At 38.2% G+C, this 57,671-nt stretch carries 46 protein-coding genes, 2 pseudogenes and 2 other annotated features (2 of these 50 only partly in view); of the genes and pseudogenes, 29 read left to right on the forward strand and 19 right to left on the reverse strand.

Annotated features, from left to right (window positions below):
- On the reverse strand, positions 1–1,060 hold the 5' portion of the coding sequence (locus CJZ72_RS06235) for a lytic polysaccharide monooxygenase (protein WP_095443691.1). Its footprint begins 305 nt before the window's first position; only the first 1,060 of its 1,365 coding nucleotides appear in the window; the start codon lies at positions 1,058–1,060; the stop codon falls past the left edge of the window.
- 315 nt (positions 1,061–1,375) lie between these two features.
- Positions 1,376–1,501: a sequence feature (ribosomal protein L20 leader region), on the forward strand.
- A 43-nt stretch (positions 1,502–1,544) separates the two neighbouring features.
- Here CJZ72_RS06235 and infC point away from each other — a divergent pair.
- From infC to CJZ72_RS06285, 9 genes are all read left to right on the forward strand, one after another.
- Positions 1,545–2,069, forward strand: a complete 525-nt coding sequence (infC, locus tag CJZ72_RS06240) for a translation initiation factor IF-3 (protein ID WP_016177253.1) — start codon at positions 1,545–1,547, stop codon at positions 2,067–2,069.
- Between the two features lie 71 nt (positions 2,070–2,140).
- Positions 2,141–2,341: a 50S ribosomal protein L35 gene (rpmI, locus tag CJZ72_RS06245; protein ID WP_071855433.1), complete on the forward strand. Its 201-nt coding sequence runs from the start codon at positions 2,141–2,143 to the stop codon at positions 2,339–2,341.
- 53 nt (positions 2,342–2,394) lie between these two features.
- Entirely contained in the window at positions 2,395–2,754 is a 360-nt protein-coding gene (gene rplT, locus CJZ72_RS06250; protein ID WP_005875407.1) for a 50S ribosomal protein L20, read from the forward strand.
- 1,120 nt (positions 2,755–3,874) lie between these two features.
- A complete protein-coding gene (locus tag CJZ72_RS06255) occupies positions 3,875–6,877 on the forward strand; it encodes an MSCRAMM family protein (RefSeq protein WP_232509793.1) in 3,003 nt (1,000 codons plus the stop codon).
- 746 nt (positions 6,878–7,623) lie between these two features.
- On the forward strand, positions 7,624–9,072 hold the full coding sequence (locus CJZ72_RS14695; protein WP_227260278.1) for a helix-turn-helix domain-containing protein: 1,449 nt from the start codon (positions 7,624–7,626) through the stop codon (positions 9,070–9,072).
- 3 nt (positions 9,073–9,075) lie between these two features.
- A complete protein-coding gene (locus tag CJZ72_RS06270; RefSeq protein ID WP_081133800.1) occupies positions 9,076–10,425 on the forward strand; it encodes an NAD(P)/FAD-dependent oxidoreductase in 1,350 nt (449 codons plus the stop codon).
- 645 nt (positions 10,426–11,070) lie between these two features.
- Entirely contained in the window at positions 11,071–12,408 is a 1,338-nt protein-coding gene (locus CJZ72_RS06275) for a citrate transporter (protein ID WP_095443692.1), read from the forward strand.
- A gap of 38 nt (positions 12,409–12,446) precedes the next feature.
- On the forward strand, positions 12,447–14,576 hold the full coding sequence (locus tag CJZ72_RS06280; RefSeq protein WP_081133802.1) for a hydantoinase/oxoprolinase family protein: 2,130 nt from the start codon (positions 12,447–12,449) through the stop codon (positions 14,574–14,576).
- Positions 14,545–15,228 carry a hypothetical protein gene (locus CJZ72_RS06285; protein WP_081133803.1) on the forward strand — a complete coding sequence of 228 codons (684 nt, stop codon included), beginning with the start codon at positions 14,545–14,547 and terminating at the stop codon, positions 15,226–15,228. The genes CJZ72_RS06280 and CJZ72_RS06285 overlap by 32 nt, the downstream gene beginning before the upstream one ends.
- Positions 15,229–15,463: 235 nt before the next feature.
- Here the strand turns inward: CJZ72_RS06285 and CJZ72_RS06290 are convergent, their stop codons facing one another.
- From CJZ72_RS06290 to CJZ72_RS06300, 4 genes are all read right to left on the reverse strand, one after another.
- Positions 15,464–16,132, reverse strand: a complete 669-nt coding sequence (locus tag CJZ72_RS06290) for a GntR family transcriptional regulator (RefSeq protein WP_005875418.1) — start codon at positions 16,130–16,132, stop codon at positions 15,464–15,466.
- 151 nt (positions 16,133–16,283) lie between these two features.
- A complete protein-coding gene (locus CJZ72_RS14385) occupies positions 16,284–16,460 on the reverse strand; it encodes a hypothetical protein (protein ID WP_005875420.1) in 177 nt (58 codons plus the stop codon).
- 99 nt (positions 16,461–16,559) lie between these two features.
- Positions 16,560–16,994 carry an acyl-CoA thioesterase gene (locus CJZ72_RS06295; RefSeq protein WP_081133804.1) on the reverse strand — a complete coding sequence of 145 codons (435 nt, stop codon included), beginning with the start codon at positions 16,992–16,994 and terminating at the stop codon, positions 16,560–16,562.
- Between the two features lie 17 nt (positions 16,995–17,011).
- Positions 17,012–17,842, reverse strand: a complete 831-nt coding sequence (locus CJZ72_RS06300; protein ID WP_081133805.1) for an NAD(P)H-hydrate dehydratase — start codon at positions 17,840–17,842, stop codon at positions 17,012–17,014.
- Positions 17,843–17,988: 146 nt separating this feature from the next.
- Here CJZ72_RS06300 and pepV point away from each other — a divergent pair, with 146 nt between their 5' ends.
- Positions 17,989–19,407, forward strand: a complete 1,419-nt coding sequence (gene pepV, locus CJZ72_RS06305) for a dipeptidase PepV (protein ID WP_016177266.1) — start codon at positions 17,989–17,991, stop codon at positions 19,405–19,407.
- A gap of 68 nt (positions 19,408–19,475) precedes the next feature.
- Here the strand turns inward: pepV and CJZ72_RS06310 are convergent, their stop codons facing one another.
- On the reverse strand, positions 19,476–20,321 hold the full coding sequence (locus CJZ72_RS06310) for an LPXTG cell wall anchor domain-containing protein (protein ID WP_081133806.1): 846 nt from the start codon (positions 20,319–20,321) through the stop codon (positions 19,476–19,478).
- Positions 20,322–20,719: 398 nt separating this feature from the next.
- On the opposite strand from CJZ72_RS06310, the gene nagE reads away from it, so the two are divergent.
- Positions 20,720–22,711: an N-acetylglucosamine-specific PTS transporter subunit IIBC gene (gene nagE, locus CJZ72_RS06315; RefSeq protein WP_081133807.1), complete on the forward strand. Its 1,992-nt coding sequence runs from the start codon at positions 20,720–20,722 to the stop codon at positions 22,709–22,711.
- 252 nt (positions 22,712–22,963) lie between these two features.
- Here the strand turns inward: nagE and CJZ72_RS06320 are convergent, their stop codons facing one another.
- Positions 22,964–23,287 (reverse strand): putative heavy metal-binding protein, encoded by a 324-nt coding sequence (locus tag CJZ72_RS06320; protein ID WP_005875430.1) that lies wholly within the window; start codon positions 23,285–23,287, stop codon positions 22,964–22,966.
- Between the two features lie 232 nt (positions 23,288–23,519).
- Between CJZ72_RS06320 and dhaM the strand changes: the two genes are divergently transcribed.
- Genes dhaM through dhaL form a run of 3 tightly spaced genes read left to right on the forward strand, consistent with a single transcriptional unit; the run spans position 23,520 to position 25,517 of the window.
- Positions 23,520–23,915, forward strand: coding sequence for a dihydroxyacetone kinase phosphoryl donor subunit DhaM (gene dhaM, locus CJZ72_RS06325; protein ID WP_005875431.1), 396 nt, complete (start codon positions 23,520–23,522; stop codon positions 23,913–23,915).
- Position 23,916: 1 nt separating this feature from the next.
- Positions 23,917–24,900, forward strand: a complete 984-nt coding sequence (dhaK, locus tag CJZ72_RS06330) for a dihydroxyacetone kinase subunit DhaK (protein ID WP_081133808.1) — start codon at positions 23,917–23,919, stop codon at positions 24,898–24,900.
- 14 nt (positions 24,901–24,914) lie between these two features.
- Positions 24,915–25,517, forward strand: a complete 603-nt coding sequence (gene dhaL / locus CJZ72_RS06335) for a dihydroxyacetone kinase subunit DhaL (RefSeq protein ID WP_081133809.1) — start codon at positions 24,915–24,917, stop codon at positions 25,515–25,517.
- Positions 25,518–26,199: 682 nt separating this feature from the next.
- On the opposite strand, the gene CJZ72_RS06340 is transcribed toward dhaL, so the two are convergent.
- Entirely contained in the window at positions 26,200–27,498 is a 1,299-nt protein-coding gene (locus CJZ72_RS06340) for a polysaccharide deacetylase family protein (protein ID WP_081133810.1), read from the reverse strand.
- A 321-nt stretch (positions 27,499–27,819) separates the two neighbouring features.
- Positions 27,820–28,024: a binding site (T-box leader), on the forward strand.
- Positions 28,025–28,128: 104 nt separating this feature from the next.
- Here CJZ72_RS06340 and tyrS point away from each other — a divergent pair.
- The 5 genes and pseudogenes from tyrS (at position 28,129) to nhaC (ending at position 35,143) form a co-directional block, all read left to right on the forward strand.
- Entirely contained in the window at positions 28,129–29,385 is a 1,257-nt protein-coding gene (tyrS, locus tag CJZ72_RS06350) for a tyrosine--tRNA ligase (RefSeq protein ID WP_081133811.1), read from the forward strand.
- Between the two features lie 291 nt (positions 29,386–29,676).
- A complete protein-coding gene (tdc, locus tag CJZ72_RS06355; RefSeq protein ID WP_005875437.1) occupies positions 29,677–31,551 on the forward strand; it encodes a tyrosine decarboxylase in 1,875 nt (624 codons plus the stop codon).
- A gap of 310 nt (positions 31,552–31,861) precedes the next feature.
- A complete protein-coding gene (gene tyrP / locus CJZ72_RS06360) occupies positions 31,862–33,280 on the forward strand; it encodes a tyrosine-tyramine antiporter (protein WP_095443693.1) in 1,419 nt (472 codons plus the stop codon).
- A 32-nt stretch (positions 33,281–33,312) separates the two neighbouring features.
- Positions 33,313–33,423 (forward strand): annotated as a pseudogene (locus tag CJZ72_RS15055) (DUF3788 family protein); the annotation flags it as partial.
- Positions 33,424–33,760: 337 nt separating this feature from the next.
- Entirely contained in the window at positions 33,761–35,143 is a 1,383-nt protein-coding gene (nhaC, locus tag CJZ72_RS06370) for a Na+/H+ antiporter NhaC (RefSeq protein ID WP_081133813.1), read from the forward strand.
- A gap of 218 nt (positions 35,144–35,361) precedes the next feature.
- Here nhaC and CJZ72_RS06375 read toward each other — a convergent pair whose 3' ends face one another.
- The 4 genes from CJZ72_RS06375 to CJZ72_RS06390 all read right to left on the reverse strand — a co-directional run bounded on the left by CJZ72_RS06375 (position 35,362) and on the right by CJZ72_RS06390 (position 40,429).
- Entirely contained in the window at positions 35,362–36,381 is a 1,020-nt protein-coding gene (locus CJZ72_RS06375) for a LacI family DNA-binding transcriptional regulator (protein WP_081133814.1), read from the reverse strand.
- 68 nt (positions 36,382–36,449) lie between these two features.
- Positions 36,450–37,484 (reverse strand): aldose epimerase family protein, encoded by a 1,035-nt coding sequence (locus tag CJZ72_RS06380; protein WP_002316717.1) that lies wholly within the window; start codon positions 37,482–37,484, stop codon positions 36,450–36,452.
- Complete coding sequence (gene pgmB, locus CJZ72_RS06385; RefSeq protein ID WP_081133816.1) at positions 37,477–38,142, reverse strand: beta-phosphoglucomutase; 666 nt, start codon at positions 38,140–38,142, stop codon at positions 37,477–37,479. Before pgmB ends, CJZ72_RS06380 begins: the two co-directional genes overlap by 8 nt.
- Positions 38,135–40,429, reverse strand: coding sequence for a glycoside hydrolase family 65 protein (locus CJZ72_RS06390; protein ID WP_081133817.1), 2,295 nt, complete (start codon positions 40,427–40,429; stop codon positions 38,135–38,137). The genes pgmB and CJZ72_RS06390 overlap by 8 nt, the downstream gene beginning before the upstream one ends.
- Positions 40,430–40,709: 280 nt before the next feature.
- Here CJZ72_RS06390 and CJZ72_RS06395 point away from each other — a divergent pair, with 280 nt between their 5' ends.
- Both CJZ72_RS06395 and CJZ72_RS06400 read left to right on the forward strand, forming a co-directional pair.
- A complete protein-coding gene (locus CJZ72_RS06395; protein WP_081133818.1) occupies positions 40,710–42,872 on the forward strand; it encodes a PTS transporter subunit IIBC in 2,163 nt (720 codons plus the stop codon).
- Positions 42,873–43,089: 217 nt separating this feature from the next.
- Positions 43,090–43,914, forward strand: coding sequence for an endonuclease/exonuclease/phosphatase family protein (locus tag CJZ72_RS06400; RefSeq protein ID WP_095443694.1), 825 nt, complete (start codon positions 43,090–43,092; stop codon positions 43,912–43,914).
- Between the two features lie 70 nt (positions 43,915–43,984).
- On the opposite strand, the pseudogene CJZ72_RS15060 reads toward CJZ72_RS06400, so the two are convergent.
- Positions 43,985–44,110, reverse strand: a pseudogene (locus CJZ72_RS15060) (DUF3788 family protein); the annotation flags it as partial.
- Positions 44,111–44,236: 126 nt separating this feature from the next.
- The gene (locus tag CJZ72_RS06405) at positions 44,237–45,889 is read right to left on the reverse strand and encodes a hypothetical protein (RefSeq protein WP_081133820.1); all 1,653 of its coding nucleotides are present in this window, start codon (positions 45,887–45,889) and stop codon (positions 44,237–44,239) included.
- Positions 45,890–46,170: 281 nt separating this feature from the next.
- On the opposite strand from CJZ72_RS06405, the gene CJZ72_RS06410 reads away from it, so the two are divergent.
- A complete protein-coding gene (locus tag CJZ72_RS06410) occupies positions 46,171–47,250 on the forward strand; it encodes a class C sortase (RefSeq protein ID WP_232509794.1) in 1,080 nt (359 codons plus the stop codon).
- Between the two features lie 248 nt (positions 47,251–47,498).
- Here the strand turns inward: CJZ72_RS06410 and CJZ72_RS06415 are convergent, their stop codons facing one another.
- Positions 47,499–48,038, reverse strand: a complete 540-nt coding sequence (locus tag CJZ72_RS06415; protein ID WP_095443695.1) for a phenolic acid decarboxylase — start codon at positions 48,036–48,038, stop codon at positions 47,499–47,501.
- Positions 48,039–48,141: 103 nt separating this feature from the next.
- Between CJZ72_RS06415 and CJZ72_RS06420 the strand changes: the two genes are divergently transcribed.
- Positions 48,142–48,681 (forward strand): PadR family transcriptional regulator, encoded by a 540-nt coding sequence (locus CJZ72_RS06420; RefSeq protein ID WP_081133823.1) that lies wholly within the window; start codon positions 48,142–48,144, stop codon positions 48,679–48,681.
- Positions 48,682–48,758: 77 nt separating this feature from the next.
- Here CJZ72_RS06420 and CJZ72_RS06425 read toward each other — a convergent pair whose 3' ends face one another.
- Positions 48,759–49,238 (reverse strand): MerR family transcriptional regulator, encoded by a 480-nt coding sequence (locus CJZ72_RS06425; RefSeq protein ID WP_081133824.1) that lies wholly within the window; start codon positions 49,236–49,238, stop codon positions 48,759–48,761.
- Positions 49,239–49,375: 137 nt separating this feature from the next.
- Here CJZ72_RS06425 and CJZ72_RS06430 point away from each other — a divergent pair, with 137 nt between their 5' ends.
- The 3 genes from CJZ72_RS06430 to CJZ72_RS06440 all read left to right on the forward strand — a co-directional run bounded on the left by CJZ72_RS06430 (position 49,376) and on the right by CJZ72_RS06440 (position 52,046).
- On the forward strand, positions 49,376–50,848 hold the full coding sequence (locus tag CJZ72_RS06430; protein ID WP_005875452.1) for an MDR family MFS transporter: 1,473 nt from the start codon (positions 49,376–49,378) through the stop codon (positions 50,846–50,848).
- Positions 50,845–51,555 (forward strand): DUF4811 domain-containing protein, encoded by a 711-nt coding sequence (locus CJZ72_RS06435; protein ID WP_081133825.1) that lies wholly within the window; start codon positions 50,845–50,847, stop codon positions 51,553–51,555. Before CJZ72_RS06430 ends, CJZ72_RS06435 begins: the two co-directional genes overlap by 4 nt.
- Positions 51,556–51,758: 203 nt before the next feature.
- The gene (locus CJZ72_RS06440; protein ID WP_016177278.1) at positions 51,759–52,046 is read left to right on the forward strand and encodes a DUF1905 domain-containing protein; all 288 of its coding nucleotides are present in this window, start codon (positions 51,759–51,761) and stop codon (positions 52,044–52,046) included.
- A gap of 83 nt (positions 52,047–52,129) precedes the next feature.
- Here the strand turns inward: CJZ72_RS06440 and lpdD are convergent, their stop codons facing one another.
- From lpdD to CJZ72_RS06455, 3 genes are all read right to left on the reverse strand, one after another.
- Entirely contained in the window at positions 52,130–52,549 is a 420-nt protein-coding gene (gene lpdD, locus CJZ72_RS06445; RefSeq protein WP_081133826.1) for a prenylated flavin chaperone LpdD, read from the reverse strand.
- A gap of 1 nt (position 52,550) precedes the next feature.
- Entirely contained in the window at positions 52,551–53,120 is a 570-nt protein-coding gene (locus CJZ72_RS06450; RefSeq protein WP_081133827.1) for a UbiX family flavin prenyltransferase, read from the reverse strand.
- Positions 53,121–53,239: 119 nt separating this feature from the next.
- On the reverse strand, positions 53,240–54,715 hold the full coding sequence (locus CJZ72_RS06455) for a UbiD family decarboxylase (protein WP_095443696.1): 1,476 nt from the start codon (positions 54,713–54,715) through the stop codon (positions 53,240–53,242).
- A 169-nt stretch (positions 54,716–54,884) separates the two neighbouring features.
- Here CJZ72_RS06455 and CJZ72_RS06460 point away from each other — a divergent pair, with 169 nt between their 5' ends.
- The 3 genes from CJZ72_RS06460 to CJZ72_RS06470 form a co-directional block, all read left to right on the forward strand.
- Positions 54,885–55,187: a hypothetical protein gene (locus CJZ72_RS06460; protein WP_081133829.1), complete on the forward strand. Its 303-nt coding sequence runs from the start codon at positions 54,885–54,887 to the stop codon at positions 55,185–55,187.
- A 337-nt stretch (positions 55,188–55,524) separates the two neighbouring features.
- Positions 55,525–56,823 (forward strand): NAD(P)/FAD-dependent oxidoreductase, encoded by a 1,299-nt coding sequence (locus CJZ72_RS06465; protein ID WP_095443697.1) that lies wholly within the window; start codon positions 55,525–55,527, stop codon positions 56,821–56,823.
- Positions 56,813–57,671, forward strand: the 5' portion of a protein-coding gene (locus CJZ72_RS06470; RefSeq protein ID WP_081133831.1) for a helix-turn-helix domain-containing protein. The gene runs 602 nt beyond the window's last position; the window shows 859 of its 1,461 coding nt (coding positions 1–859); its start codon is at positions 56,813–56,815; its stop codon lies beyond the right edge, outside the window. Before CJZ72_RS06465 ends, CJZ72_RS06470 begins: the two co-directional genes overlap by 11 nt.

Below are 57,671 nucleotides of genomic sequence, written 5' to 3' on the forward strand. Positions count from 1 at the left end.
ACGTTGTTTTTGTAGTTGAACCAATTAGAGAACCATTGCGGTAAATATCATATTGCTTGATTCCTTGCGTATGAGAAGAACGTCCCCACATAAGTGAAACACTTGAACTAGTGGTTCCCATCGAATGCAGGCTTTTAGGTGCAGTTGGTTTTTCTTGACTTGTTTGGGATAACGTCGTCACTGAAATAGCTGTTTTAGGTGAAGTTAAGCCATTTTGTCCAACCGCTTCGATCTCATAACGATAAGTAGTTTTTTCTTTAAGCTTACTATCTGCAAACTCAGCATTGGCTGTATTACCGATAAATGCGCCATTTCGATAAACATTATAAGAAGCCGTATTTGCTTGACCGTTCCAAGTTAGTGCGACAGAACTTGCTGTCACATTAGCTGTGCGGACATTTTGTGGCGCAGATGGTGCTACTGGAATACCAGCTTCGCCTTTTACATTGACATCGATCACGTTATAAAAGGCATTTGGTGTATCTGCAACATCCCAGACCGCTAAGATAACATGGTAACCTAAGCGATTGCTTGGAATAGTAATGTTATGTTTTGGATTATTTGTTGCTGCCGAACCATTGTGGTTGATCGTACCAATCAACTCAAAATCACCGCGATCTAAAGAATCATTTGGATTCCAATCAGCTTTTGTCATGTAATAATGCCATTTAGATGTTGCATGTGAAGCTGTATAACGCCATGTGATGTTCATAGCGCCTTGTTTCACTTCTTGTTTTGTCCAACGACTCGCTGTTTGATTGTCCAAGACAAAATCACCGATTTGGCCCAAGCCACCTTCCGCAGAGGCAATCCGTCCATCCGCAGGACCAGCTTGTGGAAATCCTTTTTTTGCTTCAAGTGATTGAGGGTTTGTAATAACTGCTCCGTATTTTTCCCAAGCAGCGGAATACCCAATCGTATTTCGTTCAATAGCCCCTTGATAACCTCGACTAGGTGGTGATTCCACATACCCGTGAGCAGAAGCAGAAATTTGGTTGATCATTAGGCTACCGAAAAGAGCTGTAGAGCAGAATAGAGTGGCTAAAAGTTGTTTTTTCATCGTATTCCTCCAAAATTTTTTATTTTTTTTGATAACGACCATCTCAATTTACAATCAGTTTTAAATTAAAATAATTGTTATTTGAATATAGGATATCAAAAATGGAAACGTTGTCCTAATCAATAATTACCTAGTGCTAGGTAATTTTAGTTTCCTATATGAAGGTTAGAATTTAGAATCAATTTTATTTTAGAAATAACGTTTATGTAAAGTTTGTGCTAAGGATGCAACAGACGGCTATCAAAATGAAAACCAATCACTTATAAGAATTTCATTGACAAAGTAACAAGGATTTGCTATACTATTTAAGTTGAGAAATAAAAGCAGAAGCACCCGCTTCTCGCCTTAGTTGACACAGTTACTGGGCTAGATAGTTTTCATCTACTTGGTTAGGTGAATGACGTGCGGGTTCTGTAAGAGAACTCGTTTTTTTATTGCCGTTTATCCGGCAAGCTTTTCTTTCTCTCATAATATTTGGAGGTGAATGACCATAGCAAAGGATATGATGGTTAACGACGGCATTCGTGCGCGTGAGTTACGATTGATCGGTTCAGATGGTGAGCAATTAGGAGTTAAAACAAAAGCAGAAGCATTGAAGATTGCAGAACAAGCAAATTTAGATCTTGTGTTAGTTGCACCAGGTGCGAAACCACCAGTTGCGCGAATCATGGACTACGGGAAATACCGTTTCGAGCAACAAAAGAAAGACCGCGAGGCGCGTAAAAAACAAAAAGTGATCAATGTAAAAGAAGTTCGTTTAAGTCCAACAATCGATTTGAATGACTTCAATACAAAACTTCGTAATGCACGTAAGTTCTTAGAGAAGGGCGATAAAGTAAAAGCTTCTATCCGCTTCAAAGGCCGTGCCATTACCCATAAAGAAATTGGTCAAAAAGTCTTAGATCGCTTAGCTGAAGAAACTGCTGATATTGCAACAGTGGAACAAAAAGCGAAAATGGACGGACGCAGCATGTTCTTGACGCTGGCACCGAAAAACGACAGTAAGTAATTTGAATGACTAACTGGCTGTTGGACAGTCGATAGTCGGATAACGAAAGATTTTGAGGAGGAAATATAGTCATGCCAAAACAAAAAACACACCGCGGATCAGCAAAACGTTTCAAACGTACTGGTAAAGGCGGATTAAAACGTTTCCGTGCGTTTACAAGTCACCGTTTCCACGGTAAAACTAAAAAACAACGCCGTCAATTGCGTAAAGCAAGCATCGTTTCTAGTGGCGATTTCAAACGTATTCGTCAACAACTAGCAAAAATGAAATAAAAAACACAAACAAACGAAATTTGAAGATTTATTTTTATTAGGAGGAATTATACATGGCACGTGTTAAAGGTGGAACAGTAACTCGTAAACGTCGTAAAAGAATGCTAAAACTAGCAAAAGGTTACTACGGTTCAAAACACACTTTATTTAAAACAGCAAAAGAACAAGTAATGAATTCATACAACTACGCATATCGCGATCGTCGTCAAAAGAAACGCGACTTCCGTAAATTGTGGATCGCTCGTATCAACGCAGCAGCTCGTATGAATGGCTTGAGCTACTCAAAATTGATGCACGGTTTGAAATTAGCTGAAATCGACATCAACCGTAAAATGTTAGCTGACTTGGCTGTCAACGATGCAGCAGCATTTACTGCATTAGCTGACCAAGCAAAAGACGCTTTAAGCAAATAAGCTTATAAAGCTATATAGCAAAGTGCCCCACTCTTATGGAGTGGGGTTTTTTGTTTTGCAAAAAAAATGTTGCAACCTATTAAAAAATGTAACAGAGATCATATTGCTCTAAGTTGGTTAGAAAGATAAACCCTATTTTTTATGCCCATTCTGTCTGTAATTATGAAACGCCTTCAACAGATAAGGGATAGAGAATACAGACAGCTATGGGTATTTTCTATTTAGGTATACGAAAATTTTTTGTAGTAACTTTTTTTGAATAGCAAGACTATCAATATTTATATACTTACTCATTTATATTGATAGTTTATGCAAAAAAATAAATGATACACTTTTTTTGCTAGAGGATATAGAAAAATAAGGTGAGGATAGATCTTATCAAAGAAAGGGAGGATAGATGTACAGAGTAATTCTTTAATGTTGGTATAAAATGGAGGCGGTTAATAATGGTTCGTATCCTAACAGACCTCCAATTTATAAGAAAGTAAATGAATGATTTTGAATAATTTTTTTACTTAAAATCCCTTAGCACAATAGACTCTAGAAAAGAAAACAACAAGCATGTTTTGAACATCATCAACCACCATTTATCAGGTTATCTAGGCTTTGTCATCAGCTATTCAGTTGTAGATGTAGCTATGATGAATAATCTCAAATCGAATTGATGTCTCAATTCTAACTCTGCACAATTTAATCAGTCTCTAAGAAGATAGATATTGTCCAAAGTGATACGTAGAATCCCAACAATTTTGAACTGGGTATCGTTTAGTTAAAGGAGTTATTATTAGAAATATTGACAGTACACTTATGTATACGCTCCTTTATATGATCTACAAACAATCGTGCTAGAATCACATGCAATGACAAGATACCGATCCGTAATGTTTCCTTGATGTTCGCTAAAATAGTTCTTTATCCAAAGAACCTTCGCTACAGGTCTCATGTGTTTAAATGACTCATCCACTATTCTTACTTAAATCAACGGTTTATGTATCCGGATGCTATTTTTCATTTAGGTTAGTAATAAGATATGTAGCGTCTAATCTACGGACAGATTTACTACTTAGAAAGGATGAGAATTTCTATGAAAAATAAAGTAAAAGCAATATGTAGTAAAACTATGTATTTAATAGCGGTTCTTTTTATAGTCTTCGGAAATATGGGAGGACTACATACAGTATCAGCTACGACCCAAGCAGCTCAAGAAATCCCTGTTACCTTCTCAAATAAGCGTATTAGTCAAAATGGAAAGCAGCTAATACCAGATAAGACTTTCAAGACAGATGACACTGTTTTAGACTTAGATATGAATTTTGTACTCAATAATATTGGGGATATTCATAAGGGAGATTACTTTGTGCTTGACGATATACCAACAGTATTTCGGGATGCAAGTGCACTAGGAACAACCGTTAATATTACTGACAGTGAAACCAGCGATACCATGGCGACAGGAACCTATGATCATAATAATCCTGGTAAAATTATTTTTTACTTCGCTAAGGATATGACCAGAAAGAATATCACGGGTTCTATCCACCTTGCAATGGCTGTCAACGCAAATGGTGGATCAGTCAATTTTATTTATAATAATAATCATTATATCATTGAAAAAAATGGTGGCTCTGGCGGCAACAGTGATTCGCATATCGATTATGATGTGGCTACTCTTGAAAAAAACAATTATTCCCCCTCATATGATCAAAATACCAATTTAGTCAGCGTGAATTGGTTGGTATACTTTAACGCTAAGGGATTAGCTGCAGGTACTTACACGTTTTCAGACGAATTACCTGAATACATGACTTTTGATTCTTCAAGTAAAAGGGCTTCTAGAGGTCACAAGTACGCAACGGCGGATTCCCATGAATTTCTATCTGAAGAAGATATTCTCAACAGCACTTCTTGGAATGAAAATAATGGGAACTTACAAATTTCCATTAATGTCCCACAAAATAGCGATAGTGTATATGCACTTTCTTACAAAACAACAATCAGCCTAGATGATCCAAACTTTGATAAGCTCCTATATGCTAATAATCATGGAGATATTGGGTTCAAAGCACATAATTCGATTAAGGTTGCCGACGCATTAGGACAGGAACTTGCTAACACTTCACGTGATGCCACTATGCTCGTGTCTGGTAGTGGTATTGCTAAATATGATAAAGCAGGTAGTGCAAAAATCTCGAAGATCGATGTAGCTACGCAGGCACCTTTATCTGGAGCAATTTTTAATCTGATTGATTCACAAAATAGCGTTGTAAAGAGTATCACAACTGATACTTATGGAACTGAGACTGTCTATGGACTTACACCAGGGCAATATTCATGGGTTGAAACTTCTGCACCTACAGGATACGAATTAGATTCTACTCCTATTCCTGTAACAGTTGCTGCAGGTAAAGTCGCTCTTAGTACAGCTACAGATAAAAAAGGTCAAAACCTCGGTAGTGTTGTTTTAACAAAAAAGGCGGCAAAGGATGGAACAAAGTTGCCCAACGCGAGTTTCAATTTACAAAAGGCGGATGGAACATTTGTTAAATCAGTTACAACGGGTGTTGATGGGGCAGTGACAGTGGATCATTTGCTAGCAGGTGATTATCAATTTATCGAAACCAAGGCACCCGATGGATACACATTAGATGCCAAACCTATTCCATTCACGATCGAAAAAAATCAAACAACGGCTAAAGAAGTTACTGCAACCGATGAAGAAACATCGGGTTCTGTCGTGTTGAGTAAGGTGGATGCAGATACTGGGAAAACTTTACCCGGAGCGATCTTTGAATTGGATACAGCAGCAGGAAAACGTGTCAAAGACCAATTAGTTACGGATAAAACAGGTGAGATTTTTGTAGATAAACTTTTGCCAGGTGATTATCAATTCATTGAAAAAACTGCACCAACTGGATATACATTGGATAGTCAACCAATCGCCTTTACAATCGAAAAAGGGCAAACAACGGCTAAACAAGTAAAGGTTACTAACAAAGCAACGCCAGGTTCTGTCGTTTTAACGAAAAAAGATGCTGAAACAGCTGAAGTATTGCCTGATGCGGTATTTGAATTACAAAAAAGTGATGGTACAACGATCACAACAGATTTGACGACTGACGCATCAGGAAAAATCTCAGTAGATAGCTTAGAGCCAGGTGACTATCAATTTGTTGAAATGGTTGCACCAACTGGATATGAAATCGATAAAACACCTGTTAAGTTTACGATCACAAAAGCACAAGCAACAGCGTTACAAGTAGTAAAAACAAATCGTATGATTAAAGGAACAGTGATTTTAGATAAAGCGGATAGCCGTACAGGAACAAAATTGGCTGGGGCGACTTTCAAATTGATCAATAAAGATACCAAAAAAATAGTGATGGAAGAAATGACAACCTCTCAAAGCGGACGCTTAGCCGTTCAAAATTTACGTCCTGGGCACTATCAATTTATCGAAACCAAGGCACCAAAAGGGTATGAACTTGATGCCAAGCCAGTAGAATTTACGATTATACGGAATCAAAAGGATACTCTTTATCTAACAAAGATAAACAAAGCGATAAAAGGTTCGGTTCGTTTGGAAAAACGGGATAGTCAATCGAAGAAATTACTAACAGGAGCGAGCTTCAACTTGTTGGATGATCAAGGTAAAATCATCAAAAAAGATTTAGTCACGGATAAGAATGGTGTAGTTGAAATTGCCGGATTGGATGTAGGTCACTATCAATTTGTCGAAACTAAAGCACCTAAAGGATATGAATTAGATGCAAGCCCAGTCAACTTTACTTTAGACGATAACTCTTCAAATGTGGCAGTTACAAAATTTGATACGAGCACACCAGTGGCACCACATAAAGCCGAACAACCAAAAACACCTGCTAGACCAGCAGCAAAGAGCAAATCAACAGTTGGAAAAACAGTGGCGAAGGCTTCTGCTAAACCAGCAACACACAGCAAAGCAAAAGTTGTTGGAACAGCAAAAGCGCCTAATAATGCTACCTACAAAGCCTATCCTAAAACAGGAGAAGAAAAAAATAGCATCGTTCCTTTAATCGGTGGAATAGTAGTTGTTGGTATAGGTGTCTTTGGACTAATGAAGAAAAAAGTTAAATCTGAAAAATAAGTAAATTTTTCGCAAAATCGAATATAAAAAGTGACTGTTGAAAGGTGTGAGTAAAGTCCACTGGTTTAAATGTTTCGAATTTGATTTAGTGGGCTTTTAGATATAAACGTTGCATGATTGAACTTCCCCAAAAGAACTATCTCTATAATTATGTCTAGAGCAGTCAATTCACACCTTTTGTAAAGTATAAAATGTCAGATGAACTATCTAGAGGATATCAATTATTTGTATGTAGTACTTAAAAGAACATGATCGAAAAATTACAGAAGAAATTACCTTCTTAAAGGAGATAGTTTCTTCTGTAATTTGGGCTCAAATGATTCATTCCTATACTAATTGGATAAGTTAACTAAAAATTTGGTATAGGAAACAAGAAATTTTCAAGGTGGCTTCTATTTTCGGTTCATCAAATTAGCTGATAAGTGAATAATAGGAACAAGAGCCCAACCTCGGTTCGAATATAGCAAAATGAATAAATATACCTTTAAAGAGACTTAAAATGTTATTTAATTTATTTTATTACGATTTAGGCTAAAAAATCAGGTAAATAGTGTTAATATAAAGGATAAATATAGGAGTAACAAAGTGAAAAAGGGAAACATATGTAAATGATTTAGCTATATCGATAGAATAGGAATATTGTCACATTTAATTTTCAGAAAATTTTGGAAATAATATGATGACAACTTGTTGGGGAGGTTTGTATGGATATTTAGGATTTACTTGATAATAGCGAAACTATTCAATTGAAGATCCTAAGAAAGATCTTCAGTGCGGGGGAGAAAGGGGTTGCATGTGCAGAAGTCAGGCGTTCTCTAAAAATAAACGCAAACACGGTATTGGAAGCAGTAGGGTTATTCAATGATTTTTTTAAAGAAACTTATGTTGATCGTAAGGTGGCCATAAATTATACGTCAGAGACGGGTCTTTTGACGTTGGATACCGAAGAAAATATCGACTTTTCTGAAATTTATAGTACATTTCTAAGAAGGTCAATAAATTATCAAATCATTCAAAAAGTTTCTTTTGAGAGTTCATCGATTTCTCAACTGGCTGTTCGCTTGTATCTTAGTGAAGCGACGATCTTTAGAAAAATAAAACTTTTGAACTCAAAAATTGAAGAGTTTCAACTCAAAATAAAAAATGTAAAAATGCATGGAGACGAGATACAGATACGATACTTATTGTACAGTCTGACTGTCAATGCGTATACATTTAACCAGCACCTTCTAAAGTTTCAGGAACGCACACATCCATTTGCGGATGCATTTATCAATACTTTCGAAGTGCTTAGTAACTATAAATTTTCCATCCAAGGAAAAATAAAATTGCGAATATGGCTAGATATCACGATAAAAAGAATAAGACTGTTAAACGATACTTCGATGGATGCAAATTATCTAGAAGTTGAGAATCAAGCGCTGTATAAAGCAATCAAGAAAAGCTTTCTCTCCATTTTGGATCATTATTCATTACTGATCGGAGAGGATGAGATAATGATTTTGTATTCTTTTATGGTATCTTTCGAATTGTATGATTCAAAATATTTACCGCTCGGAACAAAGGAAATCAATTCGAATGGAAAAGTAGCCTTACTGGATAAAGAATTTTTAAGACGAGTCCATGAAGTCTTTCCTCATTACGAAGAGAAAGTAACCATTGAAACAAGGCGCGAAATTGAGTATTCGTTGACGAATCTGCATTGTAAAATCACGAAATTTTGTGGTTCGTTCTACTATTTTTCAGGAAAAAGTATTTCTCACTTAGCGAACATGGAGATTTATCAACGATTGCTGACTATTTCAAACAAGTTGGTTGCTTCCATTGAAGAGAGTTTTTCTGATTTTATTACTGCAGAAGTATTGTCTCTTGTTTATCGAAGATACTTCAACCTCCTTTTAGAGATCCTAAAGAATTATTCAATAAAGATACGTATAGGTGTTTCTATCCATAAAGATTATTCTATCAAAGAAGGTGTCTTTTTTCGTCTAACCTACTTGATGCATTATTTTTTTGATGTTGAGATTGAAGAAGCAGCTGAACAACAAAAATACGATCTTTTGATTACAGATCTGATCGTATCTACAGAACAATTTGCGCATGATTATTATTATCTGTTGACCGATATTGAAACAACCTATGATTCTGATCGTATACAGAAGATTCTAGTAAAGATATATAAGAAGAAGGTTTAGTGAATGAAATGTATAATCATTGGTGGTTCTCATGCAGGTGTGGCTGCTGCTAGAGCATTAAAAATTTTAGATCCAAGGATAGATGTAACGCTGATTGAGAAAAATCAGACGCTTGCTTTTATTTCTAGTGGCATTAATTTGGTTTCCAAAGGTATTATTCAAAAATTAGAAGAAGCGCATAACTATTCTCCTAAAGAGTTAACGGACTTAGGAGTAAAGGTTCTTCTAAGTACAGAGGTACTGAAAATTGAAAAAAATGAGATCAAGGTAATCTGTACAATGATAAACGATGGTTCGACAATTACCCAAGAACTACCTTACGACTTCTTAATTGCCGCAATTGGGTCGACTCCTGCGATACCCCTCAGCCTTACGAGTGAGAAGAAGGATATATTGACGTATAAAAGTTTTAATGAATCTGCGTTTGCGTTAGACCGCATCAAAAAAGCTAAGAAGATTGCATTGATTGGGCTTGGTTTTGTGGGGATGGAATTTGCAGATACTTGGATGAAAGAAAAAGAATTATTTTTAATTGATCGAAGAGACTATCCACTTGCTGGCTATTTTGATGAAGAATTCATTCGTCCCATACTATCCAATATTCCGAATAATGTTACATTCAATCTGAATACTACTGTAAAGAAAATTGATAAAGATAAAAAGACGGGTACGTACACGCTAACTTTTCATAGTAACGAGAAAATTTCCAATGTCGATTTGATTGTATCTACCAGCAGTTCCTTACCTAATTCGCAGCTACTGGAAGGTCTGGTTGACTTGAATTTTGACCATACTGTTAGTGTGAACGACTATCTTCAAACATCTATAGAAAATATTTATGCAGTAGGGGATTTGCTTGAAAAACCACTGTTCTCAACCCAACTAGAAATTGGCGGAGTGTTTAAACCACTTGTTTCGCAAGCCCAACGTAGTGGTTTTGTAGCCGCTTATAATATTTATTCCAATAATCAGTTAGCATATCAGTCTTCTAATCGGACAATTGCAACAACATTTGGAGAGTATTACTTGGCAAGTAGTGGGATGACAGAAATAGATACGATTATTTATAAACGAGAATGCGTGTCTGTTACTAAAGAAATCTCCGTTGATGGGGGAGAAACGCTAAAATTACAATTGATGTTTGAAAAAGGAACAAATATTTTATTGGGTGCAGAGCTTTTGACAACATCAAAAATTTTAGTTGAATTAATCAATTTGTTATCTTTGATGATCCAAACAAAAATGAATATATTCGATATCATTCAATCTGATTTCTACTTCCAACCAGAATTTACTTCCTATGCAAGATACCTTCAGCAAATTGCCTTAGAAAGTTTACCAGCCATAGGATAGCTTTCATTAGGAATTTCATGTCCACCGACCACAGTGTTCATAATAGTAGGCAAGTTTTGGTGTACATGGAGAAGGAAAACTAATGGATGCGGTAAATGTTCAATTAACTGAGAGAGATGCAACTCTTTCAAGATAAAAAAGATGAGGCCGCTTCTTGGCTCAGAGAGATAAGAAGAGATTCACGAAAATTGTTTTTCAGATTTATGTGAATGTGGGCTTATTTTTGAAGGATTGCTCCTCGTACCGTCGATTATTCATTTTAGAGAGATCGAGACACGTTTAGGTTTGAGAAATTGGAGAGAAAAACGAACAATACGTTTTTTGTATTGCTCGTTTTTTTTTGAAATTTCCGAAGGAGTTGCTTCTGCTCCCGCCGTTTATTCGAAAGTCTGTAGTAAACCTGATTTTTAGATTTGTCTCATACGCTCTTCTATTTTCTATATTGGTCCCTATTTTTCGTAAGAGAATATAGATGATACCCAACAGCAAATTATTTTAGATATATAATAATTAGTGTTTTTTAATCATATATGCACCTATTATACGCGTATTTTAATGTAAGCGATTACTTAATTCGTTAGAATGAGTTAACTGATATATCAGAGTGTTCTGTTGATTTAGTTAAAAAGAAAATGGAGGGGCAGTATGAGTGATATTATTATAGGTATTTTATTAGTTATTTCGTTTTTCTTTATGGTTTGGTATTGTGTGAAGGGTTACAACTTGATGGTTGGTTTAGCGATCATGGCAACGGTTTGGATGAGTTTGGCGTTAGTAGGTAATTACTTTTCTCCTAACCCAGCAATGGAAGGTCAAGGATTGATCGACGTATTGACACATATTTATGCAACGGGTCCTGCAGAATATGCGAAATCGATTTTAGTAAATGTATTCTTTGGTGCTTTCTTTGGTCGAGTGTTGGTGGATAGTGGTATAGCAGCTACATTGATCCGAAAAGTAGTGGAACTTGGTGGGGATAAACCACGGATCACGATGAGTTTGCTTTGCATCGTAACTGCTATTATCTTTATGTCTATGACAGGGATCGGACCAGTTATCTCGATTGCAGTAATTGTTTTACCTATCTTGATGTCATTAGGAATTTCGGCTCCGATTGCATTGTTTTCATTCATGGGTTCGATCATGGCAGGGATTTTTGCTAACATTGTGAATTTCAAGCAATATCAAACGATCTACGCTGGATTCAATCCGGCAGCAGAAAGCTATACGTATAACGATTATTTCCAAATCGGAATGATTGGTATGGTTGTAAGTTTGGTTGTTGTTTTAGTTGTAGCTAATATATCAATGAACAAAAAGAAACGTTACGCAATGGCTGCTGAAGTGCAAAGTGATGGCGGTGATGCACCGATGATTTCTTGGTTAGCAGTACTTATCCCAGTTTTAGGTGTCGTGTTATTAGATATTCCGATCATTTTAGGATTTATGATTGCTGGAATCTGGGCATTATTATTTACTGGAAAATTACGTGGAGGATATAAAGAAATCTGCCGTCAATTTGCTAAATTATTTACAGATGGAGCGACAGATGTTGCGCCGATGGTTGGCTTTTTAATGACTTTGGCGATGTTCAATAATTCTGCTGCGTATGCTTCTTCTTATTTCTCAGCAATTTTTGGGGACTTTATTCCAAAAACGCCTTTAGTTTTGGCTATAGCATTTGCTATATTGACACCACTTGGATTTTTCCGTGGACCTTTAAGTTTAGTGGGTTCTGGTTCAGCCATTCTAGCAGTTGTTTTAGCAGTGAATCCAACAATGCCTGTTGCCTTCTTATTCCCGCTATTTGCAACAACGACGATTGCGCCACAGCATTTAGATATTACGCAATCATGGGTAGCTTGGGGCTTAGGATATACAAAAGTATCTTCAAGAGAGTATATGAAAAAATCAATTCCAACTGGTTGGATAATTGGAGCAATTGTCTGTATGATTACGTTCTTATTGTATGGTAACTTCTAACGGATTGTGACAATAGAAATGAAATGGAGGAATGACGGATGAAACGGTTTGTACGAATGGGGATCGACGTTGGCGGGACACATACAAAAGCGGTAGCAATCGACAATGCCACACATGAAATTATTGGGAAGTCTTCAGTGAAGACGACACATGATCATTTGAATGGGGTGGCAGCAGGAGTGGTGCAGTCTTTTCAAAACTGTTTACAAGAGAATCAAATCAGTCCAGATGATGTGGTTTTCGTGGCTCACTCGACAACGCAAGCAACGAATGCATTGATTGAAGGAGATGTAGCTAAAGTTGGAGTAATTGGCATGTCGAAAGGCGGTCTTGAAGGATTTTTAGCCAAAAGACAAACACGATTGAACGATATTGATCTAGGGAACAAGAAAAAAATCGAAATCGTCAATGCTTTTTTACCAGTAAAACATTTGAATGTGGATCGAGTGGCTGAAACGATCTCTAATTTAGAAAAAGAAAAAGCGGAGGTACTAGTATCTTCGATGGCCTTTGGGGTAGATAATGGTGAGCCAGAACGTGTTGTTTATGAAGCTGCTTCTTGTAAAGCCATTCCAACAACGATGGCATCTGATATCACTAAATTATATGGATTGACTAGAAGAACGAGAACGGCAGCAATCAATGCCTCTATTTTGCCTAAGATGCTAGATACCGCTACTTCTACAGAGAATTCAGTGCGTGAAGCAGGGGTCAACGTTTCTTTGATGATCATGCGTGGTGATGGGGGCGTTATGGAAATCAATGAGATGAAAAAACGCCCAGTATTGACAATGCTCTCTGGACCAGCAGCTTCTGTGATGGGGTCATTGATGTATTTGCGGGCATCCAACGGAGTCTATTTTGAAGTGGGGGGTACGACAACTAATATCGGTGTCATCAAAAATGGCCGTCCGGCAATCGATTATTCGATCGTTGGTGGGCATCCAACCTATATTTCTTCATTAGATGTTCGAGTGTTAGGAGTAGCAGGTGGTTCGATGGTTCGCGCCAATCAAGCAGGGATCATTGATGTAGGCCCACGTTCTGCGCATATCGCAGGTTTGGACTATGCTGTATTTACACCGACAGAAGAAATAAAAGGACCGAAAGTAGTATTCTTTTCACCAAAAGAAGGCGATCCGGCAGACTACGTCAAAGTCGTGATGGAGGATGGCCAAGAAGTAACGATCACAAATACTTGTGCAGCAAATGTATTGGGATTAGTGCAAGAAGAGCATTTTTCTTATGGAAATGTCCCTTCTGCCCGTAAAGCGCTACAAGCTTTAGCAGATTATTGTCAAACTACAGTAGAAGATATTGCGGAACAGATCATGGCAAAATCGTATGCTAAAATCGAACCAGTTATCTTGGAGTTAGCTGAAAAATACCATTTAGAAAAAGATCAGATCTCATTGGTAGGTGTAGGCGGCGGAGCTGCTTCACTGATTACTTATTTTAGTAATAAAATGGGTGTAAAATATTCGATCCCTGAAAATGCGGAAGTGATTTCGTCGATCGGTGTTGCATTAGCGATGGTACGAGATGTTGTAGAACGGATCATCCCATCTCCAAGTAAAGAAGATATTCGTGCATTGAAGAATGAGGCAATGAATAAAGCAATCGAATCAGGCGCAACACCGGAATCGATTGAGATCCACGTTGAAATTGATCCTCAAACATCAAAAGTCACAGCTATTGCTACGGGTTCGACAGAAGTAAAAGCAACTGATTTAACAAAAGAGATCACGCTGCCAGAAGCGTTGGAGTTAGCTGCTGAAGATATGCGAGTTTCTACAGCGGAAGTCGAGGTAATAGAAAGCACACCGTTCTTTTATGTGGTGGGTGAAAAAAACCGTCCGAAAAATGCCGGAGCAATCCGTATCGTCGACCAAAAGGGATTTATCAAAGTACAGCGAGGGAATGCTGCTTGCTTAAAAACGACTGCTGGCAATTATTTATCTGCGGTAGAAAAACTATGGGAAGAGATGGCAGTTTATCAAACAGAACTGATCGCTCGTCCAGAATTTTATCTTTGTCTGGGGGCAAGGATCTCTGACTTTACTGCAACGGATATTGAACAGCTGCAATTATTGATGGATCTGGAAATCTCTACTTTGGAACCAGGGGAAGAAGTGATTGTTGTTGCTGGAAACATCAAGCAAACATAAACTAAATCGATTGCTCAATGAGTTGTTCCCTATCTCAGAGGAAAGTTGGGGGTATTATCAATTCCAAAGAGATATTTTAAGAAAAAAAGTCTCTTTGGAGCAACAAAAAGAATTTATTCAACAAGCAATCATGTGTGGGAAACAAACGGCACGGGCATTGCGGAGAAGATATCCCCATAAGAACATCATGGAACTTTGTGGAATATTAGGTACTAACGTAGTGCACTGTAAATCAGAAGCAACAGCTGAACGTGTAACTTTTGCCACCTATGACAAAGAAGAGGGTATCCGATTGATGTTGGAGCCTATCCAACGGTTTGTACAAGAAAGTGAACATCCAGATCTAACAACGACCCAAATCACTGATTCGATTTTGGCCCACGAATTATTCCATCATATCGAGATGAGTGATCCATTGATCTATACACAACAAACGAAAATCGAACTATGGCATATCTTTTCTTACAAATATTATTCAACGATTCGTTCCCTGAGTGAAATCGCCGCAATGAGTTTTTCACAGGAAATCAATCAGTTTGGTTTTCATCCATATATATTGGAGGTAGCGATGGTTTGGCCGTACGATCCAGAGCGGAGTGAAAAATTACTGGCAGAAGTACAAGAGATCGAACAAAGAAAAATCGAAGCTTGAAATAATAAAAAGGTAGCTAAACAGGATAGTTCGATTTTGTATATTAAAAAAGACAGTTACTCTCAAAATTAGCGCTGCTATTTTGGGATCATCTGTCTTTTTTAGTGATTTTTTTGTCTGATAGTATTTGCGAGCTAAAGAGGTGGATGTGAGTTTTTAAGGTTTGATGAACCATCTAAAGGGAAATTCAATTGTTCAATGGAATTGACCGATTCTCCTTCTCGCATCTCTTGATCTAATCTTTCTCAAAATAATCTGGGTAAGCCTGTCGTACATATTCCTGTTCTTCAATGATCATATGCATATGCATGCTGCAAAGAAAACTCACTTCATCAAGGTTATGATCGATCATGGATTGAAGGAGTGTTTGGTGCTCATCTAAAACACGACCCCAACCCAGTTCTGTAATACTCAACCGTAACCATCTGAATCGGTCAAGATGTGTACTATAGCTTTCGATCCAATCCCAGATTTCTGATTTTTCAGCAACTTTATAACAGGTACGGTGGAACGCTTTATCTAAATAGAAAAATAATTTTTTATCTTGGGTCATGATTGCTTGGTCTGTTTGTTCCAAAATGTCTTCTAATGTCAGTTGATCCTGTGGGGTCATTTTGGCGCTGCATTCTTGAAGAATAGGATTTTCTAGCTTTTCTCGAGTATAGAGAGCTAAGGATGCAGAACGAATATCGATCTTTGACACGAAGGTTCCAGATTGTGGGATCGTTTTGATCAATTCTTGGTTGCGTAACTGGATCAATGCTTCTCGTATCGGTGTGCGACCGATAGCAAGTTGTTCTTCTAAGACTTTGTCTGAGATTCTGCTTCCAGGTGCTAACTCAGAATAAATAATCTGCTTACGTATTGTTTCGTAAGCCTGTTGTTGTAAGTTTGTGCCAGCCATAAATGCTCCTTTCTACACAATGTTTTACAAGTATTATAACATAAATCGTTTACAGGAGAGAGAGGAGCGAAATAGGTCCAAACAAAAAAATTCCAAACATCAAAGATGGACTGATGTTTGGAACAAGAGACTCGATTTTTTAACAAAATGATCAATCAGGTCGTATCTCATGCAGTTGTTTGACACGGCCGCCGATCTGTTTAGCAAATGCTTCAGAGTCTTTTTTCTCTTTGAAAATCAACAAGTTATCAGGGTTCTTTTCTCGTGTGCGGCAGCCAGTTTTATCAATGTAACCATGCAATACTTTGACAACATACATGATGATCACCTGCTTTTTTCTCTTTATTATACAAATTGTCCTATATAACACAAGAAAAAAGTCTCTGATTTTCTTAAATAAAAGGAAAGTTTTTTTCGTAGAGAGAAATCATTCGTTCGCCAACTGCGCGTAGTCTTTGAATAGTTGATCCAACTGTGTATCAAAACGACTGAGTTTGACTAATCGTTGCGTATCGGCAGTTAAAAAGCAATGTTTGCTCGAGCCAGTAGTTCGTAACTGATTATCTGCTAAACCATAGATTTCATAGGTGAAATCTAAGCGAGTGCCCGTATACTTCGCGATTTTCGGTAAGATACGGACGGTTTCGCCATAACGGACCATTTCTTTGTATTGGCAAGTGACCTCAAGTACGGGAATGATCAGTCCTAATTCTTCGATTTTTTTATAACTGAACCCTAAATAATCGAGTAATGCCACGCGTGATTCTTCTAACCAACGAATGTAATTGCTGTGATGGATGATTCCCATCTGATCAGTTTCATAATAAAAAGGTTCTCGAATATATCCAGTAAACAGTTCCATAAAATAACTCCTTGATCTTAATTTTTTTGACTGAAATGATGCATCCATTGTGGTAAGTGCTGACTGATTTGCGTAGGGAGCACAACGTATTGTGATTTGGCTAATTGATCTCCGATATAGCTGTGAAGATAGACAGCCGCTGCGATTGTCTGGTCATTCTTGGGGAATTGGGCGAGAAAACCAGCAATCGTACCTGCCAAAGTATCTCCCATTCCACCAGTTGCCATTGCAGCAGAACCTACGGTATTTTGATAAATCATTTTTTGACCATAAATAGTCGTCTGGTGACTTTTTAGTACGACAGTCGTTCCTAGTTCCCGCTGTTTCATGCTATTTTTTTCTTTCGTTTGATCAGCGATCGCTAATGAGGTAAGTCTCTGCCATTCCATTTGATGTGGTGTGAAAACTGTTTGTTTAGGATAAGGAAGTTCTAGCTGTTCCTTTGCAAATAAAGTTAGAGCGGAACCATCCATGATCAGCCATTGTTTTTTAGTTTGATGGGCTAAAATCAACTCAAGCAGATCGAAACTTTTAGGAGTAGTGCCGAGTCCGGGACCAATCAATAAAATATCAGCTGTTTCAAGTACGGAAAGAATCATTTTTTTATCATGCCAATCGACACACATTGCTTCTGGTAAATGGGCATGAAGGGGGGCGTGATTTTTAGGAGCGGTGATGACAGTTGTCAAACCGGCGCCGCTATTGACTGTAGCTAAAGCACTCATGATGATTGCGCCGCCATATTGTTCATTGCCGCCAATCAAAACTGTCCGGCCGTATGTCCCTTTATGTGATTCAGCTGGACGTGGAGTAATGACTTCTTGTACCAAACGTTCATCTGTTAACATCGAAATGCCTCCTTTCTTGTATTATAGCGTAGATATTTTTGTTGGAACACTCTTTGGACTAGGAATTGTCAGATTTTTTGAACTATTTTTTTCTTCGATTTATGGTATGATGAACAGGTAGACTTAATGAGTGGAGGATTAACTTTATGACAATCAATTGGCAAAAAGAAGTAGAAGCACGTAAAGAAGACTTGCTTGAAGACTTAAAAAATCTTTTACGTGTCAGCAGTGAACGTGATGATTCAAAAGTAACACCGGATGCACCCTTTGGACCTGGTCCTCGTGATGCGTTGAAACACATGTTAGCATATGGCGAACGTGATGGCTTTGCTGTCAAAAACGTGGATAATTATGCAGGACATATCGATCTTGGTGAAGGTGATGAAACATTAGGGATTTTTGGCCATATGGATGTTGTACCTGCTGGTGACGGTTGGGATACTGATCCTTATGAACCAGTAATCAAAGATGGCAAAATCTTTGCGCGTGGTTCAAGTGATGACAAAGGTCCAAGTATGGCAGCTTATTATGCAATGAAAATCATTAAAGAACTAGATTTGAAATTGTCTAAAAAAGTTCGTTTCGTTATCGGTAGTGATGAAGAAAGCGGCTGGGGCGACATGGCTTATTATTTCCAACATGAAGAAGAACCTGATTTTGGTTTTTCTCCTGATGCTGAGTTCCCGATCATCAATGGTGAAAAAGGAAATGTATCACTTGCTTTGAGATTCCAAGGCGATAACGAAGGTGACTACGTATTGAAATCCTTTGTTTCAGGCTTGCGTGAAAATATGGTTCCTGGTACAGCTACTGCAGCTCTTCAAGTACCAGATGCGGATGCAGCGATTGCGATGGAAGAAGCATTCTATAAATTTACTGAAGCAAATCCAGTTAGTGGTTCGATCGAAGCAGACAATACGTATGTAAAAATCGACTTAATCGGAAAAGGCGCTCATGGAGCAAGTCCTCAAGCAGGAATCAACGCAGGGACATTCTTAGCTCTTTTCCTAGATAACTATGAATTTATTGGTTCAGCAAAACAATTTATCCATGTTGCAGCAGCGTATGTCCATGAAGATTTCTATGGTGAAAAACTTGGCGTGGCATATGAAGATGAAAAAATGGGTAAATTAACAATGAACGCTGGCTTATTTGCCTTTAAAGAAAATGGAACAGAAGATGATAACTTCATCAACATGAACTTCCGTTTCCCACAAGGTGTGACTGTTGACGGTTTAGAAAGTGATATCTTAGCAACAGTCAAAGAAGAAGGAGCTTCAGTTACTCGTGGTGCACGTGTAATGGAACCTCACTATGTACCAATGGATGATCCATTGGTTGCAACATTGTTACAAGTCTATAAAGATCACACAGGTGAAGAAGGGTATGAACAAATCATCGGTGGCGGAACTTATGGACGTCTATTGAAACGTGGTGTTGCTTACGGTGCGATGTTCCCAGGCTACACAGATACAATGCACCAAGCAAATGAATTTATGAGTTTAGACGATCTATTCAGAGCAACAGCTATTTATGCAGATGCTATCTATCGTTTGGCAAAATAATCATTGATTAAAAGCAAAAAGAAACGAACCGTCACGGTTCGTTTCTTTTTTTGTGCATCAAGTTGATGTTAGTTTATTCGTTTTTTCAAAAGTATGCCAAGTGTTACAAAAAATGTACCAATAGTAGACAAAAGAATTGGTGAACTTGTTTCATTTGTTTTTGGCAAGGATTTTGCAGAGGCGTTTTGTTGTTCGTTGGCTACTGTTGCCGTACTAGTTGCTTGTGGAGCTTCACTTGTTGCTGATTGAGAAAAATCTGTTCCGACATTGTTCAACGTTTCTTTGATCCGTTTGATGCTTGCTTGTAGATCTGTTTTTTTAGAGTCAAAATCAGCCATGACTGCTTTTGCGTCAGTGATTTTTGAATGGATGTCTGCACTAGCTGTTTCGATCTCTGTTTGGGCGTTGTTTATGGAAGAAGCAGCAGACTGCCCGAAAGCATCCAATTCATCTTGGAGTGCTTTTGCTTGTTGGATCTTTGCATCTATATCATTTTTGGCAAGTTCAGCTTTCGCTTTTGCATCTGCTAGATCTTGTTGGATTTGTGCGTGATCTTTATCTGCTTGGTCTTTTAATGCAGATAAGTCTTGCTGGATTTGTTGATGATGTTCAGCTAATCGATTTTTGGCTTCTTCTAAGGCCTGTTCGATTTCTTTTCTACGATTTTCTAAATCTTGTAATGTATCTCTACTTGAAGAAGTCTCTGTAGCCGAGCTATCGGTTTCTGATCCAGTGCTGGAAGTTGTTTCGCTAGTTGACTGACTGTCCATAGTAGCTGAAGAAGAATCTTCCGCAGTAGTTGTAGTTGTTTCTATAATTTGACTATCAGATGTTGTATCTGCTTGTACTTCTTGTTGAAGGAAAATGCAACTGGAAGTCAATAAGGCTAGTGATACAATAACTATTTTTTTCATAATTTCCCCACTCTCGATACTGTTTACTAACTTATGATTATAGTAAAAAAGGCAACAAATAACTATGAACAATCTTAGGAGTTTGTCTAATTATTACCAAATCATGTTAATGTAAAAAAATTATTTTTAGTATTAAATGCAGAGAATTCCTCTCTTATGATTGAAATCTATGAAATTGGTATATAACATTACCGTGTGATGTTTTTACTTTTTTTGCTTTTATTATGCTGTTTAAACAGTGTTTTTTTGAAATTTAAAAAAATCTGTTCATTTTTATTTTAAAGTGGTATACTCATTTTATTAATTTTTAGATAATTTCTTGAAAGTTTTCAAAAAAGAAATATTTATCAAAAATTATTGCATTTATTTAGATGGATGATTGTTCTAGGAGGAAGAAAATGAAAGCTTATATGCAACGAATGGGACGCTCTCTGATGTTACCAGTTGCCGTTTTACCAGCAGCTTCATTGTTGGTGGGAATTGCAAACTGGATCGTTGGAATGGGTGTCAGTAATGCTGGTACTACATTTTTGATGAATGCAGGATTAGCAATTTTAAATCACTTGGCATTATTATTTGCCGTAGGATTAGCTTTAGGAATGTCTAAAGATAAAGATGGTTCAGCAGCACTTGCTGGGTTGGTGGCGTATTTAGTTCCACAAACGGTCTTAGCATCTTCATCTGTGCAAGGACTATTAGGTTTGGAAAAGCTGAGCGATGTGAATCCTGCGTTCAGTACAATGGATAATAATGTATTTATTGGGATCATCGCCGGATTGACTGCAGCAGCGATGTATAACCGATTTAGTCAAGTTAAATTACCGATGGCGTTATCGTTCTTTAGTGGGAAACGATTAGTGCCTATCATGTCAGCATTAGCAATGTTGGTTATATCTGCCATTCTTTTATTCATCTGGCCAAGTGTTTATGATGTATTAGTGGCATTTGGTAAAGGAATCTCACGCTTAGGCTTTGTAGGGGCTGGGTTATATGGCTTTTTCAATCGCTTATTGATTCCAACAGGACTTCACCACGCACTGAACTCGGTTTTTTGGTTTGATGTAGCTGGTATCAATGATATCGGGAATTTCTTAGCAGGTCAGCAAGCTTTAGACAGTGGTCAAGCAATCGTTGGTCAAACAGGGATGTATCAAGCGGGCTTTTTCCCAGTCATGATGTTCGGCTTACCTGCTGGAGCATTAGCGATCTATCAATGTGCACGACCAGAAAAGAAAAAGCAAACTGCTTCTTTGATGTTGGCAGCAGCTTTTGCATCATTTTTCACTGGTGTGACTGAACCATTGGAATTCTCATTTATGTTTGTGGCTTGGCCATTATATGTTTTGCATGCTGTTTTTACTGGTATCTCATTAGCTGTCAGCGCCTTTTTCCATTGGACGGCTGGATTTGCTTTTAGTGCTGGTTTTGTAGATTACTTTTTATCGCTGAAAAATCCTGTAGCAAATCAACCTTTGATGCTTTTAGTCCAAGGAGCTGTATTTGCGGTTATCTATTACTTCGGCTTCCGCTTTGCTATTCAGAAATTCAATCTGATGACACCAGGAAGAGAAGAAACAGCTGGGGAAGAAACACCGGATATTGCCACGGGTGATGATAAATTTGCTGTTTTAGCAACACAGATCTACCAGGCGTTAGGTGGAAAAGAAAATGTACGTGTCATCGATAACTGTACGACGCGTTTGCGCCTTCAAGTCCAAGACACTGACAAAGTCGATCAAGAAAAAATCAAACAGACAGGTGTCCCTGGAGTGAAAGTGATCGATAAAACAAATATCCAAGTAGTCGTAGGTACACAAGTCCAATTCGTTGCGGATGAAATGAGTCGTTTGCAACAAGGCGGAACAAACACAGGCAAATCTGTAGCTAAGCCTATGATCGTAGAAGAAAAAGAAGAAAAAACAACTTTACCTGAAGAGCAGCTAGCTGTATACGCGCCTTCGAAAGGTGAATTGATTCCAATCAGCGAAGTAGCTGATCCTGTATTCTCTGAAAAAATGATGGGAGACGGTTTTGCAGTTTTACCTGAAGCGAATGAAGTATTTGCGCCTATTTCTGGAACGATCTTAAATGTCTTTCCGACAAAACATGCGATCGGTATCCAAACAGATAATGGACTCGAAGTATTACTGCACATGGGGATCAATACGGTCGATCTTAAAGGCGAACCATTTACGCTTTATGTTGAAGAAGGACAACGAATTGCTCGCGGACAATTGATTGCGGTAGTTGATTTAGAAATGCTTGAAAAAGCAGGTAAAAAATCAGATATGATCGTTGTTTTCACAAACGGAGCAGCAGTCAAGGAACTGGCTATTCGCTCAAATGCACTCGTGCAAGCCAATGAAGTGGTTGGACAGGTAAAAGGCTAATTTTAAGAAAAAAAGTGCCAATGACGAGCCATTTCTGGCTGTATTCGCACTTTTTTCTGTAGTATCAGGCACTATGAGCGTGGGACAAAAGTAAGAAACACTTTTGTCTCATTCTTTAAAAAAGAATAAACGGCGGGAGCAGAAGCAACTCCTTGAGAAATATGCCGAAATTCACAAAAATTTGAAAAGCAATTTCCGTTGATTTCTTCTTATTTCTCGGAGTTGAACACTTCTGTCTCAGCCTTTTAGCGTCTAGCGGTTTAACTTAACGGCTGTGCCACTGCAAGTAACCATTAGCATTCCATTGTCGCTACCTAATACTTCATAATCCATTTTGACACCGATGATTGCGTCTGCTCCAAGGGATTTTCCACGGTCTTCCATTTCTCGGAGTGCTTCTTCACGAGCAGTCATCAATTCGTCTTCATAACTTTTTGAGCGACCTCCAAAAACATTGCGTAAACCAGCACCTAAGTCTTTCAATACATTGATCCCTGTAATTACTTCACCAAATACGATTCCTTGGTAGGATTCGACTGTTCTATCTTCAACACTGTTCGTTGTTGTAATGATCATTCGATCACTCCTTTCTTTAAAATCAGTATACCAGAATATATGGCAAGAACAGAGAGGAGTGGAAAATAAAAATCAAAAATGTAGTGATAAGTACAGCGCATCATTTCCAAAAAAAGCCGATTGTATTATATACTGGGAATGTAGGAAAAAACGGGGGATTTACAGAAGCTTGTTTTTGAAAAAAATGAAAGCGGAAACAAATCTACCTGAAGATGAAAGAAGGCGAACATAAATGAAAAAAAGTATTTTGCTTATTTCCCACAGCCAAAAGGTGACAGATGGTCTGAAAGAAATGATTGAACAAATGCAAAAATCAGAGGATGTCACTATTTTTTCTTTGGGAGGAATCGATGGTCAGATTGGTTCAGATCCAATGAAGATCATTGATGCAGTCGATCAGTCAAAGGATGCAGAAGCGTATCTAGTTTTTGCGGATATCGGCAGTGCGGTACTAAATGCTGAAATGGCCAAAGATATGCTAGATGAGGAAGTGCAAAAAAAATACTACCTTGTTGATGCACCTCTTGTGGAAGGGGCATTTGCTGGTGCAATTACTGCAGGAGTGACGGATGATCTCACGCAAATCATAGCAGAAGCGAAAAAAGCCGGACAGAAAGGTTGGTCATAAAATGAAAAAAATCATGAATGAAGCGGGAAATATCGTAGAAGAGATGTTGCAAGGGATTGTGAAAAGTTACCCGGAACTGATCCATCGTGTAGCTGATTCCAGAGTAATAGCCAAAAATGAAAAGGTCGAACAAGTGGGGTTAGTTTCTGGTGGTGGAAGTGGCCATGAACCGGCACATGCAGGCTTTGTCGGAAATGGGATGCTGAGTGCTGCTGTTTTGGGGGATGTCTTTACTTCTCCAACGCCAGACCAAGTACAAACAGCTATCAACGAAGCAAATCAGGGAAAAGGCGTTTTGCTGATCGTGAAAAATTATACTGGGGATATTCTAAACTTTGATATGGCCAAAGAAATGGCTGCGATGGATGACATCCAAGTGGAAAGCGTTGTGGTCGACGATGATATTGCCGTAGAAAATAGCACCTATACTGCAGGAAAACGCGGGGTTGCTGGTACGATCCTGGTCCATAAGATTTTAGGAGATGCGGCTAGAAAAGGTCAATCTTTAGCAGAGTTGAAGGAACTAGGGGATCAAGTAGTGCAGGCAATCAAGACGATTGGTGTCGCTCTTCGCGCTGCTACTGTTCCGGAAGTAGGTAAGCCAGGATTTGAATTGGCAGAAGATGAGATCGAATATGGAGTCGGCATTCACGGTGAACCTGGTTATCGCAGAGAAAAATTGCAACCATCCAAAGTATTGGCTAAAGAGTTGGTTACTAAAATCCTAGCTGATTATACGGAAAAACCGAAAGAAGTCGGCGTTTTAGTCAATGGTATGGGTGGCACACCACTAATGGAACAATTTGTTTTCATGAATGATGTTTTAGCTTTGTTAGAAGCAGAAAATATAAATGTGACTTTTCATAAAGTCGGGAATCTAATGACTTCTCTGGATATGCAAGGACTTTCTTTGACGATGATCGATTTGAAGGATAAAGACTGGCGAGAAGCATTGATAAGTGACGTACAAACAATTTCTTGGTAAAGGGTGAATGACAAATGGATGTAACGGTAAAAGAGATACAAGAATGGTTGATGGAATTTACAAAAGAAATCAATGAAAACAAAAGTTATCTTAGTGATCTAGATACGCCGATCGGTGACGGTGACCATGGAAATAATATGGGGCGAGGTGTTTCCGCATTTGAAGACTCCTTTAAGAAAGAGGAACCGACAACAATCAGTGACACCTTTAAAGTTCTTTCGATGGCAATGATCTCCAAAGTTGGAGGAGCTTCAGGTCCACTATATGGTTCAGCATTCATGAACATGATGAAAGCGACAAAGGATGTTGACGTCATCAATTCACAAGAGCAATTAGGGAAAATCATCGAAGAAGGTACAAATGGGATACAAGCAAGAGGAAAAGCTGAAGCAGAGGATAAAACAATGCTAGATGTTTGGTTGCCTGTTACGGAAGCATTAAAAAACAATCAGCTAACTGCAGACGTCATCGAAAATGCCAAAGAACATACTAAAAATTTGGTCGCAAAAAAAGGACGTGCTTCTTATTTAGGGGAGCGGGCGATTGGACACATTGATCCAGGAGCAGCTTCTAGTGCAATCTTATTCCAGACATTACTTGATGTGATTCATGAATAGAAAGGGCTATTTATAAACTTTATAAGCCTAACTTTGAACGACAGCATAAACTGTTGCAAAAGTTAGGCTTTTTATCTGCTTTCATGTGTCTACCTAGAGTTTTTTCTGACAGAGATATTTAACAAAACTTGAACAAAGAAAGTGAAAATCGAGAAGAAAGAATCACACTTTAGCATGGGAAAAAAGAATTTTATCCTGTTTAAAATAACGAAATAATCAAAGATGACTTGTGCAAAACAGAGGTGAGACCATTGCTAAAAGTAGCAGTGGTCTCACCTCTGTTTTACTGGTTATTGTCAGGTCAAAACGGTTTTTTTACAACTTTATCTGTGGTGTTCAAAGGCTTGCATCTTCAACAATAAGCCTAAACAGATGAAAAACATGAGAAGCTGTTTTTCTCTGTTTGTTCTTATTGCTTGATGCAGACCAGCCTTTTTACAACCTTATTCACGGTGTTCAAAGAGCTGACCTTCAACAATAAGTCAAAAAATCTCAAAATATGGAAAGCTATTTCGAGATTTTCATCCTTATTGCTCAGGTCAAAACGCTCTTTTCACAACATCTATTCACGGTGTTCAAAGCCCAACTCCTTGAAATAAGTCTGGATTTTTCAAAACATGAGAAGCTGTTTAGAAAAATTCATTCTTATTGTCGGCGGAGCTGAACGGTCTTTTCACAACCTTTATCCTCGATCTTTTTGGTCATACACTTCTTTGACGTTGATAAATTGATCGAGTATTGGATTTTCTCCTTTTAGGTCAGCTGCGAAGCGGATACCGTCAATGTTGATTCTGGCGTTACGGTAGTAGTCAGTTCCTAGTTGTCCCCATGCAGGAGTTGAGGCATCGACATTGCAGAAGATATCAAATCCTTGTTGTTTCAAGTAAGCAAATTTTTGATTTGCTTCAGAATAAGGTTGCCAATCGCTGATGTCAGCACCGAATGGATAGATCAGGATATTTGTTTTGCCTAAAATAGGTGCAACTTCATTTTGCCAACGTTCATTATCTTGTTGGATATCGGCTAAAGAAGCTTGTGTCATATTCAAGTGTCCCCATGTGTGGGAGGCAAAACTCCAACCGTCTTTCTTTAATTGATCGGCAACTTTTTTGGCTGCTTCGATTTCTTTGTTTGTTTTTTCGTTATCGCCATATTCTGATTTTGATGTACGGTAACCTAATACGCCATTATATCCTGTTAAAGCTAATGTTCCTTTGGCGCCTTGATAAGAAAAATCGGGATGTTTTTTAATGAATGAATCGATCAGGGGAACCATATCATAGTCACCAACAGTTTCCTTCTTATTGTCGATATAAATATTCTTGATTTGGTTCTGTTTATCGACAATCAACTTACTTGGAAATCCTGAATTGTCCATGTATTCATAATAGCTGACATCGTCTTGCGAAAGAATTAACGGTTTCTTTCCTTCTGGAAGAGAAACACCTGTAAAGGTCAGTTTTCCATCTGTTCCTTTTTTGACTAATCCATTTAGATTAACAAGAACATAGTTATTTTTATATAGCTGGTCAATGGTTTTATTGAATTCGGAAATAGTGACCATATAATCTTTATACCCTTGTGCTTGCTGGGTATGAAAAGCCTTGGCTGGATCAACGATCAGACTATGAAAGAAGACGTGTGAGATTTTGGCTGGGTCTTCCCATTTTACCAAGGATTCTTTTTCTTTTTTCAAGGTTGCTAACAATTGTTGCGCTTCTTTGGCGTCGTCTTTTTCAAGTAAGGCAATGGCTTCATCATAACGATAACTTGCAGCAAGCTGTTTTGCTTGATCAAGCTGTTTCGTCGTTTGTTTATCTTCAACAGGTTTTGAGCTGCTGCTTGAGTGTTGAGTTGTTTGACTAGTGTTTTCTAATTTATTGTTTGTTGCTGCTTGTGTAACAAAAAAGATACTTACACCTAGAATAATAACAGTGCATACAGAAGTGACAGCCAATATGATTTTTTGTGTATGTTTCATTTTATCGTCCCCTACTACTTTTTGATTTCAAAAACCCCCGTAAGCTTTTCTTAACCTTTTGAAAAACTTCCCATAACCATTGTAACGAATATAGAAACAAGTGTAAAAGAAACTTTTGTTTTTTTTGATTTTTCTCTTGTTTTCTTTAATTAGAGCGCTTTTTATGAGAAGTACTATTTTGTAAAAGTTATAAAGTGAGAGAGGTGAAAATGTTCGGATTTTCGCTGTTTTTATTTCCAAGAAAAACTAAAATAAAAAAATTTTTACTTTTTTGTTGACAAAGAAAAAATGCCGTTCTATGATAGACACATATTAATTAGATAACAGGCAATGATCAAAACGAAGTAGTTATTAAAGCCGATGTTTCAGAAAGCTAGTGGTTGCTGAGAACTAGTACATGCTTTAAAGCGAATTACATTTTAGGAGCCTATGGCAGTGATGCCACGCGACAGCGTTAAATGTTCGAGTGATATGTTTTACTACAAAACATATAAAATGGGTGGTACCGCGAAATTTCGTCCCTTGGTTAAGATTAACCAAGGGATTTTTTGTCGTTTCCACTTAGTAGTACAAATGAAGCATGCTAGCAGGTTCCTGCTTTCATAAAAAAATTATACGGAGGGCATTAAAATGAATATTATCGATGAATTAACTTGGCGCGACGCCATTAATCAACAAACGAACGAAGAAAGACTTCGTGAACTCGTTGACGAAAAGAGTATCTCACTTTATTGCGGCGTTGATCCAACTGGAGATTCTATGCACATCGGACACTTGATCCCATTTATGATGATGAAAAGATTTCAATTGGCGGGCCATCATCCATATATTCTTATTGGTGGCGGAACAGGAACGATTGGTGATCCAAGTGGACGCAAGACAGAACGAGTGTTACAAACAATGGAACAAGTGCAACATAACGTAGATGCACTATCAAATCAAATGAGAAAATTGTTCGGAAAAGATGCAAATATTACATTTGTGAATAACTACGATTGGTTATCAAAAATCTCATTACTTGAATTTTTGAGAGATTACGGTAAAAACTTCAACATCAATACGATGTTGGCAAAAGATATCGTCGCAAGTCGTTTGGAAGTAGGTATCTCATTTACAGAGTTTACTTACCAAATCCTGCAATCAATCGACTTCTTACATTTACACAAAACATTCGATGTTCAATTACAGATCGGTGGGGCCGACCAATGGGGCAACATCACAGCTGGATTGGACTTAATCCGTAAATTAGAAGGGCCAGAGGCAGAAGCGTTCGGTTTAACGATTCCGTTGATGCTTAAAGCAGATGGAACTAAATTTGGTAAAACTGCAGGTGGCGCAATCTGGCTTGATCCTGAAAAAACATCCCCATTTGAATTCTACCAATTCTGGTTGAACCAAGATGATCGTGATGTAGTGAAATACTTGAAATTCTTTACTTTCTTGACACAAGAAGAAATCGCTGAACTAGCGAAAAAAGTAGAGACTGAACCTGAAAAACGTGAAGCACAACGCCGCTTAGCAGAAGAAGTGACGAGATTCGTGCATAGTGAAGAAGACTTGAAAGAAGCGCAAAAAATAACAGATGCATTGTTCTCTGGAAATATCAAAGAATTAAATGCAGCTGAAATTGCACAAGGGTTTGGAAAAATGCCAAACGTAGAAATTTCAAGCAATCCTGAAAATATCGTGGAACTACTTGTTTCCACAAAAATTGAACCATCAAAACGCCAAGCGCGTGAAGATGTTTCAAACGGAGCTATTAGTATTAACGGTGACCGCGTTACCGATTTAAATTTTGTCATAAATCCATCTGATGCATTCGATGGTAAGTTTGTGGTTATTCGAAAAGGTAAGAAAAACTACTTTTTGGCCAAAGTAGTTGATTAGAATTTAGTAAATTTTTGCCTTGAAAAAGGTTAAGACTATTACAAGATTCCAATTTTGAAACCCATCCTAAAAAGGAAACGCTGGTTGTCGTTAATACAATCCTTGCGAGGGAATTTACTTTTGTAAATTCCCTCGTTTTTTTTAATTTTTTTAAATGTGTAAACAATTTAGACAATTGGCGTTTATGAAATTTCTATTAGAAAAACGATTGTGATTTAGTTTACAGAAATAAAAAACAGGTGTAATGTGGGTCTCGACAAAATTTAAATATTTTTTTTAGGAGGGTTTCACATGGAATCATTGTCAAATGATCTAAACCTTAACGCCCTATTTATCGGGGACAAAGCTGAGAACGGCCAAATCTATAAAGCTTTGTTAAACGATTTAGTGGACGAACACTTAGGATGGCGTCAAAACTACATGCCTCAGGACATGCCTATCATTACGCCAGAAGAAAAAAGCAGTGCAAGTTTTGAACACACTGTGAACCGCACGAAAGATGTTTTATCAGAAATTTCAGCACGTATGCGTACTCATTCCGTACCATGGCATAATGCCGGTCGCTACTGGGGCCACATGAACTCTGAAACATTAATGCCATCTTTACTAGCGTATAATTTCGCAATGTTATGGAATGGTAATAACGTCGCTTACGAGTCTTCTCCAGCAACAAGTCAAATGGAAGAAGAAGTAGGATTAGAATTTGCAAAATTAATGAGCTATAAAGATGGCTGGGGACACATTGTTGCCGATGGCTCTTTAGCAAACTTAGAAGGACTTTGGTATGCACGTAATATCAAATCTTTACCTCTTGCGATGCAAGAAGTAACACCTGAATTAGTTGCTGGTAAAAGTGATTGGGAATTAATGAACATGTCTACAAAAGAAATCATGGACTTGTTAGATAGTGTTCCAGATAAAATTGATGACATCAAAGCACATTCTGCACGAAGCGGGAAAAACTTACAAAAATTAGGAAAATGGTTAGTACCACAAACAAAACACTATTCATGGCTAAAAGCTGCCGACATTATCGGTGTTGGTTTAGACCAAGTTATCCCTGTACCAGTTGATCACAACTATCGCATGGATATCAACGAACTTGAAAAAATCGTTCGTGGTTTAGCAGCTGAAAAAACACCAATCTTGGGTGTTGTCGGTGTAGTTGGTTCAACCGAAGAAGGAGCAATCGACGGAATCGATAAGATCGTTGAATTGCGTCGCGTACTAGAAAAAGACGGTATTTATTTCTACTTGCATGTAGATGCTGCTTATGGCGGTTATGGCCGTGCGATTTTCTTAGACGAAGACAACAACTTCATTCCTTTTGAAGAATTGAAAGACGTACATTTCAAACATAACGTCTTCACAGAAAACAAAAATTATATTTTAGAAGAAGTTCACAGTGCATATAAAGCAATCGAAGAAGCTGAATCTGTAACGATCGACCCACATAAAATGGGGTATGTTCCTTACTCAGCCGGCGGTATCGTTATCAAAGACGTACGCATGAGAGATGTGATCTCTTACTTTGCAACATACGTATTTGAAAAAGGTGCAGATATTCCTGCTTTACTAGGTGCATATATCTTAGAAGGTTCAAAAGCTGGTGCGACAGCTGCTAGTGTTTGGGCTGCTCACCATGTATTGCCTTTAAACGTAACTGGTTATGGTAAATTGATGGGTGCTTCAATCGAAGGGGCACATCGATTCTATAACTTCTTGAATAACTTATCATTCAAAGTTGGCGATAAAGAAATCGAAGTACACCCATTGACATATCCAGATTTCAATATGGTTGACTATGTATTCAAGGAAAAAGGTAACGACGATTTAGTTGCAATGAATAAATTGAACCATGATGTGTATGACTATTCTTCATATGTCAAAGGAAGCATCTATGGAAATGAATTCTTGACATCACATACAGACTTTGCCATCCCAGATTACGGAAATAGTCCATTACAATTTGTAAATCAATTAGGATTTTCTGATGAAGAATGGAACCGTGCTGGTAAAGTAACTGTCTTGCGTGCAAGTGTTATGACACCATACATGAATAAAGAAGAACATTTTGAAGAATATGCTGAAAAAATCAAAGCAGCTCTTCAAGAAAAATTGGAAAAAATCTACGCAGATCAATTATTAGCAAGCGAAGCAAAATAATCGAATAAGGTGGCTCTGATTCCGTCTGAAAAAGACGGGGTCAGCTACCTTTTGTTTTGAGATTGTCTTTGAAGAAAATCGCTTCAAGCAATAAGTTCAAAACAGCTGAGGTTGTGGAAATAATTGAAATTGACTAGAAAAAAAGCATTGCTTTTTTATTTTTTGATGCGCGCTGAAGTTCGATTTATCAAATACCTTTGTACGTTATAACAATTTTTAATCAAGCAACCTCTTTGCTTTCGGTTATTGCGACTTGCGATTACTTTGAAGACACCGTTTTTTATCCAAAAAAACAAGGAGAGTGTCAAAAGTGAGTAAATCACAAGTAAGTAAAATGGGTCTAGGGACCTTTGTCGGTCTGACGATGGCGTTATGTGCGACAGTTCGGAGTATTCCGACGTTAGCTGCAGTTGGTTGGACATTGATTTTTTATTCGATTTTTGCAGTGTTATTCTTTGCTGGTCCTATTTCAATGGTTTCCGGTGAACTTTCAACGATGTTACCTCAAGAAGGTGGCCCACAATTATGGGTAAAAACAGCGCTAGGAAGTAAATGGGGATTTGTAGTTGCATGGCTACTATGGGTGCAAATGTTCCCAGGGATGGTCATGGTTGCTTCAACATTAGGCCCATTACTAGGAAATACTTTTGGAAATGTGGAACTTGGCAATAATCATTTATTTGTATTAGCTTGTATTTTAGTTATTTATTGGATTATCACTATTTTGAATTTGAAGTTTGATATGGCCAAAGTTGGTGGGAATATCGGTGTCTGGTTAGGCGTATATATCCCAGTTGTGATCATGTTTGTTTTAGGCTTGTTTGCAGCATTCAAAGTTGGTTTGGTATCAAATGGCTATTTAGGTGACTTCTCTTGGTCAAAAGCTTTTCCAGACTTACAACACAGTGAGTCATTGAAATATCTTGCAGGTATCACATTTATTTTTGTAGGTATTGAAATGAGTTCTGTTTATATGCCACGCTTAAAAGATGCTACAAAGAACTATACAAAAGGTGTCTTTATTGCTTTGATCGGTTTGGTACTGTTAAACGTGATCAATGCGATGTTAGTTGCAAATGTTGTGCCAAATGGAAAAATGGAATTGGCGAATATTACTCAACCTATCTTGATTTACTGCGATATCCTTGGCTTACCATCGATTATTGGGAACATCTTTAGTTTCATGGTATTCATTGGGGTACTTTTACAGTTATCAGCTTGGGTTACTGGTCCATCAAAAACCATCATCCAAGTAGCACGAGAAGGATTCTTACCACCAAAATTTGGCTTCCATAAAGAAAATAAATATGGCGTTTCTAGAAATGTCGTGTTAACTCAATCAATCGTTATTTCATTGTTTGCCTTACTTTATGGGGTAATGGATGATGTAAGTGCCGTATTCTTGACGTTAACAAATGCAACAACAGTTATTTATTGTATCGTATATATCTTGATTGCAGTTTCCTTGATAAAAATGAGAAAGAGTCACCCAGAGTTAGAACGTCCTTATCGAATTGGTAAAAACGGAAATGGCTTAGCTTGGGTCGTTAGCTGCATGTTGATCTTTTCGATCATTGCAGTTGTCTTCTCAACTTTAGGGACATCAACATTGACAGATGCGTTATTGGTTGCGATCATTGCAATCGTGATGTTTGTTATTCCTTTGATCATCAATCGATTCAAAAAGGATTCATGGAGAACTGAAGTAGAAAAAAGTATAGAAGAATAGTGTAATAAGAAGTTGGAAAAAAAGTTTAAACTGTGAGGCTGGGACAGAAGTGTTTAACTCCGAGAAATAAGAAGAAATTAACGAAAATTACTTTTCAAATTTTTGTGAATTTCGGCTTATTTAAGAAGGAGTTGCTTCTGCTCTCACGCTCATTTAGCTCCAAGGAACAAGCCGAATGGTCCGAAAATAGCTTTCCCTATTTTTGGGATTGTTCGGCTTGTTTTTGAGAGTGCTGTTTTTTTAAGAAATGTTTATTCTGAGCTGAGGGTTTGAATATGAAAGCTGTCTAGCTCTTTTTACACAAATAACTTTTTAACGATCAGTTAGTTGTAGGGAGTAGCACCAAACAAAGAGATTAAACAATGCAGATCTCTAAGCTGGTGCTTTCCCTCAGATGATTCTATTACAAGGTTGGTCCTACCAAATGAACAGTTTGTTTTTCATGGTAGGGCCTTTTTTACAAGAAATGGGAGACGTACAGTGAATAAAAAAATAGCGTTAAAAGAGAGTATAGCTGTATTAGTTGTGTTATTAGCGATATTGGGTATATTGATCATCGGTTTTCAATTATCCCCACATATCCCGATACTTACAGCTTTTATGTGTTTGTTATTTTATGGTCGGTTTAGACGATTCTCTTGGGATGACATCCATGACGGAATTGTAAAAGGGATTACACCAGGGATCATCCCGATTTTGATTTTTCTTTTGATCGGTGTCTTAGTTGCTTCATGGATATTATCTGGAACCATTCCGACAATTATGGTTTATGGATTCCAATTGATTTCTGTCCGCTTCTTTTTACCAACGGCATTTTTAGTTTGTACGATCGTTGGTATCACAGTTGGCAGCTCATTCACGACGATTTCAACGATTGGGATCGCATTCTTAGGTATAGGACATATTTTAGGTTTTAATGATGCGATGACAACGGGGGCTGTTGTTTCTGGAGCGTTTCTAGGAAATAATTGTTCACCGTTATCTGATACGACAAACTTAGCTGCTGGGATCGGTGAAGTCAATTTATTTGAACACATTGCCGGAATGCGGTATACCGACTTACCAGCGTTTTTGATTTCTATGTTATTTTATATTTTTCTTGGCCATAGTAGTCACACAGCTGATCTTCAAGCAATTACTGAGATGATCCAAAATATGAAAGCTGGTTTTTGGATTTCTCCATGGACACTGATTCCATTGCTTGTCTTATTCGGTGGAGCAATCAAAAAAATACCAGCCATCCCAACACTGCTCACTGGTTCGGCTACGGCAATTGTCTTGGCATTTATCCACCAGCCTGGATTGACGATCCAAGGAGTAGCCAATATTTTGATGAATGGATATGTTGCCCAAACAGCAGATCCAAAAATCAATGAGTTGCTTTCTAGAGGTGGCATTATGAGTATGCTTAGTTCTGCAAGTTTGATATTACTGGCTCTCGCATTGGGAGGATTGCTGATCAAATATACGATCGTAGAGACGATTGTCCAAGAATTACGAGAAAAGATGGATCGTCCGTCACGCTTGATTGGTTTTACAGCTTTAAGCTGTATCGGGATCAATCTTATCGTCGGTGAACAATATCTTTCAATTATTTTGCCAGGAGAAACATTCAAACGTTCCTTTGAGCAAAGCGGTCTAGATAAAAAATATCTGACGCGAACGTTGGCTGATGCAGGTGCTACTGTCAATTCGTTAGTGCCATGGGGAGTAAGTGGCACATTTATTATGGGCACGATGAAAGTCAGTGCGTTACAGTATTTACCATTCGCGTTCTTTGCGATCTTAGCGCCAATTTTCACTATTATTGGCGGGTTCTTATTGAATCATAAGAAGGAAAAGAGCCAGATAGGAGTAAACTAAGATAGACAAGTAATTCATTGTTGCTGCGATAGTTACTTATATTTAGGGAGTTGAGTCAGTTGGGTGACTTGGCTCCTTTTTTATTTTTTAAAACTAAAGAAAATATGTACAAGCATGGGTACTATAAATTAAGAGAGAGGTCGAGACAGAAGTAAGAAACACTTTTGTCTCAATCTCATCTTTTGGTTATTCTATCTTTTCATTTCAATTTCTACCAGTTATTGCTTGGGGTTCAGTGGCACAACTGTTTCTCTCTTGATCAAGTGATGAGGGATGACTAGGCGCACGCCGCTACTGATCTCGTTATGGATCAATTCTTGTAATTTTTGCATGGCTACTCGCCCTAATTCGTAAATATCGATATCGATACTTGTGAGATAAGGATGAGTCAGTGTAGAAAAAATCGAATTATTGAAACTGATGATCGATAAGGTTTCTGGAATAAGATAACCGTACATTTGCGCTAATTGCATCGTGCGGAGTGCAAAAATATCATCGATTACCACAAGTGCTGTAGCACCGGCGTTTTTTAAGATAGTGTCAAAGGATAGATAGTCTTCTGCCTTTTCGATCACAACGCTAGGGTGAACATCTAGTCCAGCCATCATCATCGCTTTTTGATACCCGAAATAGCGTTCGAAATAGAGGCTTTCGTGGGTCGTGTTCGTAACGAAAAGAATCTGTTCATGCCCATTTTGGATAAGAAAATCAGTTGCCTGTTTTCCCAATAGCTGGTTGTCGTTATCAACGTAGATGATCTCATTTTCATGCTGATAAGGTTGACCGATCAGGGTGAAGGGGATCTCGTTTTGATACAAATAATCGATGACTGGGTCTTCGCTATCAGAGTACACTAAGATAAAGCCATCGACTTGTTTTTGTAAGTGCATTCTTTGGACATTTTCTAATAAGACATCAAAATTTTTCGCTGTTGCAATGGCTGTTGTCATGTCGTGGTGACGTGCTTCTTCATTGATTGCATCCATGATCTCTAAGTAGAAGGGATTACCGATTCGTTCTTTAGAATCAAGTGGCGGCAATATCACGCCGATGGCACTAGAAACCCGTTTACCTAAATTTCTAGCAGTGATATTCGGTACATAGCCAAGTTCATCCATGATTTTTCGGACTTTCTTTTTGGTTGCTTCGGAAATACTTGGATGGTCATTGATGACGCGTGAGACAGTAGAGGTAGCTACTCCCGCTTTTTTTGCAACATCTTTTACCGTAATTGCCATAATTTAAACACCTTTCTTCTAAATAAAAATCTCTTCTTTTCTGAGCTATTCGTAATCAAAACAAGCAACTATTGAGTATTTGCTATCTGTTCATTCGGTAAAATAGTAAACTGATAGGTTGTATGATTGACCTTTTCTTGACCAGGGTACAAAGCGATCGAACCGAGTTCTGGTAAATGGACTAGATCCGGAAATTCTTGTGGCTCGATGGCTAAACCATAGTTTGAATGCATATGTTTCCCGTTGATCATAAAATCAGCTTCAAAACCAGTCGTAGAAAATAATACCACACTTCTATTTGTTGTTGCTATAGACAACTGGCGTCCAGATTGTTTTTCTGAAAGACACAACACCTTTTTTGAACGTTTCGGTGTAGTAAGAACAAAAACGTCATCAAGTCCTTCTGGATAAGCGTTGAGAATTTCTTCGATTGTATGTGGTTTCTTGAAATTGATCGGTAAATCCGCTTGAGTGATTTGTTCGCCTGTTGGTAGTTTATCTTCATCTAATACCAATAGACTTTCTGCTTGGACAGCCAGTTCATGTGTATCAATGTCGCGTTTACCATTCCCAGAAAGGTTGAAATAGGCATGATTGGTTGGATTGCAGATCGTCTCGACGGGACTGTTCGTTTTTGTGATCATTTCCAGGCTATTCGCAGTTAGCTGATACGTGATTGTTGCTGTGATAGGACCAGGATAATCGGAAAAAGTGTCTTGTAAATAAAAGACAACGCCGATCGACTGTGGATTTTTAAACACTTCGACATCCCAATATTGGAAAGACCATCCATTTGTTCCTCCGTGGATATGGTGGTTGCCGGCGTTTTTTTCAAGTTGATGATTTCCCCATGTAGCATTTCGGATTCTGCCTGCTACGGGACCGACTGTGGCTCCAAAGAAACTTTCATCGGTTAAGACATCTGAAAGTTCATCATAAGAAAGTAAGACGTTTTCTAAATGTCCTTTGTTATCTGGAGCAAAGATTTGGTGAAGTCTAGCGCCATAATTTAGAAGAACGACGGTCAATTCGTCGTTCTTCAATGTGATTTTTTTTAATTCAGTGTTGGGGATAGGAGTCACTGAAATAGAAGGTTCAGGCATTTGGCTGCCACGTTTTTTTCAAGTAATCGAAAGTCAATGAAGCTGTATCAGGTACGATTGGAATATCCTCCCCAAGATCTTCTGAACGTCCTACGCCGATAGGTTGCGCACCACTAGCAATGATCGCAGCGATTCCAGCTTTTGCATCCTCGATCCCGATGCAGTCACGAGGGGTCAAACCGATTTCTTTCGCAGCAAGTAGAAAAATATCTGGTGCAGGCTTTCCATTAGCGACTTTTGCCGGATCAGCAATCGCATCAAAGTAGCTTTCTAAATCCATCTTGGCAAGTAGGAAAGGGCCATTTTTGCTTGCAGATGCTAGTGAAATCTTGACATTGTTTGCTCGTAAGTCTTTTAATAATTCTAAAATCCCTGGAAAAACATCTTTTGGTGTGATTGATTGGATCATTTCAAGATAATACTCATTTTTTCTTTTCGCTAATTCGAGAAATTCTGTTTTTGAGAATTGCTCTTCTTTTTTTCCATGAGCAAGAAGGAGAGTCAGAGAATCTTCTCTGCTTACACCCTTCAATTGTTCGTTGAATGACCGATCGAAGGGAATACCGATCTCATCACCTAGCTTTTTCCAAGCACGGTAATGGAATTCAGCGGTATCTGTAATGACCCCATCTAAGTCGAATAATACACCTTTAAACATTCGCTTCACCTTCTCGTAATGGAATAGTCAAATGATCAGTAAGGACATACGCTTTTTCGTAGACTTCTAGCGGTAATGCTTCGCCAGATAAGAGGTTCAATGTTACCTGTTCATTTGAAACGGCGACAAATAACAAGCGGTCGCGATAATTGATATGGAATGAATAAGCAGACCATGTTTTAGGCAAGAATGGTGCAAATCTTAATTGTTCATGATCTGTCTTCATTTGCGCGAATCCTTGTACGATAGCAAGCCAACTTCCTGTCATTGAAGTGATGTGTAAGCCATCTTCTGTATCATTGTTGTAGTTATCTAAATCTAAACGAGCAGTGCGTTGATACATTTCAACGGCTTTGTCTTCCATGCCTAGTTCAGCAGCTAAGATAGCATGGATACTAGGAGATAGGGAAGACTCGTGGACAGTCATTGGCTCGTAAAAATCAAAGTTGCGTTGTTTTTCTTCTTTTGTAAATGAATCATTGAAGAAGTAGATACCTTGTAAAACGTCTGCTTGTTTAATGAAGCAAGAACGAAGGATCTTGTCCCATGACCAATGCTGATTCAATGGCAATTCACTTGCAGATAGTTCCGCTACTGGTTTGAGATCTTTGTCTAAGAAAGTATCGTGTTGAACAAAAATCCCTAATTCTTCATCTACTGGGAAGTACATATTTTCAGCAATTTCTTGCCAATGTGCCAATTCATCGTCACTGATTTTAGCAGTGCTCTCTTCTTTGAACTTCAAATAATTTTCTCGTGTGTAACGTAGTACCCAACAAGCAATCGTATTCGTGTACCAATTGTTGTTGATATTATTCTCATATTCGTTCGGTCCTGTAACCCCGTGGATCATATATTGATTGTTTCGTTTAGAAAAATGGACTCGGTCTGCCCAAAAGCGAGCGATTTCTGCTAAGACTTCTAAACCTTCATTTTTTAAATAGTCGATGTCGCCAGTGTAGTTAGTATAATTATAAATAGCGTAGGCAATTGCGCCATTTCGATGGATTTCTTCAAAGGTGATTTCCCATTCATTGTGGCATTCGACACCTGTGAAAGTGACCATTGGATATAACGCGCCCTTTAGCCCTTGCTGTTGTGCATTATGGATTGCTTGTGGCAATTGGTTATGACGGTACTTCAAGAGATTCTTAGTGACTTCAGGTTTCGCTAAAGCGAGGTACAGAGGCACTGCATAGGCTTCAGTATCCCAGTAAGTTGCACCACCATATTTTTCGCCAGTGAAGCCTTTTGGTCCAATATTCAAACGTTCATCTTCGCCATAATAAGTAGAAAATAGCTGGAAGAGGTTGAAACGGATTCCTTGTTGTGCTTCATCGTCTCCTTCAATGACTACATCTGCCAATTCCCATCGTTTAGACCAAGCGGCTGTTTGTTCCTCTTTTGCTTGGGGATAGTGAACGTTCAATTCATTGAATTCTTTAAAGAGATGTGTCGCTTGTTGCGCTTCAGGGATATCTCGGCTTGTGAAAATCAATACTTCTTTGTCGATAAGAAGTGTTTCATTTTCTTTTAAGTCAAAGGTGAATGAACTTTCGATTGCTAAGGTGCCCTCTTGGTAGCTTGGCGTATATAATTTTCCATCAACGTAATGGCGCATCCCAGCGGTCACTGTAAATTGCTCGATCTCAAAATTATTCGGGATCGTTTTAGTCGTTAAGTACGCTATTTCTTCCTTGATGCCATGATCGATGTCATTCCAAAAGTGTTCATCGTAATTGCTGTCTTCGTTTTGGACATTGCCATCTAGCTTAGAAATAACTTTTACAGTTCCATTTCCTTCCAACATTTCAATGGTTAAGCGAATATAAGCGGCTTCATTTTTGACAATACTTAAAAAGCGCTCGAATGAAAGGCGAACTTTGTTTGAAGGGGTAGTGACTGTATAACTACGTGTCAAAACACCGTTTTTCATGTTTAATTCCCAATAAAAATCTTCAGTAGTAAGTGTAGCTAGATCAATCAGCTGATCATCGATAAAAAGATCCATAGCGATAAAATCGACTGCATTGATTACTTTTCCAAAATATTCAGGATAGCCGTTTTTCCACCAACCAACACGTGTTTTGTCAGGGTACCAAACACCTGCTAAATAGGTTCCTTGGTGATGATCACCAGAATATGCTTCTTCAAAATTTCCGCGCATACCCATATATCCGTTACCGATACTGGTCAATGATTCTTGCAAGCGTAAATTTTCTTTATCTAATTTATTCGTGCTGATTTTCCAAGGGTCGATCTGAAATAACCGTTTAATTTGTTTCATTGTTCTCCTCCTAGACGTTGTCGTTTATACGTCCATAATAAACGCAACCGATTGCGTAAGTCAACTAGAAAAGTGAAATTAAATTTTGAAGGGGATGAAAAAACAAAATAAAAGCGATTGTATCAATATTTACTACTATAATATGAACAAAAACAATGTATAAAGAACAATTGAGTACTTACAGAAAAAGCATAAAAATAAGAAATAAAGCATTTACAAAAAAAGAAACACACGCTATAATAACTAATAACGAAACCGATTGCACAAAGGAGACGAGGAAATGAAAAAAATATTTAGCTTTGAGTTTTGGCAAAAATTTGGAAAGGCTTTAATGGTCGTTGTGGCAGTTATGCCAGCGGCAGGTTTGATGATCAGTATCGGTAAATCGATTCCGTTGATCAATCCTGATCTTGCACCTTTAGTTACAACGGGTGGCGTGATCGAAAATATTGGTTGGGCAATTATCGGAAATTTACATCTTTTATTTGCACTAGCGATAGGTGGTAGTTGGGCAAAAGAACGAGCAGGGGGAGCATTCGCTGCGGGGATCTCATTTATATTGATCAATCGGATCACGGGAGCAATTTTTGGTGTGACTAATGAGATGTTGGCAAATGAAGACGCATTTACGCATACCTTGTTTGGCACGAAAATCATGGTTAAAGGGTTCTTTACCAGTGTATTAGAGGCACCAGCGCTAAATATGGGGGTATTTGTTGGGATTATTGCAGGGTTCGTTGGGGCGATGGCCTATAATAAATATTACAATTATCGTAAATTACCTGACGCATTATCTTTCTTTAATGGAAAAAGATTTGTTCCTTTTGTAGTTATTTTGTGGTCAACGATTGTTGCATTGATTCTTGCTATTGTATGGCCGAATGTCCAAGCAGGGATCAATAACTTTGGATTGTGGATTGCAGAGTCAAAAGAAAGCGCTCCGATTTTAGCACCATTCCTATATGGTACATTGGAACGTCTATTGTTACCATTTGGCTTACATCACATGTTGACGATCCCAATCAATTATACGCAACTGGGTGGTACCTATGAGATATTATCTGGTGCGCAAGCGGGAACACAAGTATTTGGACAAGATCCTTTATGGTTGGCGTGGGCGACTGATTTGGTCAACTTGAAAGGCGCCGGCGACATGTCGCAATATGAATTCGTATTGACGAACTGGACACCTGCTCGTTTTAAAGTGGGACAAATGATTGGTTCTTCCGGTATCTTGATGGGATTAGCACTAGCGATGTACCGTAATGTTGATCCAGACAAAAAGTCTAAATATAAATCAATGTATTTTTCAGCAGCACTTGCAGTTTTCTTAACAGGTGTAACCGAACCATTAGAGTTCATGTTCATGTTTGCAGCTGTACCTCTTTACATTGTTTATTCCGTGATCCAAGGGGCAGCTTTTGCAATGGCAGATATTCTACCTTTACGTGTCCATTCATTTGGGAACATTGAACTATTGACACGTACACCATTAGCGATCAAAGCAGGACTAGGTATCGACTTGCTCAATTTTGTTATCTGTGTCATATTATTTGGAGTATTGACGTATTTTGTGGCAAACTTTTTGATCAAAAAATTCAATTATGCTACACCAGGACGTAATGGAAACTATGATAACGACAGTGAAGAAACGCCGTCAGGTTCTGCAACTAATGCAGATCAACAAATCATTAAGATCATCCACTTGTTAGGTGGAAAAGAAAACATCAAGGATGTAGATGCTTGTATGACTCGTTTACGTGTCAGTGTCGAGGATCCTGGAAAAGTCGGTTCAGAAGAAGAATGGAAACGTGCTGGAGCGATGGGCTTGATCGTTAAGGACAAAGGTGTGCAAGCCGTGTATGGACCAAAAGCTGATGTGTTGAAATCGGATATTGAAGATTTACTACAATCAGGCGCTGATATTCCAGAGCCAACAGTTGAGGCAACAAATAAAAATAAGAAGAATGAAGAGAAACATGTTTTAGGTATCGAAAAAGAATTATTCACTGTAGCAACTGGTGAGGTAATTGCTTTAACAGATGTGAATGATCCAGTCTTTTCACAAAAGATGATGGGTGATGGCTTTGCTGTCATTCCTGCCACTGGAGAAGTGACGGCACCACTTTCTGGTAAAATCGTGAGTGTCTTCCCAACCAAGCATGCAATTGGCATGCAAACAGCAGAAGGAGCAGAAGTTTTGATCCATATGGGACTGGACACTGTTCAGATGAGCCAGCCAGCATTTGAGATCTTAGTTTCTGAAGGCCAAGAAGTAGTAGCAGGAACAACGATTGCTCAGATGGATCTAGATGCAATCAAGAACGAAGGGAAAGAAACGACGATCATAGTAGTCTTTACAGATGACAAAGTCAATGGGCTGACCATCAATAAATTAGGAGACACTGAACGAGGAACAGTGATCGGGAAAATAAACTTGTAAAGAATCACAGAAGTTCATGCGTGTATTTCATATCGAAAGAATATGTTCGATGTGTGTAACTCCTAGAAGTAAGCCGTAATCCCGAAATTGCTTTTCCTATTTCAGGGATTATTGGCTTATTTTTTGAATAAGCTACTTTGGGGTCTCTACCTATATCTATATGGATTCAGAAGGTGGGAGCAATGTTTCGACCCATCCCATTAAGAAGGAGAATTATATGAAAATAATGACGTTGAATACGCATAGCTGGTTAGAAGAGGAACCACGAGAAAAATTAAAACAGATCGCTCAAAAAATCTGTCATGAACAATATGATGTGATCGCATTGCAAGAAGTCAATCAAACGATGGACGCAAAACGACTAACCAGTGAGCAGCTGAAGAATTTTAGTCAGGTGCAGGAACAAACGCCTGTCCGCTCGGATAACTTTGCCTATTGCTTGATCCAGCTCTTAGAAGAACAAGGTGAAACTTACTATTGGAGTTGGGAAATGAGTCATATCGGCTATGCTATCTATGAGGAAGGCAATGCGCTTCTTTCCAAACAACCACTAACTAGTCAAACGCACCTAGTCTCCGAAACAAAAGAAAAAGAGGATTACCATACTCGAAAAATATTAGTGGGTCAAACCTCTGTCAAATCACAATGTATTACTGTAGCAAGCTGTCATTTTTCTTGGTGGGCAGATGAAAAAAGCGGATTTGCATTTGAGTGGAAAGAATTAGAAGCAAGTTTAGCGCCCCTCGCAACACCACTGTATCTATTAGGGGATTTCAACAATCCTGCTGAAGGCAGCGGGTACGATTTAGTGGCAAAAAGTCAGTTGCCTATTCGTGATGCTTATCCAATCGCTCAAAAAAAACAAGCTGAAGCAACGATCGAAAAGAAAATCGATGGCTGGGAAAACAATAAAGAGGGGCTACGTATCGACTATATTTATGTACCACAAGATTGCTTTGTTACAAGTTATCAACGTATTTTTGACGGGAAAAATGGCCCGATTGTCAGTGATCATTATGGGGTAGCAGTCACGTTGGAGTGAAGAGAAACGAAGGAATATTGTCACAATAAGAATATGGGACAAATCTAAAAATCAGGTTTGCTACATACTCTCGAATAAACGGCGGGATCAGAAGCAACTCCTTCTTAAATAAGCCGAAATTCACAAAAATATGAAAAGCAATTCTCGTTCATTTCTTCTTATTTCTCGGAGTTAAACACTTCTGTCCTAACCTCTCTCAAATAAACGACGTCCGAAAGGCAGGTTTTTCGGAAATTAAAAAAAAACGAGCAATACAAAAAATGTATTGTTCGTTTTTTTTCTCTAATTTCTCATAAACGATTTTTGTCTCGACCTCATTTTTTTATGAATGTATCCGACTTCTAATAAACATGATGAATAAAATCAGCCAACCAATGAAGGTCAACCCGATGATGAAATAAAAGAAGAGCGGCAAGTCATAATATAAGGTGATCTCATTGATACCATTATGCTGTTTGACGATTGGCGTACCGATGTCTGTCAATTCATAATCTGTCAAAGGTTTGCCGTTTTGCAACAATACTGTACGGTCGTAAACAATAACTGGTAAATGGACTGTTTTCTGACCGTTATTTTTCCACTTGATCGTTAAACGTCCGTCAGGGTGTGTTTTGATGAAGGTTGTTTCACCTTCTAGTATTTCTTCATTGTAACGATCGTATTTATTGGCTGTGGTGTCTTTATAAATCGGTAAATAATCAGGTGTTGTCTTTTGGAAGACGAATAAGCTCGTTGACATGTCTTGGCTGTAAAATGTTTTTCTGGCTTGTTCTGGTGTATCGAATAAATAAGTGTGACGGCTGACAAACGTCTCAGATTCCCATCTGTCTAAATGTTTGTATAAGTTTTGAAGCGTTTGGGCTGAAGCAACCAGTAAAAACAATACGCTAAGTGTCCGATACCACGTTTTCTTTTCCCAATGGTTCAGTGCAAGTGCCAAAAAGAGTAAGAAGAGTAACGTAAATGGCACAAAAAAGCGAAATGGAAATTGGATCAAGCTGATAAAAGGCACCTGTTTTTCTACTAAAGTGGTCCAAGGAATCAGACTTGTTGATAGTAAGAAAAAGACGATACTTGAACGAAGTAGTAACTTAGTGAAAGGATCATATCTACGTCGAAACAGTAAGAATAATAAGAAACCAATAAATAGAATCAATGAGAAGATTTTGGGATAGGTCAACCAGTAGCTTCCATCCAAGTTGATTGCTTTTTGACTCATCTCACGATTCACGAAAGGCGGCAGTATTTTGTTGCCACTATAGACTAGGGCTAAACCACCCCAAATATTCGCAGTCAACACGAAATAGAGCAAGACTGATTTTCCTAATTGCAACAAAGCTTTTCCTTTTTCATTCTGATCAAAGAAATAGTAAAGATAAAAAGGAACATACATCAGTGCCAGCATCACAGAAGACAATAAATGGATCTGAGTCATCAATGCAATCGAGGCAGTGACCTTAAGAACGGGAAAGCGTCGGTGGACAACAAAATCCACCATTGGAATCATACATAAGGGATAAAAACAAGTACCCCAACTAGTAAAGCCTTGATTGACAGCCCAATATTGGATCGAATAAGTTGTCATGAACAAAACAGAAATAGGCACACTTACCCAGTTTTTGACGTGAACATATTTTAGTAAAGTCAGCATCGACCACCCAGAAATCAGGAAAAGAATAAAATTAGATAAAATTTGGTAATGGAACCAACTACCTGAGAGTAAGACGATCAATCCTTGGAAATAAGCAAATAATGGACCATAGACAGCATTTACGATCCGTCCACTTTGTTGAAATCCATACATAGAAGGGAAATAATGGAAATCCCAATTGGCGAACTGTTCGGCTGCATCGTAGAACCGATTGTAGTGAAATGGGGCATCCGCTCCAATAACTAACTTATGTGTAAGGATATTTGGCAGAATAAATAAAATTGCGAAAAGCAAAATTGTCAAATACGGAACATATTTTTTCAATTTTTCATACTCCTTTTTATAGATTAGTTAGCTTCATCATAAAGCTTACGGAAAATTGAGGCAAGAAATTAGAAAATATATGAAAAAGCTTATGAATGTTACAAGAAATTATCAAGTGATTTTACACAGAGAAGAAGTGTTTTTTTATCAATAAAAAATAAGAATCGGCTTTTCGTTTCCATTTATCCATTAGACATTTATAATAAAAGAAAAAGGGGGATGAAGGTGAGTCTGAGTTGAAGAAAAAAAGATTAGTCTTTCAGGTGTTCTTGCTAATATGTATGTTGATAGGTTTGTTGATCACCCTCTATCCATTCTATAGCGACTCGCTGAACGGTTTTATCGATCAAAAACGAATTGAGCAAGCACAACAAATATCTATAAAGAAAAAAGAAAAATTAAAAGCACAGATGCAAGAAGAAAATCAACGAAAGGTAGAAGCTGGTCTGGCTCCCGGAGTTGATCCCTTTGACAATCAACTGACCGATACACATTCATCTGCCCAGCTTATCGGAGCAGTCCATATTCCAAAAATCAACGTGAATGTTGCATTATATGATACCTTGAACCAGCGAGTTCTTGAAAAGGGAGCAGGTGTATTACAGGGCACTTCTTTTCCATTGGGAGGTGTGCCATCCCATTCTGTGATTTCTGCTCACAGTGGTCTCTCAACGAGGCGACTATTCACTGATTTAGGAAAGTTAAAAAAAGAAGATCTTTTTATTTTAACTGTGTTGGGAGAAAAGTTAGCATATAAAGTTAGCACTATCCAAGTAGTAGAACCTGATGATACATCTGGGATCAAACTGGAAAATGAGAAGGATATCGTCACGCTGTTGACTTGTACACCGTACATGATCAATTCGCATCGTTTATTAGTCACTGGTGAACGAGTTCCTTATAATGAAGAAGTCCAAGCAATAGAAAATGATGGAGCGAGAAAAAGTCAACTGATCCATCTATTGATTCTTTTAGGAGTTGCCTTACTTGTTGGAATGATCATTTATAGTATTTTTCGTACAGTGTATCGTTTCCTGTTGAAGAAGCGGCTATTTGATTTTACGTTCATACTCTTGGATAAGAAAGGGACCCCGATAGGCAATCAACGTTTTTGCGTGAAAAAGAAAAAAGCAGTCCTCCATCACGGCGTTCCTTTGGAAGGGATTACGAATGAAGAAGGCCAGCTTACTTTTACGCAGCTTAAGGGGGATTCTTACTGGCTAGTTCCTATGGAGGAACCAAACCAACGAGTGAAATTTGGAGTCACACGCTTGAACCAGCAACAGATGCTATTTATAAAACGACACAAAAGAATAAGGACTTTGGATAATGAAACGAATCGTTATCAGATCAAAGAATAAACGAGTAAACTTAAACTTTGACTGACTTGATTGTTGGGATCCTGACAAAAATATCAGAAGAGTAAAAAGAGGTTGGGACAGAAGTGTTTAACTCCGAGAAATAAGCCGAAGGAGTTGCTTCTGCTCCCACCGTTTATTCGTTTTTAAAGAATGAGACAAAAGTGTTTCTTACTTTTGTCCCACGCCCTTTTTTGAGTAGTGAGATCAAAGTGATTTTTACTTTTGATCCAACCAAACTACATAATCGCTTATTTTACACGTTTGTAATTTTCGTCAAAGTATCTGCCTTCACGGATATCTACAGGCATACCTTCATAAGGTTCTTCGCTGATGACATCTTCATTATCTACGCCAGCATCGCCCATGTAAGTGATCGTGGCAAATTCTGGTACCAATAATTTTGGATAAGTTTCATATTTTTCACGAGCAGCTTCCATTTCAGCGATGTGTTCATTTTGGAAAGTTACAGTGATTTCTGGATGTTCTTCGACCCATTTAGGGAAGAAGATCGTGCCGTGTAATTTCTTTTCATTTGGCATAAAGTCTAATGCAACATCTGTACCTGTTGGTTCAGTCCAAGTAATTTTAAATACCCCGTCAGTTAATTTTATGATGTCTGCTTCTTGATCTTTGACCCAACGTCCTTTAACCATCCCACCGTGGATACGGTAATCGACAGTATGGTCATTTTTTGCATACCATTCATATTCCCAACCATTGTCATATGTGTAGATAAAATGTGTACCGATAAAATCTTCTAATTCTTTAAACTCTTTAAATTCTTTCATGCCTAAGCATCTCCTTTTAATTTAAAACATGTAATAAACTACATGTTTTTGATTACTCATTTATGATAGAATGAATTGAATGATTTGTCAAGGAGGAAGACTGATGGCGAGGAAAAACACATTGCGCTATATTTTATTAGGGTTGCTGAGCAAGAAAAGCATGTCAGGATATGAACTGAATCAATCATTTAAAAATGAAATCGGTGAGTTTTGGCAAGCGAAACATAGTCAGATTTATCCAGAACTGGCAAAAATGGAAGAACGGGGAATCATCGAACATGAAGTTGAAATAACTGGTATGAAATTGGAAAAAAAGATTTATCGATTAACAGAAGAAGGAAAAATATTATTAAACGAATGGATCCATACGCCTACGAATGAATTACCAGTCAATCGGGATGAATTTGTGTTAAAGCTGTACTTTGTTAAAGACGTCAATGATCCGGCACTGAGAGAGATCATTGAACAGCAAAGAGATCTCCATGAAGAAAAGCGTGTCCACCTATTAGCAAGAAAAGCAGTGATATTCCCTACAGAAAAGGAAAAACATGAGAACTACGGGCATTATCTGATTCTTTCACATGCAATCAATCGTGAAACAGAATATACCAATTGGTTGACCAATGTATTAGAAGAAAAATGAAAAAAATGTAGCTGATGAGAAAGCCACATCCAACAACTGGAGGAAGGCTAGGCCATCAACTACATTTTTTTTGACTTCTATGAATAAAGGTCAGTTATCAATTGTTTTACATCTGTTTTTTCACCCACAGGCAAAACTTTATACGTTAGTTCATCTGTTTCTTCATCATGAATGATATAGATCTGTGCATCTTCTTTTTTGAAATCTCCAATCAAGAGGACGGTATAACGTTCATCGATCAACTCGATTTCCTTGATTGCTTTTGAGAAAACCTTTCTGACGTGATGCATTTTCTTTTGACGGATCGTTGCTTTTTCCGCGGCTTTCATCAAAGTATAGCCTTCATCTAAATAAAGTTTGATCATTTCAACTTTTACGACTGTTGGCAAACGATATTTTCGAGGACAATTGCTATCTGCTGAGATGGAGTCTATCAATCCTTTTTGTTCCCAGTAACGTAATTGTCGAGGAGAAACCCCGACGAGTTCACTTAATTCACTAATTCCGACTAGTAATTGATCATTTTCTAACAATCGTTTGAGAGAAGCACCAACCATTTTAGTCACTCCTTTTGTCCTTCCTGTTTCCTCCATTATACTTTCATTAACTTATGTGTCAAGTAGGTTGACAAACACAAAAAATAGGACTAAAGTATTCTAGTGGTTTCAGAAAAAATTCAGAAAGAAGGAGAAATATGAGTAAAAATCAACCCGTAGATATTTACGGCAAACCATATAATCGGACACTTTTAGTCGTTGTCTTATTAATTGGTACGTTTTGTACGGTTTTGAATCAGACATTATTAACAACAGCTTTCCCTACATTGATGAAAGCTTTCGATATTTCTGCTTCAAGCGTACAATGGCTTACAACCGGATTCCTATTAGTTAACGGAATCATGATTCCAATCACAGCTTGGTTGATCAATAAGTTTAGTTCAAGAAACTTATATCTTTCAGCTATGTCCATTTTCTTGATTGGAACAATTACTTGTTTTGTTGCACCAAACTTCAGTACATTATTGATTGGACGTTTGATCCAAGCATGTGGTGTAGGGATCTCAATGCCTTTATTACAAAACATTATGTTATCCATCTTCCCACCAGAAAAAAGAGGGTCAGCAATGGGGATGTCAGGGATCGTTATTGGACTAGCGCCTGCCTTAGGCCCAACTTTATCAGGTTACATCATTGATAATTATCATTGGCGTGATCTTTTTGGTATGGTTTTACCAATCGTCGTTTTAGTTTTAGTGTTGGCATTCTTCTTAATGAGAAGCGTGATTCCTCTATCTAATCCAAGTATCGATATTTTATCAGCTATTCTTTCAACTATTGGATTCGGTAGCTTACTTTACGGATTCTCAAGTGTTGGTGACGCTGGTTGGGGCAGTGCCAAAGTAATTGGTTTCTTGATCGTAGGTGTCGTATTTATTGCATTATTCGCATGGCGCCAACTTCATTTGGAAAATCCATTCTTGGAACTACGCGTATTCAAATCGTCTACCTTTACAATTGCGGCTGTATTGGCTGGAGTAACAAACATGGCCATGGTGGGTGCTGAAATGGTTGTACCTCTATATATCCAAAATATTCGTGGTGAATCAGCATTCCATTCTGGTTTGATGCTATTGCCAGGTGCTTTGATCATGGGGGCAATGATGCCGATCACTGGAGCCATTTTTGATAAATATGGAGCAAAACGTTTAGCGATTATCGGGATGTTCATCTTAACCGCTGCGACAGCGCCGTTTGCATTCCTAACAAAAACAACACCAGTCTTATATATCGTCGTTCTTTATGCAATCCGCATGTTCGGTATCTCAATGGTTATGATGCCAGTTACTACATCTGGTATGAATGCTTTACCAAATAAATTGATCAGTCATGGTACGGCAGTAAACAATACGTTCCGCCAAATTGCCAGCTCGATCGGTACAGCTATTTTGATCAGCGTATTGACGAATGTGACAAAAGACAACCTTCCAGGTAAATCAGTATTGAATAGCACACCTTTAGCTTATAAAGATCAAGCAATCAATGCGACATTATCAGGTTACCATGCAGCCTTCATTGTAGCAATCGTCTTTGGAATCATCGGCTTCTTGATTGCCTTTGCATTGAAGAGAAAAGAACCTGTTCAAACGAAAGCGGGGGATAAAGCATGATAATCGCAGTATTGATCATTAGTTTAATCGCCTTTGCAGCTACAAATGTATTTGCAAAAAAATCATGGCAAACATTCCTATCGTTGGTTTTTGGTTTGATTTTTGTTGCTTCATTGGGTTTGATCGTTGCTAACCTTTCGAACCACTTCGGAATGGAAAGAGTAACAGAAACAAAAACAACGAAAATCGTTTCTAGTGCAAAATCTGACAATGCCAATATGCTTTTATATAAAGCATTAGGGGATGGAACAGAAAAGGTTTATCTTTACCGCACCGATGAAGATCAAAAGAAACCAAAAGCGACTGGTACCGATAATGAAACAAATAAAGTAGAACAAACAAGTGGTGAAGCAGAGAAAGTATCGAAAACCACTTATTGGGAATACAAAAATGACATGTACAAATTCTGGTTCAATCTAGCAGATAACAATCATGAATACGACAAACGTGTCAATACATTCAAGATTCCAGCCGACTGGATCGAATTAAGTACAGATCAAGCAGCAAAATTAGCTGAACTAGTGAAACAACAACAAAGCACAATGGCAAATGATGCTAAAGCTTATGTGCAAGAAGGTATTGTTAAAGCGATGACTGAAAATCCAACGATGAGTCAAGAAGAACAAGCAAAATTAACAAAAGACTTAGCCGCAGATTATCAAAAACAAGCTTTAGCGAAATTAGTAAAAGAAGCTAAAGGGGAGTAATCTCTTAACAAAAGGTACAATTCAAAAAGAGGTACTACTTCAAAGTTTCAATAAAAAAGCCGGATCATCTCAAAGATAACGAAAGTTATTATGGATGGTTCGGCTTTTTTTGTTACATACTTTAAAGATCCGTCCTTTAGCGTTGGGAGTGATGATCTATCTCTTTTTTTGGTATACTAAAATAAAAAAAGTAGGAGAAAGCAATGGGAAAAACATATTCTTTTGAATCACTTATTTATTCTTCGGAAGTTGGTAAGGGAGGCGCATACGTTGTTTTTCCTTATGATATCAGAAAAGAATTTGGCGCAGGACGAGTCAAAGTCCAAGCAATGTTTGATGGAGTTTCATATGAAGGTAGTATTGTGAATATGGGTGTGAAAAGGGAAGATGGCAGTATTTGCTATATCTTAGGTATTCGAAAAGACATTCGCAAGAAAATCGGAAAAGACATCGGTGATCGTGTAAATGTAACAATAGAGCTGAGAGAATAAAACTGTAAACTAAAAAACAGATTGGTAAGCAACTGAACAGTCAGTATTTCTGTTTTGGTCTGCTAGTGCCAATCTATTTTTAGTTAGGATGGTTTTTCTCCATTGGTATAATAAAGAGGTTTTTTGTTATCGAAATGATGGTTCTGCATCCAAGCTAACATTTGCTGCCCCAAACTTTCTGCCATGGAAAAAGAGGCATGGATCTGTGCATTCGTAATGTGGTCCACATGGACACCTGAAGTGATAATGCAATTCCCTGGTAGTTCATCTTTAATGATAGCAAGGAGCGATTGTGCTAAGACATCATCTTTATGGAAACGACCATCATGGCTAGGGAAACGAATCGTTTGCGCTTTTGTCTCTTTAGAAAAAGTGGTGACTGTCCCAATATGTGCTACATTGCCACCAGTAATCGTTATCAGTAAATCTTTGCCGATAACTTGTACATTTGCTTGCATCGTATAAGCTTCTTGTGTGACTAAAAATCGTTTGATTTCCTCCATCTTACTCACCTTGCCAACGTCTTGAGGTGTCATTCTCGATACCAAATTGATCTAGTAATTTCATTGTATGATGATCCACAAGGTCTTGGATCGTTTCAGGATGATTATAAAAAGCAGGGATTGGTGGAATGATTTGAACGCCAAGACGTGCTAATTTTGTTAGATTTTCTAGGTGAATCGCATTCAACGGCGTTTCTCGAGGAACGAGGACTAATTTTCTTTGTTCTTTCAATGTCACATCGGCTGCGCGAGCAATCAGATTCTCTCCTAAACCAATAGATATACCTGCAATTGTTTTCATGCTCGCAGGAACGATGACCATACCGTCTGTTAAAAAAGAACCACTTGCTACAGCTGCTCCTAAGTCTTTGTTCGAATAATGATAATCAAATAGGTCTTCAAATTCATGAAGCGTCATATCTGATTCCAATTTTAAATTTTCTTTTGCCCAAGTGCTGATAATACCATGTGTTTCGACTAATGGATTTTCTTTTAATTTTTTTACAAAATTGATTGCATAAATGATACCAGAGGCGCCACTTACACCAACTACGATTTTTTTCTTTTTCATTTGGATCGTTCCCTTCTATTTTTTAGTATTAAAGGAAAATACCAATCGGCTCTCTCATCAAACAAGATCAATGAGAGAGAACCAATCGGTAAGGACTCTTAAATGACGTATCATCAGACTTAGTTTAAATAGTCTTTCCAGTTATCTACTTCTTTGAATTGCGCACGGATAAAATGCTCTTTCATGTCGAATGGCACGGTGCCATCGAAGATTGTTTTTGCGCTCATCCCGCGGAAGCGTATAACGCCAGGGTTGTATTGTGGTAACTCTGAAGGGTCGAGTGGATGATTTCTCATACCAGGAATCACGATGATATCTTTATCTCCTTGGAAACGAGTGTTGAATGTCCACATAACGTCGTTCATATCAAAGATATCGACATCTTCATCAACTAAAATAACTGTTTTTAATTCTTTGAAGGCGGACAATGCAAGGATCGCTGCTTGGCGTTGGATTCCTTCGTCAGCTTCATTTTCTTTGCGGATTTGCATGATTGTCATCAATTTGCCGCCTCCAGCTGGTGGATTGTAAACATTGACGACTTTACCAGGAATCGCTTTATCCACAAGTGCTAGAATACTTGCTTCAGTAGGGATGCCAGCCATAGAAACATGTTCTTCGCTTGGACCAATCGTTGTTTGCATGATTGGATTATCTTTGCGGTGAGTAATGGCTTTTACTTTAACGACATTCACAGCCGGATTTGCATCACCTGTATAACCAGGAAACTCGGGCATTGCTTTTCCTGAGTTCATGTTGATATCTTCTTGCATTGTTTTGTTAGGCATGATTTCTGCTTCAATAATGAATTCTGCGCGGGCAATTCCGACTTCGTTTACTGCAACACCGTCAACGAGTTGAATGGGTTCATTACGTAAAGCACCTGCACACCATAGTTCATTGTAGCCAAGAGGAGTGGTAGGTGGTTCAAAAGTTGTTCCGATGGCAATCGCTGGATCTAATCCAATATTGATCGTAATAGGCATTGGCTGATTCAAGGCTTCAAATTGTTTTTGGAAATGGCCGATGTGACGCCCGCCAGGCATAATGTACATGCCAATTGTATCTTTATCTTCCAAAACCATGCGATGGATAGTTACGTCACTCATTGTTTTTTCAGGATCAGAACCTAAAACAACGCCCATTGTGATATATGGACCAGCATCTTCGGGTGTATTTTTTGGAGCAGGTAAAATGTTGCGGATATCGAAATCTGCGTCTGTTGCAAGGTGGACAACTTCTTGTGCAGGGGCATCCGCTTTGTCTACTTTCACTGGTTTAAGGGGATGCTCAACGGCATCTTTTAAGAAGCGTCCCAATGTACGATAATCATGGTGTAAGATTTGACCAACACGTTTGCGGCTAGCCATTGTTCCGATGTTTACTCGTTTTCCAGGAAAGCCTTTGATGTTGTTGAAGGTCATTGCAGGACCTTCTTGTGTGGGACGTTTGACCGTACCGCCAGCACCAATATAGCGATATACACCAGATAAATCTGCTTCTGGATCAATTTCAAGATCCGTTTCATGGTATTGTCCAGGAAGAGTTTTTAGTTCTTCGATGACTTTTCTTAAGTCATAGGGTTGTTCTGTCATTTGTATTTCCTCCTTTTTTTCTTTCCTTCTTTATAGTACGAGCCTTAGGGCAGTGAAACAATTCAAGTTATGAAGATTTCTATTCCATAGTGGAATGGATACGCATTTTTATCATTCGATAGTCTGTGATACAACTGAAAGAAAACGATTACAAAGGAGTGGAGAGGAAATGACGGAACAATTTCCAAAAGCAGTACGTGCTGAAAATCTAGCGAATGTTTTAAAAGTTGAATTTGAGGATGGCTCAACGAAATTCATACGTACGCATTGGGTCGGAGATATGACCGATTCCTTGCAATTCGGAAAACGTGGTAAAGGAAAACGAAAACTTCTGTTAACAGTTAGTCGAAATATGTGGATCGGTTCGAACATCACTATTGAAGATGATGGAACAGTGGTTCTAAATGGAAAGGATCGCTATACACCAGAAGAATTATGGCGTGACGGAAGCAGCTCAATGGCAGAATTATAGTGAACGAGTTAGAAAGTCAGGAGGTGGAAGAAGTACATAACGTTTTTGAGAAGTAACAAGTTAGGTAAAACATCCAGGTAAAGTGTACGGGGAAAATAGCCTATTTAAGGATATGAGTGCTAAAAAAGACGAACAATCTGACGTTTACTACGAAAAAGATTGTTCGTCTTACTTTATTTTTTGGAATAACTTCGGTGTTTTTGGTATGTGAGTATTTTTTAGGTTTGCTTCATCTTTCGTGATAGAGGGGGAATTCAGCGGTTACTGAGTACATTTTTTGAAACATTTGCTGTTACATGATACCCTTCAATTAGGGTGTTAGAAAAGAGGGAAATGAATGAGAGTCGTGATCGTTGGTGGTTCCTTTGCAGGAATCCACACTGCAATGGCACTGCGCAAGCATTGTCCGGATAGTGAAATCATATTGATTGAAAAACAGGCGAAGATAGGTTTTATCCCCAGTGGAATCAACTTGCTTTTGAAAAAAGAAATCACTGAGGAAAAGCAGCTTTACTGGATGACAAAAGAAAAAATGGAAGCGTTCTACAATGTGGATGTGCGAATCAATACAGAAGTGGCTTCGTTAGGGACAACGACGAACACGCTTATTTTGCAAAACGGTGGCCAGTTGACTTTTGATCACTTAGTCATCGCTACAGGGTCGAACCAACAATTCAAAACGATCAGTACAGAAAGTGAATTGATCCGTTCGGTGAGAGATGCTCATTTAAAGGAACCTTTAGAAGAAAAAATCGCACAAGCACAAAAGGTAGCTATTGTTGGTGCCGGTCAGGTGGGTATTGAACTGGCGGAAGGATTGGTGGGTCAAAATAAGCAGATCCACTTATATGAAAGCCGAAAAAATTTGTTGTTCCGCTATTTTGATCCTGAAATGGTTGCCCCGTTACGTGAAGAACTGGAAAAAAGAAAGATTCCTGTCTTCTTGAACGAGCAGGTCCAATCGTTGGTGGAATCTGAGTCAGTGACAGTCACTACGGATCAGCGAAAAGAACGGTATGATCTGGTTTTATTGGCAAACCACACAAGACCAGATAACCGACTTTGGCAAGAAAAATTGAAACTAAATGATGACGGAACGATCTGGGTGGATGATTACTTACAAACTTCGGCAAAAAACATTTACGCAATTGGTGACACGATCCAGGTGACTTTTCGTCCGACAGAAGAAAAAATGTACGTGTCACTGGTAAATAATGCGATACGCACGGCACATATCGTTAGTCGAACGATCAGTGATAAACCAACGAAAGATCCGGGAACCTATCGTCCAGTGGGCAATCATTGGTTTGGCTACTTTCTAGGAAGCGTAGGGATAACAGAAGAAGAAAGTATTTTTTATCCCCAACAAATCACAAAAGAGTATCTAACAACTCAGGTTTCTGCTACGGATCATCAGCCAGTAAAGATCAAGATCATCCAAAATGAACAGCAACAGTTAGTTGGTGCGCAGCTTCAAAGCAAAGGCAATATTTTCCATCTGTTGGATCAATTTACGCTAGCAATCGAAGAAAGCTGGACATTGGAACAACTTGAGGAACACGAATTATTCTTCCAACCGGAATATCGGATGCCGATCCCTTTTACAAAGGTGGTTGAAGACACCCATGAAGATTGAACAATTATTGGAAAAAAAAGAACAGTTACAAGTCTTGTTGTTGCGAGAACTTGTGTTGCAAGGTGGCAAGGCCTCTAGCAGTGAACTAAGGGAGAAAGTGAATCTTTCTAAATCAGCCTTTGACCAGTATCTGGAAGATATTGAATGGATCGGCTCGATGATGCGCAAGAAAGTAGAAGTCAAAAGAACAGAGTTTCAAGTTATCCTTGAGTTAGGTGATGACACGAGTTTAGAACAGATATGTCTATTCTTGCTTCAACAAAGTTTGAAATTCAATTTGCTCACATATCTTTTAGAACATCAACAAGCGTCGATCGTTCGTTTAGCCACTGCATTCAATATCAGCGAATCTTCTGTTTTTCGCAAAATCAAAGAATTGAATCATTTATTGAAAGAATTTTCTCTTCAAATCAAAAATGGACAAATCTATGGGGAAGAACTACAAGTTCGGTACTTTTATTATGTCCTCTTTCAATTCATCCCAGAATCTCAACGACCTCTTTTCTTACAGAATACACCGGAAAAACGACCATTGATCCTAGGGTTGGAACGTTCGGTAGAAACAACTTTTTCAGCGGATGCATCAATAAAAATTGCTTGTTGGTTAGGAATCACGAGGAAACGACTAATGAGTGAAAAGACGACGTTCAAAACGTTGAAAACAAGAAAAACACTTTATGAGATTGATCGGTTGTACCAAGTGATCGATCCAGTCCTTTCGCTTTATCTAAGTCGAACTGCGGCTGACTTGAGTAATTATGAAACACTCATGTTCTACAGTTTTTTTGTGTCATTTGCAGTATTGGATGAGGAACACTTTTATCAGTATGATTTGACGCGCAGCAAAA

The sequence above is a fragment of the Enterococcus durans genome, assembly GCF_002277935.1.
Taxonomy (GTDB): domain Bacteria; phylum Bacillota; class Bacilli; order Lactobacillales; family Enterococcaceae; genus Enterococcus_B; species Enterococcus_B durans.

Excerpts from the sequence above, each read along its gene's own strand:
- infC (WP_016177253.1), top strand. The coding sequence starts at position 1,545 with ATGACCATAGCAAAGGATATGATGGTTAACGACGGCATTCGTGCGCGT.
- rpmI (WP_071855433.1), top strand. The coding sequence starts at position 2,141 with ATGCCAAAACAAAAAACACACCGCGGATCAGCAAAACGTTTCAAACGT.
- rplT (WP_005875407.1), top strand. The coding sequence starts at position 2,395 with ATGGCACGTGTTAAAGGTGGAACAGTAACTCGTAAACGTCGTAAAAGA.
- CJZ72_RS06255 (WP_232509793.1), top strand. The coding sequence starts at position 3,875 with ATGTATTTAATAGCGGTTCTTTTTATAGTCTTCGGAAATATGGGAGGA.
- CJZ72_RS06270 (WP_081133800.1), top strand. The coding sequence starts at position 9,076 with ATGAAATGTATAATCATTGGTGGTTCTCATGCAGGTGTGGCTGCTGCT.
- CJZ72_RS06275 (WP_095443692.1), top strand. The coding sequence starts at position 11,071 with ATGAGTGATATTATTATAGGTATTTTATTAGTTATTTCGTTTTTCTTT.
- CJZ72_RS06280 (WP_081133802.1), top strand. The coding sequence starts at position 12,447 with ATGAAACGGTTTGTACGAATGGGGATCGACGTTGGCGGGACACATACA.
- CJZ72_RS06290 (WP_005875418.1), bottom strand. The coding sequence starts at position 16,132 with ATGGCTGGCACAAACTTACAACAACAGGCTTACGAAACAATACGTAAG.
- CJZ72_RS06295 (WP_081133804.1), bottom strand. The coding sequence starts at position 16,994 with ATGGAACTGTTTACTGGATATATTCGAGAACCTTTTTATTATGAAACT.
- CJZ72_RS06300 (WP_081133805.1), bottom strand. The coding sequence starts at position 17,842 with ATGTTAACAGATGAACGTTTGGTACAAGAAGTCATTACTCCACGTCCA.
- pepV (WP_016177266.1), top strand. The coding sequence starts at position 17,989 with ATGACAATCAATTGGCAAAAAGAAGTAGAAGCACGTAAAGAAGACTTG.
- CJZ72_RS06310 (WP_081133806.1), bottom strand. The coding sequence starts at position 20,321 with ATGAAAAAAATAGTTATTGTATCACTAGCCTTATTGACTTCCAGTTGC.
- nagE (WP_081133807.1), top strand. The coding sequence starts at position 20,720 with ATGAAAGCTTATATGCAACGAATGGGACGCTCTCTGATGTTACCAGTT.
- CJZ72_RS06320 (WP_005875430.1), bottom strand. The coding sequence starts at position 23,287 with ATGATCATTACAACAACGAACAGTGTTGAAGATAGAACAGTCGAATCC.
- dhaM (WP_005875431.1), top strand. The coding sequence starts at position 23,520 with ATGAAAAAAAGTATTTTGCTTATTTCCCACAGCCAAAAGGTGACAGAT.
- dhaK (WP_081133808.1), top strand. The coding sequence starts at position 23,917 with ATGAAAAAAATCATGAATGAAGCGGGAAATATCGTAGAAGAGATGTTG.
- dhaL (WP_081133809.1), top strand. The coding sequence starts at position 24,915 with ATGGATGTAACGGTAAAAGAGATACAAGAATGGTTGATGGAATTTACA.
- CJZ72_RS06340 (WP_081133810.1), bottom strand. The coding sequence starts at position 27,498 with ATGAAACATACACAAAAAATCATATTGGCTGTCACTTCTGTATGCACT.
- tyrS (WP_081133811.1), top strand. The coding sequence starts at position 28,129 with ATGAATATTATCGATGAATTAACTTGGCGCGACGCCATTAATCAACAA.
- tdc (WP_005875437.1), top strand. The coding sequence starts at position 29,677 with ATGGAATCATTGTCAAATGATCTAAACCTTAACGCCCTATTTATCGGG.
- CJZ72_RS06375 (WP_081133814.1), bottom strand. The coding sequence starts at position 36,381 with ATGGCAATTACGGTAAAAGATGTTGCAAAAAAAGCGGGAGTAGCTACC.
- CJZ72_RS06380 (WP_002316717.1), bottom strand. The coding sequence starts at position 37,484 with ATGCCTGAACCTTCTATTTCAGTGACTCCTATCCCCAACACTGAATTA.
- pgmB (WP_081133816.1), bottom strand. The coding sequence starts at position 38,142 with ATGTTTAAAGGTGTATTATTCGACTTAGATGGGGTCATTACAGATACC.
- CJZ72_RS06390 (WP_081133817.1), bottom strand. The coding sequence starts at position 40,429 with ATGAAACAAATTAAACGGTTATTTCAGATCGACCCTTGGAAAATCAGC.
- CJZ72_RS06395 (WP_081133818.1), top strand. The coding sequence starts at position 40,710 with ATGAAAAAAATATTTAGCTTTGAGTTTTGGCAAAAATTTGGAAAGGCT.
- CJZ72_RS06400 (WP_095443694.1), top strand. The coding sequence starts at position 43,090 with ATGAAAATAATGACGTTGAATACGCATAGCTGGTTAGAAGAGGAACCA.
- CJZ72_RS06410 (WP_232509794.1), top strand. The coding sequence starts at position 46,171 with ATGTTGATAGGTTTGTTGATCACCCTCTATCCATTCTATAGCGACTCG.
- CJZ72_RS06415 (WP_095443695.1), bottom strand. The coding sequence starts at position 48,038 with ATGAAAGAATTTAAAGAGTTTAAAGAATTAGAAGATTTTATCGGTACA.
- CJZ72_RS06420 (WP_081133823.1), top strand. The coding sequence starts at position 48,142 with ATGGCGAGGAAAAACACATTGCGCTATATTTTATTAGGGTTGCTGAGC.
- CJZ72_RS06425 (WP_081133824.1), bottom strand. The coding sequence starts at position 49,238 with ATGGTTGGTGCTTCTCTCAAACGATTGTTAGAAAATGATCAATTACTA.
- CJZ72_RS06430 (WP_005875452.1), top strand. The coding sequence starts at position 49,376 with ATGAGTAAAAATCAACCCGTAGATATTTACGGCAAACCATATAATCGG.
- CJZ72_RS06435 (WP_081133825.1), top strand. The coding sequence starts at position 50,845 with ATGATAATCGCAGTATTGATCATTAGTTTAATCGCCTTTGCAGCTACA.
- CJZ72_RS06440 (WP_016177278.1), top strand. The coding sequence starts at position 51,759 with ATGGGAAAAACATATTCTTTTGAATCACTTATTTATTCTTCGGAAGTT.
- lpdD (WP_081133826.1), bottom strand. The coding sequence starts at position 52,549 with ATGGAGGAAATCAAACGATTTTTAGTCACACAAGAAGCTTATACGATG.
- CJZ72_RS06450 (WP_081133827.1), bottom strand. The coding sequence starts at position 53,120 with ATGAAAAAGAAAAAAATCGTAGTTGGTGTAAGTGGCGCCTCTGGTATC.
- CJZ72_RS06455 (WP_095443696.1), bottom strand. The coding sequence starts at position 54,715 with ATGACAGAACAACCCTATGACTTAAGAAAAGTCATCGAAGAACTAAAA.
- CJZ72_RS06460 (WP_081133829.1), top strand. The coding sequence starts at position 54,885 with ATGACGGAACAATTTCCAAAAGCAGTACGTGCTGAAAATCTAGCGAAT.
- CJZ72_RS06465 (WP_095443697.1), top strand. The coding sequence starts at position 55,525 with ATGAGAGTCGTGATCGTTGGTGGTTCCTTTGCAGGAATCCACACTGCA.